Source organism: Actinomadura sp. 9N407, assembly GCF_044326315.1.
Classification (GTDB): Bacteria; Actinomycetota; Actinomycetes; order Streptosporangiales; family Streptosporangiaceae; genus Spirillospora.
This window is the reverse complement of the sequence record NZ_JBIRAW010000045.1, coordinates 1-57,369: the sequence shown is the minus strand read 5'-3', so window position 1 is coordinate 57,369 and position 57,369 is coordinate 1. Positions and strand designations below refer to the sequence as shown.

Here is a 57,369-nt window from a genome sequence, read left to right as displayed (position 1 = left end):
GCAGGAGTGGGGTCGGGAGCAGCGCGGACAGTCTGGTCAGGCGGGCCCGGTGCTGGGGGAGACGCGCGGTGTCGGCGAGTGCGGTGACGGTTTCGGTGCGCAGGGCTCGTACGGTCGGGCCGAGGGTGGTGAGGCCGGCCACGGCCAGGGCGACGATGGTCGTGATGGCGATGGTGGTGCCGGTCGGCCCGGTGGCGGTGGTGATCAGGCTGGCGCTGGGATTGACGATGGCGGGCTCGATCAGCCGTGCGACGAGCAGCCCCAGCGCGTCGGCGATCAGCGCCAGCGTGAGGTATTCGGCGAGCAGGACGGTGGCGATGAGGCCGGGTGCGGCGCCGATGGCCTTGAGCAGTCCGACCCGGTGGGTCTGCTTGGCGGCACGTCCGGCGGCCAGCGTGGCCACGCCGCCGACGGCCAGGAAGGCGAGCAGCCAGCTGCCGACGACCAGGATCGGCTGGCTGTCCTTGAGCATGACCGTGTCCTGGTCGGCTATGTGCCGCCAGGTTTTGAAGTTCACCCAGGTGTCCTCGAACGCCGGGGCCTTGGCGAGGTCTTGCGTCAGTGACCGGGCGGTGTCGGGATTCCGCAGTTTCAGGTAGATGAGGGAGGTCACCGGGATGTCGGCCGATGCCAGTGTCCGGGTATCCCGTTCGGTCAGCCAGACCAGGCCACCGCCGTCGCTCGGCCCCCCGCCCGGGCCGATCCCCGGCGCCCACGGGTAGACCGAGCCGGCCGCGGTGACGGCGATCCCGACGATCGGAAGCCGGCGGCCGCCGATGGTGACGTGGTCGCCGACTTCGGCGTCCAGAGCGGTGGCGAAGCCGCGTTCGACCACGATGCCTCCGGGACGCACCCAACTGCCCGAGGTCACCAGCGGACGGTCGATCGGGCCCGGCGCTGTGTCGGTGACCTGCGCCAGCGCGGCTCCCGTCGAGCCGTTCGCGGTGAGTTTCGTGTAGTACTGGCGGTGCGGTCCACTGTGCGCGATCACCCCGGGCGCATGCTCCAAGGACTTCAAGGCCGTGATCGTGGTCCGGCTGGTGCCGGGTGAGAACGCGACCACGTCCGGTCCGGCCGTGGCCGCCCGCGTCTGCCCGTACAGCGTTTCGGTCGCGCCGTGCAGTGATCCGGCCAGGCCCAGGATGGCGGTGGCGGCGGTGACCGAGACGAGGAGGATCACCGCCTCGGTGGGATGCCGGCGTACGTCGGCCAGGACGAGGCGGACGACGAGCAGGATGCGGCCCACGGCGTTCAGTCCTCCAGCTTGATCAGGCCGTCGAGCCGCCCGGTGCGGACTGCCAGCCGGGTGTCGTCGACGAACATCCCGTCGCGCATCGAGACCAGCCGGTCCGCGGTGGCCGCGACCCGCTCGTCATGCGTGACGACCACCAGGGTCTGCCCCGCGGAACGCAGGTCCTCGAAGAGTCGGAGCACATCGAGGGTCGCCGCGGTGTCCAGGTTCCCGGTCGGCTCATCGGCAAGGAGGACCAGTGGTTCGTTGGCCATGGCACGGGCGATGGCCACGCGCTGGCGCTGTCCCCCGGACAGCTTCCAGGGCAGATGCCGGGCGCGGTCGGCGAGGCCGAACTGCTCCAGGAGGTGGGCCGCGCGGCGTCTGGCCGCACGTGGCGAGCTTCCGGCCAGCAGCGCGGGCAATTCCACGTTCTCCGCCGCGGACAGTTCCTCCACCAGATGGAAGGCCTGGAAGACGAAGCCCACCGCCCGGCGCCGCATCCGGGCCAGGCCCCGCTCGCTCACGTTGTCGATGCGCCGCCCGGCCAGCCGGACTTCGCCGTAGGTGGGCCGCTCCAGGCCGCCCATCAGGTGCAGCAGTGTGGACTTCCCGCAGCCACTGGGCCCCATCACGGCCAGCATCTGTCCCGTCGGTACGTCCAGGTCGACTCCATCGACCGCGCGGACCAGGCTCTGCCCTTGGCCGTGCTCCTTGTGCAGATCGCGGACCTGCAGCACATCGTCGAACTCGTTCATGCACCCTCAGCTTCGGTTTTCGTCTCTCGACCAGATCCGCTCGCAGGCCGCCAGCCAGCGCAGGTCCGCCTGCAGCCGCAGCGCGACTCCTTCCAGCAGCAGGCCGACGGTCGAGTCCTCGGGCTCGGCCAGCGCCGCGCGCTGTGCGTCACGCAGGCGTCGCATCAGCTCGCGGCGGTGGAGGTCCACGAGCTCCACCGGATCGGCGAGCCGGGCCGCGGCCGCCGCAGCGAGTTTGAGGTGGAACTCCGCCAGGTTCGGTTTCGGCCAGCTCACGTCGGCCATCCAGGCGGTGACCCGCTGCTGTCCGGCGGGCGTCAGTACGTACATCTTGCGGTCCGGCCGTTCCGGCAGCCCGTCCGCACGTTCGCAGGCGACCAGTCCCGCCTTCTCCAGCCGGCCCAGGGTCACGTAGATCTGGCCCGCGTTCATCGCCTCGCCCAGCGGCCCGAGAGCCCGCCGCAACCGCACGTCCAGGTCATAGCCGTACGACGGTTCCTTCGCGAGCATCGCCAATACCGCGTCCTGCATGCCAGCACCTCCTAACCGTTAGGTATAGATAGCGGTTAGTGGATGCAGGTGTCAAAGCGGCGGCCTGCCGCCAGGGGAGTGGCCGCGGTCGGTGTACGGCAGGGCGCCGGCTTTCGTCGTAGCCTGAATTCCGACCGTGATGGACAGGAGGCCGAGGTGGCAGAGACGACGCTGACCGAGACGGCGGTGGCCGAGGTGATGGCCGAGCTGGCCGCGCTCGAGGACCCCAGGGCACGCGAGGTGAACGAGAGGCACGGTGACGATCACGGTGTGAACCTCGGCAAGCTGCGCGCGGTCGCGAAGCGGCTGAAGACGCAGCAGGAACTCGCGTGCCGGCTCTGGGAGACGGGTGACACTGCGGCGAGGCTGCTGGCCCTCCTGATCTGCCGCCCCAAGGCGTTCGAGCGTGCCGAGTTGGACGCCATGGTGCGCGATGCGCGCACGCCCAAGGTGCACGACTGGCTCGTGAACTACGTGGTGAAGAAGAACCCGCACTTCGAGGAGCTGCGGCTGGCCTGGTCCGCCGATCCGGATCCGGTGGTCGCGAGTGCCGGCTGGGCGCTGACCACCGAACGCGTGGCGAAGAAGCCCGAGGGGCTCGATTTCGCTGGACTGCTCGACGTCATCGAGGCGGAGATGAAGGACGCCCCGGAACGCCTGCAGTGGGCGATGAACCACTGCCTGGCCCAGATCGGGATCGAGTCCGCCGAGCACCGCGCCCGTGCGATCGGCATCGGTGAGCGCCTGGAAGTACTCAAGGACTACCCGACCTCCCCGGGCTGCACGTCCCCGTTCGCGCCCATCTGGATCACCGAGATGGTGCGCCGGCGGAACGACGAGTAGGACGGCTCGTACGGCTGGAGGTTCGGGCGGGCTCGATCACGGCGTGATGCCCCGGGTTCATGTTCTCGGACCGGAGTGAACGCCGTACATTGCGTTTGGTGGGCATTGAGACTGAGGCGGCCGGTCCGGTGTTCCTGCGCCGGATATCGGCCGGGGACAGGGATGAGTTCATCGCGCTGGCGAAGGCCAGTGAGGGGCTGCATCACCCTTGGGTGTACGTGCCGACGACGGTCGAGGGTTTCGCCGAGTATCTGGCTCGGTTCGACGGAATCACCGCGGTCGGTTTCCTGGTGTGCGTACGAAACGACGTCGCCGGGTTCGTGAGTATCAGCCGGATCGAACGGTCGTCGTACGAGCGGGGCGTGCTCGGGTACGGGGCGTTCGTTCCGCACGCGGGGTGCGGTTACATGACCGAGGGCGTCGGGCTCGCCGTACGGCACGGGTTCGAGCGGTTGGGGCTGCACAGGCTGGAGGCCGATATCCAGCCGGAGAACGCGGCGTCGCTGCAATTGGCGCGGCGGGTGGGGATGCGCCGGGAGGGGTTCTCGCCGGGGCTGATCAGGATCGCCGGGGTATGGCGAGATCACGAACGCTGGGCGATCGTGCGCGACCGGGTTTAGTGATCTTGACAATGCGTGTATAAGCGGACGGAGGATCCTTTTCCGCGCAGCGCCGCGCTGGATCTCATTCCGGGGAGGTCGTTCCAGCGTGGCCATCGATGCCGAGGACCGAGCGGAATGGCCGGACACGCTCGACGTCCGGGCCCTGCTGGAGCAGGGATGGCGGCCGACGCCGTTCCGGGAGTTCGTGGTCAAGGTGCACAGCCGGTGCAACCTGGCCTGCGACTACTGCTACATGTACGAGATGGCGGACCAGGGATGGCGCCGCCAGCCGCGGCGGATGAGCCGGCCGATCGTCGACCTGGTGGCGCGCCGGATCGCCGAGCACGCTCAGTCGAATCTGCTGAGCGGCGTGGACGTGGTGCTCCATGGCGGGGAGCCCCTGCTGGCAGGCGTGGAGCATCTGCGGTACGTCGTGACGACATTGCGCGCCGCCATGCCCGATGTCCAGGTGGATCTGAGCGTGCAGACGAACGGGGTCCTGCTCGATTCGTTCTTCCTCGACCTCTTCGATGAACTCGACATCGTGGTGGGGGTCAGCATGGACGGTGACGAGGAGGGACACGACCTGCATCGGCGGCGGGCCAATGGGGGCGGGAGCTACCAGGCCGTACGGGCGGGCGTCGAGGCGCTGACCCGGCCGCGGTACAAGCGGTTGTTCGGCGGGCTGCTGAGCACGGTGGAGCTGCGCAACGACCCTGTCAGGACGTACGAGGCCCTGCTGGAGTTCGATCCGCCCGCCGTGGACTTCCTGCTGCCGCACGGCAACTGGGACACCCCGCCTCCGGGGCGCCCGGCGGATGCCTCGACGCCGTACGGCGACTGGCTCATCGCCGTGTTCGACCGCTGGTACGGGGCGGAGGTACGGGAGACGCGCATCCGGATGTTCAACGAGATCATCCGGCTGCTTCTGGGCCGGCGCTCCTACGGCGAGGCGGTAGGGCTGTCCCCGATCTCACTGGTGGTGGTGGAGACCAACGGCCAGATGGAGCAGGTGGACTCGCTCAAATCCACCTTCGAGGGGGCGGCCGGTACGGCGCTGCACGTCTCGCGCGATGCGTTCGACACCGCGCTGATGCTCCCGCCGATCGTGGCCAGGCAGATCGGGCTCCGGGGCCTAGGGCCGCGCTGCCGTGCGTGCGAGATCCGGCGCGTGTGCGGTGGCGGCCACTACGCGCACCGGTACCGTCCAGGGCGCGGCTTCCTCAACGAGTCGGTCTACTGCCACGACCTCTACCGCCTCATCACCCATATCCATGGAGTCGTGTCCGCAGACGTAGAGGCCCTGCGGAACGGTTAGATGGGCGGCGGGTCGAAGTCGACGTCCAGGTGACGTCCCTCTAGGAAGACCACCGCGTCGGGGTGGTCGAGCCCAAGCGTGCGGGTGTACGCGGCCTTGGTCTCCTCGAAGAGGGTCCTGGCTTCCTCGTCCTCACCAAGGGCATACAGATCGACGGTGAGATTGGCGGCGCAGGAGAGCGCCATCGGGTGGTCCTTACCCAGGACGACGCGCAGGCGCCGCAACGTACCGCGCCCTAGCTTGCAGGCGTCGTCGTACTCGCCCAGCGCCGCCAGGTCGCTCGCCAGGTTCGTGGCCACGGTGAGCGTGTAGTGGTGGTCGCGGCCGAGCTTGAGCTCCAGACCGTTCAGGGCCTGCTCGTTCAGTTTCCTTGCGGTGTGGCAGTCGTCCCTTACACGGTGCATGATGGCGAGGTTGCCCATGCAGCCGAGGTTGTACGGATGGGTGGCCCCGTACACGCGCGGGTAGCGCCGCACGGTGTCGGCCGCCAGATCGATGGCGCCGTCACTGTCGCCACGGGTACGCAGGATGTTGGCCAGGCACATGGCGGCGGCGAGCGTGTCGGGGTGTTCGAGGTTGAACTGCCTGACACAGCGTTCGTGTACGTCCTCGGCCAGTTCGAGCGACCGGTCCAGGTCTCCGACGCGGCGCCAGGCGATGGACAGGTCCTTGGCCGTGCGCAGCGTCCAGTTGTGCTCGATGCCGAACTCGTCCTTGCTGTACGCGTAGGCGTCCTCGCCCAGGTCGCAGGCTTCCGAGTAGTCGCCGCACAGGCGGACAGCGCGCGCGAGCCCGCTCCAGGCGTTCAGCAGGGTGAGCTTGTCGGTGCTGCCCGTCTCAATGGTCAGGCAGGCTTGGTACGCCTCTTGCAGCAGTTTCTTTGAGCCGGTGTAGTCACTGCTCAGGCCGTAGTCCAGTGCGAGGCTGTTGGACGTACGGATGGTGCGCAGGTCGTCGGCACCGTACTTGCCCTCGAACCGCCGCAGCAGTTCCTCATCACGTTCCCTGGCGCGCTGGAACTCGCCGGTGGCGCGCAGGTCGGCGCCGTCGCCGCGCAGGAACCGCAGGGTCACGATGTCGTCGGCGCCCATCACCTTCTCGGCGATCGGCATCGAGGCGCTGGTCAGCTCGGCGGACTGCTCGTACTGGCCCAGCTCGCGCATGATGTTGGCCTGCTCGAGGCGCAGTTCGAGGACGTCCGGATGCTCCCCGCTCGAGGTGGCGATCCAGTCGGCCAGGAACTGCTCCACCAGTCCCTTGGCCGAGCCGTAGTCGCCGGACGCGGACAGGTAGCGCACGATGTTGAGGCACAGCCTGCGGGCCTCGGGGCTCCGGCTGGTACCGACGCCGGCGGGCGTGATGTGCCCGAGCAGGCTGGAGTAGCGCGGCCAGTTGATGGGCTCGTACGGGTCCGCGGGGGCGTACCCGGCCAGCAGCAGGTGCACCTCGTCGCGCATCCGCTCCTGCTCCTCCGGCGGGAGCTCCTCGCGCAGCAGGGCCTGGATCAGCCGGTGGACCTGGATCGTCCGGCCGGGGATGTCGAGCCGGGCCAGCGCGTACCGGCCGAGCTCCCCGATCACGCGGCTCAGCCGGATCGGGTCGGCGATCAGCGGCGCGAGGCTCGGGCCGAGTTTCACCCGCGGCTGGCTGAACGCGTCGCGCGGGATCGGCTCGGGGCCGAAGAACGCGCAGCAGCGGAGCAGGTCGACGGCGTCGGGGAGCTTCTCGTTCAGGCTGGTCACCGACAGGCCCCAGGCGGCGGTCATCGACACCGGGTACTCGGTGGGCTTGCCCTCGGCGAGCAGCTGGCTCGCGCGCTCGCGCAGCAGCCGCAGGTACTCCGCGACCCCCATGCCGGTCTCGGACTGCAGCGCCCCCGCCTGCTCCAGGGCCAGCGGGAGGTCGCCCAGCTCGTGCGCGAGCCGGCCGGCGTCCTTGGCGCCGATGCCCTTCGGGACCCGCCTGGTGAGGAACTCGACGCTCTCCTCGCGGGAGAACACGTCCACCGCGACCGTGTCGACGACCCCGTCCCAGCGGTGGTTGCGTGAGGTGATCAGCACATGGCCGGGGCCGTGCGGGATGATCTCGCTCAGGTCCTCGGGCTGGTCGGCGTTGTCGAAGATCAGCAGCCATCGGTCGTACGGGTCGCCGCGGCGCAGCGCGTCGAGCACGGCCTTGGCGGCGTCCTCGATGCCACTGGCGGTGGCGGGCGGCAGGCCGAGGTGCGGGGCCAGGCTCGCCAGCGAGGACCGGACGAGGACGGGCTGGTCGGCGGGGATCCACCAGACCACCTCGTACTCCGACCGGTAACGGTAGGCGTACTCCACGGCCATTTGCGTCTTACCCACACCGCCGAGTCCGTGCAGGGCATGGGGGACGACCGCCGTGACCTGCCCGGCGATCCGTGCCCGGAGTTGGCTCAGCAGTTCCGCCCGGCCGGTGAAGTTCTTGTTGCGCTGCGGGACCCTGCCCCACACCTCGGGAGCACGTCCGGCCGGTCGAGCCGCACCTGGGCGTGGATTGGTCATCCGGCACACACCTCCGCGTCAGTCCCGCATCCTCGACCTTTGCGATTTTCCGTTGTCCTTACCTTGGGGACAACCCCGTCATCCGCTGAAGCCCGGAAAACTTGCCGCGGATCTCCGAAATTGCGTCACGTGACACGATCTTCCTGCCCTTCCGTGATTCGGCTGGATGCGAAGTCGGAATGTGTGTGATCCCTAACCGGGATATGGACGAAAGTGGTCACCGGTGAAAGAATCACCTCGACGCGGTCCGCCGCGGCAGCCATCGCGAAGGCGCGAGGTGATCAGGTACGCGATGACCGCCGGCGTCCCCGGCGGCCCTGCAGAAGACCGGGAGAACGCATGGCACAGCAGGTCACCGACCCACGAGCCGACCTCGGCCCGATCGACATCACCAAGCTCACCGGCTCCCATCTGGCGGGGCGTCCCGACTCGGCCCTGAAGTGGGCGCTGGCCGAGGTGGTGGATCCGCTGCGGTCGCCGTCCGCTCCCCGCAGCGGCTTCGACAACAAGCTCAGCGGCTGACCTGGCGACCGGAGCGGCCGGCCGGCCCGCCGGCCATTCGTGATCATTATTCTTCGTTCGGCCGATGACGATGTGACCGAGCCAGGGCGTACTACTCTGGTCGGACCAGAGTCTTCCCGTATTTCGGTTCGCCGACCGGGAGGTCCCGCGCGGAGGTCGTCCGGTGATCAACAATTCCGTAGCCGAAGGTCCATCCCCCTTTGTCGGTACCCGGCCCTTCGATATCGGTGACGATCACCTCTTTCACGGGCGCCGGACCGAGTCGCAGGAGGTCGCCCGGCTGTGGCGGGACCACCGGCTCACGGTGCTGTACGGCGGCGCCGGGGCCGGCAAGACCTCGCTGATCCGCGCCGGTGCGATGCCGCTGCTGCGGTCCCGGGGCGAGCGCGTGCTGCCGCTCGGCCTCCTCTGGCGCCGCAACGACGTACCGACCGCCGCGTTCCCCGACCAGAACCTGTTCACGCTGGCGCTGCTCTCGTCCTGGTATCCCGGTGAGTCGCCGCCCCAGACCGCCGGCCGGTCGATCCTGGACTTCCTGCGCCGGCACAGCAGCAACGATCGGTTCGGGCTGCCGGTACGGACGTTCGCCGCGATCGACCAGGCCGAGCTGCTGATCCGCGACACGGTCGCGCACCGGCACCAGCGCCGCCGGTTCCTCGGCCAGCTGGCCGAGGCGATGGACGCCGAGCCCAACCTGCATCTCCTGCTCGCCGTGCGCGAGGAGCATCTGGAGGAGGTCCGCGACCTCGCGCACCGCCTGGCCGCCGGCGGCGGCGCCGCGTACCCGCTCGGCGCCTTACAGCGCGACGCAGCCGTGGCGGCGGTACGGAGCCCGTTCGACGGTACGGGCCGCCGCGTCGATCGCGACACCGCCGAATCGCTGGTCGATGAGCTCCGTACGATCAGGACCCCTTGGACGCCCCAGGCGCGCCGCATCCCGTCGGTCTCCCCGGCCCTGCTGCAACTGGTATGCGCCCGCCTGTGGGCCGATTTTTCAGCCGAATCAGTTGAATCAGTCGAAGCTCCCACCGACGCTGCGTCCACAGGCGAAACCTCGGTTGCCGGCGCGCGCGCGGAAGACGCGGCTGGGGAGGACGCCGACGGGCAAGGGTTCGCCGCTGAGGTGGGCCGGGTGCTGGCCGAGTACTGCGGGCAGGCGCTGGCGACGGTGGCGGCCGACCATCGGAGGACACCGGCCGCGATCGCCGCATGGTTCCGGACGACGTTCGCCGAGCCGGTGATCGCCGAGCCGACGACCGGCGGCGGGGGCGGGGGTGGGGGTGGGCGCTCCGAGAGCCAGGAGGCCGAGGACATGCCCGGCGCGGTGCTGCGGGCCCTGGAGGATCTGCATCTGCTCAGGGCCGACCGCAGCTCCGGGACCTGCCGGTACGAGCTGCACCATCCGCGAATGACCGAGGCGATCCGGGCGCTCGCCGACCGGCTCGGACCCGTCCGCAGGCCCGCGCCGGCCGAACGGCTGCGAGTGGCCGAGCGCGCGCTCTGCGACGGAGCCACGGAACTGGCCAGGCAGCATGCCGAAGGGGTCATCCGCGCCTGCGGGAAGGACGATCTGCGCCTGCTCGCGGAGTCCAAGCGCCTGCTCGGCAACATCGCGTACGAGCGCGACCAGGCAGAGACCGCCGCCGAGTGCTACAGCGAGGCGGCCAACCTCTTCGAGGTGCTCCAGGACACCCGGGCCGTCGGCCTTCTCCTGGCGGCCTCCGCCAGGATCCTGATGAACGACAGCGCGGCCGAGGCCGTCCGCGAGTTGCGCATCGCCGCCAACCGGTCGCCCAACGATCCGGTCGTGCAGACGGTGCTGAGCCAGGCGCTCTGGCAGGCCGGCCAGTCCCGGGCGGCGCTCGCGGTGCTCGACGCGGTGCTGATGCGCGACGGTGACACGCTGGAGGCGCTGCGCACCCGGGGCGAGATCCTGGCCGATCTCGGGCAGGCGGAGCCGGCGCTGCGCGACCTGCGCCGCATCGACCACATGGACCGTCCGTCCACACGTGCCGCGTGGATGCTCGCGGAGACCTCGTGCGGCCCGCCCGCGACCACCGGCTTCGGCGGACCCGAGAGTGCCGGGTCCGGTGGGCCCGAGAGCGCGGGATCCGGTGGGCCCGAGAGCGCGGGGTCCGGTGGAGCCGAGAGCGCGGGGCCCGCCGTGCCCAATGGCGCCCCGCCCGGAGTCGCCGGATGGCGCGATGCGGACAAAGGGTTGGTCTCGGGCGTCGAGAGCGGGCCGGTGCTGCTCCGCATCGCGCGCACCCGGCGGCTGTGCGGGCAGGCGGAGGAGGCGGCCGGGCTCGCCGCGCGGGCGGTCGCGGCCAGGCGCCCGCCGCTGCCTCCGCAGCTGCACCAGGAGGCGCACCGGCTGATGAGCCCCGAACGGTCCGAGGGGACCTGACTCGCCGCGGTGCGCGAGTGAACTGGATGACCAGCGAAGATGTGCAGAATGTCAGATTTCTGGACTGCCTCGGCGATCCGCCGGCGGTCGAATGCGATCTGCCGATACGGCCGCCGCGAAACCATGAATGACGACGATTGAAGAGCGGCGGCCGGGGGATGTGGGAAGTGTGAACCCGCCGGGCGACGGGCCCACCACAGGGGTCGAACGAGTGGCGCACGACAAGCGCGATGACCCGGAGTGCCGTTCGTCCGACGATAGGTGAGCGCGGTGCGGCGCGATCCGGCGTGCCGTTTTCTCAAGCGGCCATGGGCGGCCGGAGTCTTCGATAGCATGCGCCTCGTGTGCGTGCGGCACCCGACCCGTTGCCCGGCTGAGCGCCAAAAGCGAATCTCAGCCTGCCGCGGGTCTTTAATTTTGCGACCGGCCCGTTCGATCGGTCCGCGGATTGCCGCCGTTGGTGATGCGTTGATCGAATACTGAACGTACTTCTGGGTGACCGTCACCGGCCTGGCGGACCTTACTGGCAGGTGAACTTGTCCATCGTTCAAGCGATAGTGCAGTAGCCGATGTCACGCCTTCCCTGGGAACGTGACTTCAGGTTGCTGTGGACCGGCTCGGTGGTCTCCCAGTTCGGTGCCATCGGCGCGGGTACGGCCAGCCCCCTGCTGGCCCTGTCGCTGAACGGATCGCCCGTGTCGGCCGGCTGGGTGACGGCCGCCAGCGCGCTGCCCGGCCTGCTGTTCCACCTGCCGGCGGGCTGGCTGGCGGACCGCACCGACCGGCGGATGATCATGTGGGTCAGCCAGACCGTCCGGTTCCTGGCGGCGGGCGTGTTCGTGCTCGGGTTCTGGCTGCTGGACGGGCCGCCCTGGCTGCTGGTGCTGGGGGTCACCGTGGCCGGGACGTGCGCCGCCTTCTACGGCATCGCAGAAAGTGCGGCAATTCGCGACATTGTCTATGGAATCGGACAGAATCCCCAAGAACAGCACCGGGAACTCGATACCGGACAGCGAACGCGGAACGGCGGCCATCCGGGCACACAGGGCCTTACGGCCGGCGAATCCGCCCGCGCCACCGGCCCCGAGCATGCGGGCCGGCGCCGCTCGGCGATGGCGAAACACGAGGCGCGGCACCACATCGCGCAGTTCGTCGGCCGGCCGCTCGGTGGCCTGCTGTTCGGTGCCGGGCATCTGCTGCCTTATCTCGTCGACGCGCTGACGGCCTTCTTCTCGCTGCGCATGATGGCCAAGATGCGTACCGGCGAATTCGATCCGCTTTACAGGGCCGGCAGGCGCCATTCGCGAAGTAGCCGGAAAAGGTTGTGCATTCGCAACCGCCGGAACGGTGATCCCGGCCTCGGTCATTCTATGCTGACCGTCGAACCGGGTGCCAGGAAAGCACACGGAAAAGTCAAGGACGGGCTGGCGCTGCTGGTCCGCGATCGCTTTCTCGCCACGGTCATCGTCGTCTGCGCCATCGCGAACTTCTTCTTCCAGATGATCGTCCTGCTCCTGGTCGTCTCGGCGGAGGAGCGCGGCATCTCCAGTTCGCTGACCGGGCTCTTCCTGGCCGCCTCGGGGGTCGGCGGGCTGATCGGCGCGGCCATCGCGCCGCGGTCGTTGCGCAGGCGCCGCCCCCGGACGATCCTCATCTGGTGCGTGTGGACCTGGCTGGTCCTGGTCGGGGTGGTGACGGTCGCCGACCATCCGATGGTCGGGCTGATCGCCTGGGGCGGGTGCAGCGTCATGGGTGCCCATGTGAACGTCGCGCTGGAGGTCCACAAGGGCGCCGAAGTACCGCGTGACCTGCAAGGACAGATCACCGGCATCACCCGGTTCGTGACCGGCGGGGCCGTCCCGCTCGGTGCCCTGAGCGGCGGCTACATCATCGCCGAGCTGTCCCCGGGCGCCACCGCCCTGCTCGCCACCTGGGTCATGGGGCTGCTGGCGGTGGCGGTGTCGATTCCCGTGCTGCGAGGAGTCGCCAGACGCCTGCAGGCGGGCACCCGGGTCCCTTCCCTGACCTTTCCGTCCCTTTCCCTTACCTGCCGCGCGCGGTTCGCCGCGGCCGCCGTCTTCATCGTGGTCGCCTGGCAATTGCCGTCCTCCGAGTGGCCGGATTCGCGCGCCGGTTCCGCATGGCACGCATATCCGGCCCGGGCGAAGGACGTCCTCGGCATGCCCGCCGCCGAGCTTCCGCGGGCGGCACAAGCGCTGCCCGCGTTACCCGAGCGCCTTGCGCGGCACGTCCACTCAGCGTTACCCGGGCCTTTTGCGTTGCCCGCGCCGACCGGTTTATCCGTGCCGCCCGCGCTGCCCGTCCTGCCGGCCGCGACCGCCGCACGGGTTTCCGTTTTGTGTCTCGCGACACCACCCGGATGCGCGAGGTATGGCTTAATGCCGGTGGAACGCCGGAGTACGGGCGTTCCGGCCGAGGGCGGCGGCGGCCAGATCCGGTCACCACCCGGGAGGGTGCTCGCCGCTCCCGGATGATCGGTGGAGGCGGGGCAGCCGACCGTCCTGCCTGCTGACGGACGGAGACTTCGGAGCATGGGAGGATGACCAGGGCACTGGACGACGATGCTATGAGTCGGCTGGTCACCGCGCTGATGCGGATCGACGGGATGCGCGTGCGTACCACCCGTGACCTCTGCATCTCGGTGCTGGAACGGGGCCTCGGGCACCGGCTGCCGCTGGTCCGGCACGAGCAGGACCTGTACGACGTGTGGCAGCTGGTCGATGCCTGCCTGGCCTATCCCGGCGGCGTCCACATGCTCGTCGAGGCCGTCGAGAACTTCCACCAGGGCAGCCGCCCGATGCTCGCCGCCCGCGCCGTCGTCGAGGAGCTGCTGCCCGAGCCGCTGCTGCGCCCGCCCGAGCGGCGCGAGCTGTACCAGCTGGTGCTGTCCCTGGAGAACCAGGGCATGAACGCGGTCTACTTCGGTGCGCTTCCGGCGCTCTACCGGCACGCGGTCGGCCCGGTCGGCCCGCCGCTGGGCGGTACGGTGCGCGGCGTCCAGGATGTCATCGCATGCCTGGAGGAGGCACCGCTCGACATGGCGGGCGTGCCGCCGCTGCTGGTCTTCGTCAACGATCTCGCCGAGTACGCCAAGGGAGCCCCGGCGACGGCGACCGCGCTGGCCGAATGGACGAGCCGGGTCGCCGAACGCTTCGGGCTCGACCTGGAAGGACTGCGGCGGCTGCGGCGCGGCGAGCCGCTGCCCGCCGGGCTCGGCCCAGGGGCGGGTGCGGGCGGACGCGACACGTACCTGGTCATCGAGTGCCGGCCCGACGGGGCGGACTTCGACCGGTTCCTGGTCACCGCGTGGCTGCAGTTCGCCGGCGAGCCGGGGATCATGCTGCGCTGCGACGAGGAGCCGCAGCCGCTCGGCCGGCTGCCGGCCCTGGTGGAGGCGCTGCTGGTCGAGGACAGCCGGGTGGTGAGCCGGGACAACCCGGATCTGACCATCGAGTTCGTGCTGCCGCGCGGGCTGCTGAACCAGCCGTTCGACCAGTTCAGGATCTCGGTGGCCGGCCTGCCGCGCCGGCTGGGCATCGAGTATCCGGTGGTGATGCGCAGCCTGGACCGGCTGCGCCATCAAGCGCTGCGGCACAACTGGCGGCGCAAATGGGAGCGGCTGCGCGACGATCCCGCGAACGCGACGGTGCGCTGGGTCGGCGCGCCGGGCGAGTACGACGACGAGCGGCTGTTCACGCTGCTGTCGGACCACGCGTCGGTCGGGCTGGCCATGGCGTTCCCGCCGCGCGGCGGGGAACCCGAGACCGTCGACGAGCTGTGGGTCGGGCTCCAGGCCGGTGCCCCCATCGTCGCCTGGTGCCGGGACGGCCGCGACCCGGACCGCTTCACCCGGGACGCCCGCGCCCTGCTCGACTCCGACCTGCTGTCGCTCCCCCAGAAGGTCCGCGAGCTGCGCCGCAAGGCGGTGCTGTCGCAGCACCCCGACGAACCCGGCCCCGACGAACCCGGCCCGGACGAGCGGCACGAGCCCGAGGAGCAAGAGCATCTCGGGCTGCATCTCGCGCTGGTCTTCGACGACGCCGACCGCGTCCCCGAGCCGTACGTGCGGCTCAAACCACCCGCCTGATCGCGATCCCAGGAGGCCCCCATGGTGTCACCCGACCTCGTACCCGACCTTCAGGCCGGCGGCGACTGGCGCGTCTACCGGGGCAACAGCGGGCCGCACGACGGCATCGACCGGCTGCCCGCGCCCCCGCCCTGGCGGCGGTTCGGCGACCACGACGCGTGGACCGCCGGCCCCCCGGTCGATCTTGAACGGGCCGTGTCGTACCGGGTGGACGCGCAGGTCGCCGACAAGGTCAACGCCGCGCTGCTGCTGCGGCGCCCGCTGCTGGTGACCGGGAAGCCGGGCTCGGGCAAGTCCACGCTCGCGCACAACATCGCCTACGAGCTGGGGCTCGGGCCGGTCCTGTACTGGGCGATCTCCAGCCGGACCACGCTGGGGCAGGGACTGTACGACTATGACGCGATCGGCCGGGTGCAGGAGGCCAACGTGCGGCGCGAGAGCGTCCCGGCGGGCGAGGCCGTGCCCGACATCGGGCGGTACATCCGGCTCGGACCGCTGGGGACCGCGCTGCTGCCCCGGCCGCGCCCCCGCGTGCTGCTGATCGACGAGCTCGACAAGAGCGACATCGATCTGCCCAACGACCTGCTGAACGTGCTGGAGGAGGGCCGGTTCCGCGTACCGGAGCTGGAACGGCTGCCCGAGGAGGGCCCGGTCGAGGTGATGACCGCCGACGAGGAGGGCCGGGCGGCGATCCGGCGCGGCCAGGTGCGCTGCTCGGACTTCCCGGTCGTGATCATCACCAGCAACGGCGAGCGCGAGTTCCCGCCGGCCTTCCTGCGCCGCTGCGTGCGGGTGGCGATCGAGCCGCCGTCCGGCGACCGGCTGGCCGACATCGTCGCGGCGCATCTGGGCGCGGAGGCGGGCGAGACCGGGCGGGCGCTGATCGACGAGTTCCTCGACCGGCGCAGGCGCGGCGGCGATCTGGCCACCGACCAGCTGCTGAACGCGATCTTCCTGGCCACCTCGGGCGCCCGGCCGCCGGAGACCACGCTGGAGCAGCTGGTGGACGCGATCATGCGGCCGCTGGACAGCACGGGCCCGGGATGATCACCCGGCTGATCGAGGCGCTGCGGGGACTGGATCCGCCGCCCTCGGTGGAGGAACTGGCGGACGCGCTCTGGCTCGCCGGTCACCTGCCCCCGGCCGGTGCGGGGCATGGCGTGCCGGCGGAGCAGGAGGCCGGGACCGGATCCGCCGCCGTTGGCCAGGAGGCCCGCGAGACCGGGTCCGCGGGCACCACCGACGAACGACCCGCGCCCTCGACTCCCGCGCAGGAAGCCGACAGGGACGTTCCGTCCGGCGAACGGCCCCAGGGAGAGCCGGAGCCCGCGCCACAGGCGGGCCTCTACCTTGCGGACAGGAACGGCACCACGTCCTTCCCCGTCCGCAGTCCGACACTTCCGGCCGTCCCGCGCGCGCTTGGGCTCGCGCGAGTGCTGCGACCACTGCGCATGTCCGTACCGTCCCCAACGCCGGGGTACCTGGACGAGGACGAGACGGCCCGCCGGTTCGCTGATACCGGCTTCTGGGAGCCGGTGTTGCGTCCGGCCGTCGAACGGCGTTTCGAGCTCGTCCTCGTCGTGGACGACTCCGCCTCCATGGCACTGTGGCGCCGTACCGCCGACGAGTTGCGGCTCCTGCTGGAACGGCTCGGGGCGTTCCGCGACGTACGGGTCCGTTACCTCGACACCGACTCCGAGAACCTCGTCCTGCGTACCGGATCGGCTCCGGCCACCGGGACGGTACGCGGTACGCACGATCCGGGTGGCCCCGCGCATCGCCGGATCGTCCTCGTCGTGAGCGACTGCATCGGAGCCGCCTGGCAGGACGGCCGGGCCGCCGCGCTCCTGGAACGGTGGGGCCGTTCCGGATCCGTCGCGATCGTCCAGCCGCTTCCGCAGCGGCTGTGGTGGCGGTGCGGTGCGGCGGTGGAGTTGGTACGGGTGAGCGCGCCCGCTCCAGGAGCGGCCAATTCCGCCCTGACGGTACGGATGCGGGAGCGTGGCGCGCGGGTCCCGCCCGGTGTGGCCGTACCGGTCATGGAGCTGGAGGAGCGCTGGCTGCGTCCCTGGGCGAGCATGATCGCCGGCTCGGGCCATGAGATCGCCGGAGCGGCGCTGTTCACCGGCCGTCCCGTCGCGGAGGGCGTCGCGGCGGACGTGCTGCCGGAGGTGCCGGTGAGCGATCCGCCGGACGCGCCCGCCGGGGAGATCTCCCCGCTGGCCCAGGTGCTGCGGTTCCGTACCTCGGCCTCACCGACGGCGTTCGAGCTGGCCGGATACCTGGCCGCCGCGCCGCTGCGGCTGCCGGTCATGCGGCTGGTCCAGCGCTCGATGCTGCCCCGGTCGACGCCAGCGCACCTGGCCGAGGTCTTCCTCGGCGGGCTGCTGCGCGTCGCGGCCGAGGGCGGGACACCTGACGAGGTCGCGTACGAGTTCCACGACGGTGTACGGGACGTACTGCTCGGGGGCCTGCGCCGGGACGAGGCGCTGCAGGTGCTCCGCGCGGTCTGGGACACGATCCGCGACAGGATCGGCTCGTCGCTCGACTTCCCCGCGCTGCTGGCCGCGGTCCGGCAGGACACCGGCGTCCTGCCCGTCGACCGGCCGTTCGCGCAGGTGGCGGCGCAGGTCCTGACGCGGCTCGGTGGCCGGTACGGGGAGATCGCCGAACGCATCACGGTCGCCGCCACCCGGCCCGGCGAAGGACTGCCGGCGAGCGGGTTCCGCGGCACGGGCAACGGCCGCGTACCGGAGGCGCGCGGGGACGCGCCGTCCCTCGCGGGCGGCGGCGTACCACCGCGCAACCGGCATTTCACCGGACGCGGCGAGCTGATGGAGGCGGTCGAGGAGGAGCTGCGCGGCGCGGTCACCGTACTGCTGCCGCCCCACGCGAGCGGGCCGGGCCCGGGCTGTGAGGGCAAGACGGAGATCGCCGTCGAGTACGTCCACGCGCATGCGGACGAGTACGACCTCGTGTGGTGGATCCCGGCGTCCGACACCGCGTCGGTACGGGCGGCGCTGCGCGACCTGGCCCGCCGGCTGGGGACGCCGGTGGGCGACGACATGCGGGTGACGGCGGAACGGGTGCTGCGCGCGCTGCCCGGGCTGGGGCGCCGCATGGGCACGCCGGGAAGCGGCGACATGCGCCTGACCGCCGACAGCGTGCTGCGTACGCTGCGGGACGGGGTACCGCTCGGCCGCTGGCTGCTCGTGTACGACGCCGCGTGCGATCCCGCCGAGCTCGTACCGCTGATGCCCGCTCCGGCGGCGTCGGGCGATGTGCTGGTCACCTCGCACGATCCGCGGTGGGAAGGGACGGCGACGGCCATCGAGGTGGGCGCCTTCGAGCGTCCGGAGAGCGTGGCGCTGCTCAGGCGCCGCGTACCGCGACTCCTGGACGCGGAGGCGGACCGGCTCGCCGCGCTTCTCGGCGATCTGCCGCCCGCGCTCGACCAGGCGGCCAGGTGGCTCGCGGCCTCCGGGGGCGACCTCGGCGAATACGTGCGTGCCTTCGAGGAACGGGCCGAGGACGGCGGCGCCCCGCACGCCACGGCGGCGAGCCTCAACCTCGATCGGCTCCGCGAGGAGCAGCCGGTCGCCGCCGGAATGCTGGACCTGTGGTCGTTCCTCGGCTCCGCGCCGGTGCCCGCGTGGCTGCTCGGAACGGACGACGCCGCCATCGTGGCCGGTATGCGGTGCGTCAGCCGGTACGGTGCGGGCCGTTTCGACGAGGACACCGACACGCTCCGGGTGCCGGCCGAGATCCGTGCACTGGTACGGGCCCGCCTGCCGGCCGATGCGCTCGGACGGCTGCGCGACGACGTGCACGCGCTCCTGGCCGCCGCGACGCCGGACGGAGGCCCGGACGACCCGGCGACGTGGGAGGCACGCGGGCTGATCCGCCCGCACATCGTCCCCTCAGAGATCATCGACGCGGGAAACGCGGAGGGCTCGGGCGGTGCGGACTCGGGCGGCGCGGAATCGCGCGGGATCGTCCTGGACCAGGCGCGTTTCCTGTGTGCCTCCGGCGAGTTCGACGGCGGCCGCCTTCTCTCGCAGGCCGCCATCGCGCGCTGGCAGGAGCGGTACGGCCCGGACGACCCGCTGGTCGCCGAGGCGCAGCGCGTACTGGCAACGGCACTGAGCGCACTCGGCCCGGACCAGCCGAGCCCCCTGCCCGCGGCCGACGGCGGTGGTGATGAGTTGAGGCTGCGGGGAGAGTTCGAGGCGGCGTACCGTTTCGACAGCGAAATCTGGCGGCGGATGCGGCAGCGCTACGGCGACGACGACCCGAACACCCTGCTGGCCGCCGCCGACGTCGGGACGGATCTGTGCCTGCTCGGCAAGTTCCATGAGGCGTACGCCGTGGACCTGGACGCGTTCCAACGGGCCCAGCGCCGGACTCCCCGCAGCGATGCCGAAGTGTTCCGTACGCGTCACCACCTCGCGCGCGACCTGCACGGGCTCGGCCGGTACGACGAGGCCCTGCGATGCCAGAACGCCGCGTTCGACGAACTGCGCGCATCGCTCCCGCCCGACGACGCCCTCGTCCTTCAGGCGAGAACGCAGCACGCCGCGACGCTACGCAAGACCGGTGATGTCGCGGAGGCCGTCCAACTGGCGGACGAATCGCTGCACGCTCATATCGCCGCGTTCGGACCGGAGCACCCCGCGACGCTTGCAGCCAGGATGACCGCGGCCATGGCGTGCACGGCCGCCGGTGACCCAGGCCCGGGACGGGTCCTCGCCGAAGAGGCCTGGGACGGGCTTCGCCACACGCTGGGAATCGACCACCCGCTCACGCACGCTTGCGCCGCCGGTCTCGGCATCATCCTGCGCGCGCTGGGCGACGTACAGACGGCACTGGAGACCGACCAGGTGGCCTGGACCGCGCTGTGCGAGCATCCCGGACCGGAGCATTACTACACGCTGTGCTGCACGAACGGCCTGGCGAACGACCTCTACCTGCTCGGCGAACTCGACGCGGCCTACGAACTCTCCGCCCATACGGCCGACGACTTCCGCGCCCGGCACGGGCCGGACCACCCGTACACGCTCGCCTGCGACCACAACCGCGACGTGATCGACCGCGTCGCGAACGGTTCCGCCGGTTCCGGTGGTGGCGGGGATCTACTCGAATGCGACATCGAACTGCTGCCACTATGAGCGAAGAGGTCGGCGCCCGCCCCGGTGTGGGAGGTGACATGTCAGGTTCCGCTCGCGAGGGATGGCACCCGTCGGGCCTGTGCTCGCAGTTCGTGTGCGACATCGCCGCGTTCGGCGACGGGAAACGTACCGACGACGTCCGCGCCCACGTCAGGAAGGCGTTGTACGGCGGGCTGGCCGAGAGCTTCGCCGCCGAAGGGATCCCCCTGGACGACTGCCATCACGAGGACCGCGGCGACGGCGTGATGGTCATCGTCCCGCCGCACTTCGACACCGCGCTGCTCATCACCACCGTCGTCACCCGGCTGCGCGCCGCCGTACGGAGGCACAACGCGTTCTCCAGCGAAGCGGCGCAGATGCGGCTGCGGGTCGCCGTCCACACCGGCGAGGCGCACTGGGACGGTACGGGCCTGGTCGGGGAGGCCGTGAACCACACGTTCCGGATCCTGGACGCCGGCGCGTTCAAGGACCTGCTGCGGGACTCGGGTGCCGACCTGGCGCTGATCGTGTCCCAGCGCGTGTACGACGACGTGGTCAGGCACGGGCGGGAACTGGTCGATCCGGGCGATTACCGGCAGATCGACGTCGAGGTGAAGGAGACGCAGACGACCGCCTGGGTATCCGTACCCGGCACGGGCTTGCCGAACACGGGCCTGCCTGCCGTCCCGAATTCCGGTGCGGTCGTGCCGTCGCCGCACCGGGTCCCGGACCGGGACGACGTCCCCTGGCTGCCGGGCGGCGAGGCGACGTCCAACGACATTCTGTTCGAGCTGGTCGACCACGCCCTGGAGATCCCGCAGATGGCGGCCGAGCGGAGCAGGGAGCGCGTGGTGAGCGCGCTGCCGCTGCAGATCAGGACCGTGATCCCGCGCTCGATGGACGCGCGCTCCGACACGTACGAGATCATCCGGACCTGCCTGGACTACCCGGGCGGCCTGCAGGAACTGCTGAGCGCGCTGCGCGGATTCGCCGGCGACTCGCTGGCGCTGGGCCGGCTGGAACGGGCGATCGCGCGGCTGCTGCTCGGCCCCTGACCGGCGACCGGCCGGCGACCGAGCGTGAACCGGGTGTTGCCCGACGCTCGAACGGGCCCCTAGGTTTACCTGATCGCGACAAATTCATTCCAGTCTGGTGACGTGGTGTCCGGTGGCGTACGCCGCCCGTCCGGGCACCACCGTGCAATGCGCCGGGGAGGAAACGAGTACCGGTTCGGAACGTTCCGGCCGGGACGTGCGATGGGCCGCCGATTGGGGATAAGGATCACATCCGCTGGACACGTGCGGTCGCGTACGGTCACGTGCCCTCCCGCGCCAGGAGCCGGAGAAGGACGAGGAGTATGCCGGAGGAACACGTGAAACCCGACCGACGGAACACCGACGAGGAGGTGCTGGGCACCTCCGGCGGTTCGCGGAGCAGGCCGCGGCCGCGGACCGACTGGGTCGTCTTCGGGGTGACGGCCGCGCTGACCCTCGCCTTCGTCGTCTGGGGCGGCCTCGCCACCGACTCGCTGGAGAGCGTGTCCACCTCGCTCCTGACCGGCACGATGCACAACTTCGGCTGGGCGTTCGTGCTCGCGGCCTCGGGGTTCGTGGTGTTCGCGCTGTGGCTGGCGTTCAGCCGGTACGGCAAGATCACGCTCGGCAAGGAGGGCGAGGAGGCCGAGTTCAGGACCGTGTCCTGGGTCGCGATGATGTTCAGCGCGGGGATGGGCATCGGGCTGATGTTCTACGGGGTGAACGAGCCGCTCACCCACTACGCCGAGCCGCCGCCCGGCACGTACGACACCGCCACCGCGGACAAGATCGAGACCTCGATGGCGACCACGCTGTTCCACTGGACGCTGCATCCGTGGTCGATCTACGCGGTGGTCGGGCTGGCGATCGCCTACAGCTGCTTCCGCCGCGGCCGGCGGCAGACGATCAGCGCGGTGTTCACCCCGCTGATCGGCGAGCGGCGCGCCAACGGCGGCGCCGGCAAGGTGATCGACATCCTGGCGATCTTCGCCACGCTGTTCGGCTCGGCCGCGTCGCTCGGCCTGGGCGCGCTGCAGATCGGCAGCGGTACCGAGGTGGTCGGCTGGTCGGACGGGGTGAGCAACGGCGTCCTGGTCCTCATCATCGCCGTGCTGACGCTGGCGTTCGTCGCCTCCGCCGTCTCCGGCATCGACAAGGGCATCCAGTGGCTGTCCAACACCAACATGGTGCTGGCGCTGATCCTGCTGCTGTTCATCTTCGCGTTCGGCCCGACCGTACAGATCCTGGACCTGCTGCCCACCTCGCTCGGCGCGTTCGTCGAGGACCTGCCGCAGATGGCGGGCCGTACCGAGGCCACGGCCGGCGAGAACATCGTCACCTGGCTGGCGGACTGGTCGGTCTTCTACTGGGCGTGGTGGATCTCCTGGACGCCGTTCGTCGGCATGTTCATCGCCCGGATCAGCCGGGGCCGTACCATCCGGCAGTTCGTCGGCGGCGTGATCCTGGTCCCGAGCGTCGTCAGCCTGGTCTGGTTCGCGGTGTTCGGCGGTACGGCGACGCGGCTGCAGTCCGAGGGCGCCAACCTGGTGACGCCCGAATCGACGCCGGAGGGACAGCTGTTCGCGGTGCTGCGCGAGTACCCGATCGCGGGCGTCACCACGCTGCTGGTCATGATCCTCGTCGGCATCTTCTTCGTCTCCGGAGCGGACGCGGCCTCGATCGTCATGGGCACGCTGTCGCAGCGCGGCACGCTGGAGCCGACCCGCGTCGTGGTGGTCGTCTGGGGTGTGCTGACCGGTGCGGTCGCCGCCATCATGCTGCTGCTGGGCGGCGGTGGCGACGCGGCGCTCACCGGGTTGAAGAATCTCACCATCCTGGCGGCCGTGCCGTTCATGATCGTGATGGCGTTCATGTGCGTGGCGCTGATGCGCGACCTGCGCACCGACCCGCTGATCCTGCGCGGTGAACGGGGCGAGGAGGCCGTCGAGTCGGCGGTCATCGCCGGCCACCACCTCTACGACGGCGACTTCGAGCTGGGCGTCGTCCCGAGCACCGCCAACGGAGCCACGGCGGCCCGGGACGACAGGGACGAGGGCGGCAGGGTGCCGATCTCCAAGGAGGACTGAACCCGCACGGCCCGTACGGAACGAGGAAGGGCGGCGGCTCAGCGGCGCCAGCAGGTGAACGAGACCGAGGCGCTGCCGCCCGGCGCGAACGAGACGCTGCCCGAGCCGCCGCCGCGGGCGTAGCAGCCGATGGACGGCCGTACGGTCACGGTCACCGTCGTCGACTTCCCGGCGGCCAGCGAGCCGCCGCCCGAGGCCGACACGCCGCGCCCGTCGACGGAGCTGACCGACCAGCGCACCGGGCCGCCGCGCGCGGTGAGCCGGACCGAGCAGCTGCCGCCGAGGCCCGCGACGCCGAGCCCCCGGCAGCCGGAGTCGCCGATCGCCAGGCGGCCGCGTTTCGCCACGGCGGGGCGGGCCTTCTTCCGCGGCTTCTTCTTCTCGGGCTTCTTCGTCTTCTCGGCCTCGGGGGACTTGGACGGGCTGGGGGCCGGCGGCGGGGCACTGGTCCTGGGCGCCGCGGCGATCCCCGCCGGGGGAGGCCCGTCGTCAGGCGACTGGGCGATGACGAGGAGCCCGGTGAGGACGACGGCCGCGGCCGTACCGGCGGCGAGGACGGTCAGCCTGGCGCGGTGCAGGCGGCCGAGGGCCACGGCTCCGGCCCGCTGGACGGCTCCGGACGCCCTGCTCGCGTTCGTCCCCGCACTGCGGCTCGCAAGCGTGGGAGCCGAGCCGACCGCGCTGACGACCGGCGCGCCGAGATGCCCGTCCGCGTCCGGCTCCGACCGTGCCGCATCGGGTCGTGCCGCATCGGGTCGTTCCGGCTCGGGCGCGGGAGGGACCGGCGTCGGCACGACCCGTTCCAGGGAACCTTCCAGGGCCGCCGCCGTCATGAACTCCACCGAGGCGTCGGGACGGCCCGGCCCGCTCACCATGAGAGCGAACTCCCGGATGGGGACGTTGTGGCGGAGCGCCCGCGTCACGGCCTCCTGCTCCAGGCCGGTGGCGGCTCCCACGGTGGCCAGGTGCTTCACCGGTTCCTCGGGGCGGACGCCGAGACGGCCCAGGCACTCGTCCCTTACGAGGGCGTACAGCCAGCCCCGGAAGCGGTCTGGGCCAGGAACGGCGCCCGGATCGTCGCTGCCGGTGGTGAGCGCGGCGCGGACGCATTCGACGGCCAGTTCACGGTCGCCGAGCAGGACGTCGGCGTATTCGAACAGGTGCGGGCCGTACACGTTGTAGACGTGCCCGACCGCGCCGGGGCGCCGGGCCCGCAGGTCGTCGGCCAAGCGGCGATCGTCACCATGGGCGGGGTCTGGGTGTTGCGTCACCGATCCTCCAGCGAACCGTGCGGCCCGGGCGGGCGCATTCGAACCCGCGCGAACGGGTCCATGCGAACGAGCGAAAGGATGGCCGGGAGAAGGCCGATTATCGCGGAGCCGCCCACGGAGTACTGTGCCGCGAACACAGGGATTGACGAGGATCTTTATCAGCGGGCTGATAGAACTCACCCGCCCCCGCGTGCCTCACCGGCGGACCGTCCGGGAGGCGTGCCGGCACGCGCACAACGGCGCATCCGTGCCCGGTACGGCCCCGTCCCAGCAGCGGCCGCGCTGCGGTCCTTTCAGGAGATGAAAGACGGGCCCGTGGCCTGAGCCATTATTTTGCGAGCCCGGGCGGTCGGCGCCGAGGGCATTTCCGCGACCCCTGGGTACGGGAGTGGTGGGTCACACCAGAGCGGCACAGGGTTTCTTCCGGACACCATCGGGAAACCTTGATCGTAGACGGGGAATGGAGGGTGCCATGGAGGTCGTGATCGAGATGACCTTGCCCCGGGACGCGGAGAGCGCGCCACTGGTGCGACATACGCTCGACGCATCGCTGCGGGGTTTGGGAGTGGCCTCCGATATACGTGCCGACATCGCACTGGCATTGGGCGAGGCCTGCGCGAACGTCATCCAGCACGCGGAATCCAGCAAGGAGTACGAGGTCCGCGCGCAGTTCGACGGGATGAAGTGCGTCATCGACGTCATCGACGGCGGCGGGTCCGGTGACGCGGCGGTTTGGAAACGGGGACACCGGCCCCTTCCGGTCGCGGAGAGCGGACGGGGGATCCAGCTCATGAGAGCGTTCACCGAGGACCTGGACATTTCAGATCGCGCTGACCGGAACGGCGCGATCGTTCATTTTGAGAAGTCTTTGGCGGACTAACGGGATTAAGACCAGTATCGATGCCGGCCGCCTACGCCGGCATCGGGAAGGTGCGGCCGTTGCCTTCGGGGGCTGCCGATGCTGCTTCGTGGAATTGGGTGAGACCCCACAGCAGCGCGGCCCGCGCGGGGGACGACATCGTGGCGAGCACGCGCGCCAGTTCTTCGCGGCGCCGCAGCCGGAGCCGGTCCAGGAGTGCCTGGCCCTCGGCGGTCAGCCGTACCGTGACCTCACGTCGGTCGCGGCCGGGATCGCGCAGCAGCAGCCCGCCGGCCTCCAGCCGGTCGCAGAGCCGGCTGGCCGAGGACACCAGCGCGCCCAGCTCGGTCGCCAGGCTGCTGACGTTGACCGCCCCCTGCTCCAGGACGAAGAGCGCCCGCAGCTGGGTCGCCGGGATCGGCACGTCGGAGGCGTGGTGAGCGCGCGCCCACACGTTCATCAAGCTGATCGCCGCCTCGTCCAGCGTGGCGGCCGACTCAGCGGCGGCTCCCTGCCCCGGCGTGGCGACCATGTTCTCCACTGTTACACACCGCGTCGGCCGCGGCACCTCCCCCTCCGCATCGCTCTCGCCCGGCCCCTTTCGATTCCACGAGAGTGACCATGAGCCCGGGATCGGTACCGGCGGGGCCCTCCCGGCCGCTCCGGCCCTGCCTGATCCAGGCCGTTGTTGCTTACCTGGCGGTGAGGTAATGCCGCCGACCGGTGATACGGGCGGGACCGAAGTTATTGAGTGGAAGGGGGTTACGAGGGGTGCCTTCGGGAATGCACGGGGGCGACGCGGAGGGAGTGGTTCTGGATGCCGCAGGGGGCGGTGCCGGCGCCGATGCGATCGAGAGGGGAATCCGTCCCCGCGGGCGGGATCGTTCTGGCGCCCTGGCAGGTACTGCGTTTCGGCGGAGAACTCGACTGCGTACGGGCGGCGAGCCTGCGCGGGGCCATCGATGAGGCGCTGGGGGCACGAGATCGGCCCCGGCTCGCGATCGATCTCGGGGACGTCTCTTTCTGCGATTCCGCCGGACTGTCGGTGCTGGTCCATGCGGCCAAGAAAGTGCGGGAACGCGGCGGCACATTGCTGCTGCCCCGCGCGTCCAGGCAGGTCAGGATGCTGATCGAGCGTTGCGGGCTGCAACGCCTGTTCACTCTTCCGTGATGCGTCCTTCCCTGAACCGTCCGCTGCCACCCGGCGGTGCGGGCCCGGTCGTCAACGGCCTCGGAGTGATCAAGCGCTGCGGGCCGATCGCTGCGCGGCCCGCTGTTCCACCTTCTTTTTCGCGGCGGCCTGGCGGGCCCGGTTGAAGCTGTCGCGGACGCGGGCGGCGCCGCGCGACGCGGTGGCGGTATCGAGGGATCTTCCCGCGTATTCCGCCAGTACCTCGGCGACCGGTGGCGGGGTCCAATCCTCGCGCACGAGTATTGGTTCGCGAACGGGGACCGGTGGATCACCCGCCGCCGGTTCGGGCCCGCCCGCCGCGGCCACGAGCGCGAGATGCGTGCGGCAGTGCGGGCACTGCAACCCCGAATGGGAGTCTCTGCTCATACCACGAATGATTCCCCAAGGGTCTGACAATTCATCCGTGTCACCCGTGGCTATCGAAGAACGGGAGCGTTCACTCGTCCGTTCGGCCGGTACGGCGCTCCCGTTTTCCGCGGGCGATCTCCGTGTCGAGCGCGTCCAGCCGCTGGCTCCAGAAGCCGCGGTAGCGCTCCAGCCACTGGTCGATCTCGCGCAGCGGGGCGGGGTCCACCGAGTACAGGCGGCGGGTGCCCACCGGCCGGACCGCGGTGAAGCCGTTCTCGCGCAGGACCCGCAGGTGCTGCGACACGCCCGGCTGGGAGATGCCGAACTCCTCCTGGACCACGGCGCTGATCTCCCCGGCGGCACGCTCGCCGCCGGCGAGCAGCTCCAGGATCCGGCGCCGGACCGGGTCCCCGAGAACGTCGAAGGCGTGCATGACCCCATTTTTCCAGTGTTGGCTTATATAAGCAAAGGCTAAAATTTGGACGAGAGAGGCGCCGGGCACGGCGGTCCGCGAGGCCGCCGGGGGCGGTGGCCGGGCCGGCCGGCCACGCGGCGGGCACCGGCCCGCCCGGATCCGGAGTGATCATTGGGAACCGCGGGCATGATCCGCGTGTCTGACCGAAGGTGGAAACACCGCTGTCATGGTCGTTCGACCGCTGTTCATCTGGACCAGGGATTATTACCTCTATGAGCGTCACTCCCGGACATATCCCTCACGGTGCGGAAGCACTGCCCGACGGCCGGTTCCTGGATCGCGAGGAGAGCTGGCTCCGCTTCAACCAGCGTGTCCTGGAGCTGGCCGAGGATCCACGGCTGCCGCTGCTGGAACGCGTGCGGTTCCTGTCGATCTTCGCCACCAACCTGGACGAGTTCTTCATGGTGCGGGTGGCGGGCCTGGCCCGCCGGATGGCCACCGGCCTCGCGGTCCAGTCGGCCAGCGGCCGGCAGCCCCGCGAGGTGCTGGAACGCACCGCCGCCGTGGCCCGCGAGCTGTCCCTGCGGCATGCCGCGTGCTTCCGCGACGACCTGCGCCCGGCCCTCGTCAAGGAGGGCGTCGAGCTGCTGCGCTGGGCCGATCTGGCCGAGACCGAGCGGGAACGGATGCGCCGGCTCTTCCGCGACCGGATCTACCCGGTGCTGACCCCGCTGGTGGTCGACTCCGCGCACCCGTTCCCCTACATCTCCGGGCTCTCGCTCAACCTCGCGGTGATCGTCCGCGACCCTGAGACCGACGCCACGATGTTCGCGCGGGTCAAGGTGCCCCCGGTGCTGCCCCGCTTCCTGGAGGCCTCTCCGCACCGGTTCACGCCCCTGGAGGACGTGATCGCGGCGCATCTGGACCAGCTGTTCGTGGGCATGGAGGTCCTCGAGCACCACGCGTTCCGGGTCACCCGCAACCAGGACCTGGAGATCGACGACGACATCAGCGAGGGGCTGCTGCAGGCGCTGGAGCGCGAGCTGCTGCGCCGCCGGTTCGGCCCGGTGGTCCGGCTGGAGGTCGAGGACTCGATCTCCCCCGGGGTACTGGAGCTGCTGACCACCGAGCTGGCCATGCAGGAGCGGCAGATCTACCGGGTGGACGGCCCGCTCGACCTGGCCGGACTGTCGGCCATCGCCGATCTCGACCGGCCGGAGCTGAAGTACCCGCCGTTCGTCCCGTCCAAGGAGGCGCTCCCGGACGACGCCGACCTGTTCGCCGCGATCCGCGAGCGCGACGTGCTGGTGCACCACCCGTACGACTCGTTCACCACCACCGTGCAGCGGCTGATCGAGGAGGCGGCGACCGATCCGCGCGTCCTGGCGATCAAGCAGACGCTCTACCGGACCAGCGGCGACTCGCCGGTCGTCGACGCGCTGATCGACGCGGCCGAGGCGGGCAAGCAGGTCGTCGTGGTGGTGGAGTTGAAGGCCAGGTTCGACGAGCGGGCCAACATCGCCTGGGCGCGCAAGCTGGAGCAGGCCGGCTGCCACGTGGTGTACGGGTTCGTCGGGCTCAAGACGCACTGCAAGCTCGCCCTGGTCGTCCGGGAGGAGGCCGACGGGTCGCTGCGCCGCTACTGCCACATCGGCACCGGCAACTACCACCCCAAGACCGCCCGGCTCTACGAGGACTTCGGGCTGCTGACCGCCGACCGCACCGTGGGTGAAGACGTCAGCGCCCTGTTCAACCATCTGACCGGCTACTCCCGGCAGAGCACGTTCACCCGCCTGCTGGTGGCACCGCAGAGCCTGCGGCCCGGCCTGGTGGAACGGATCGAGCAGGAGGTCGAGCACTGCCGCGCCGGGCGTGCGGCCCGGATCCGGATCAAGTGCAACTCGCTGGTCGACGAGGTCATCATCGACGCGCTCTACCGGGCCGCGCAGGAGGGCGTGCCGGTGGACATCTGGGTACGCGGCATATGCGCGCTGCGGCCCGGCATCCCCGGCCTGTCGGAGACCATCCGGGTCCGCAGCGTCCTCGGCCGCTTCCTGGAGCACTCCCGGGTGTTCGCGTTCGAGAACGGCGGCGAGCCGGAGGTCTGGCTCGGCAGCGCCGACCTCATGCACCGCAACCTCGACCGGCGGGTGGAGGCCCTGGTCAGGGTGGCCGACAAGGGGCATCTCGCCCAGCTGCTGGAGCTGCTCGACCTGGCGATGGACGACGGCACCGAGACCTGGTGGCTGGAGGGCGACGGCACCTGGACGCGCCGTTCGGCGATGACCGACGAGCCGCTGCTCGACATCCAGAGCCATCTGGTCAAGAGCAGGCGCTGGAGGACCGTTGAGAGCTGATCCGGGCCCGGCGGGAGATCCCGGGCCGATCCGCGCGGCCGGCGCGGTGCTGTGGCGGGACGGGGCGGGGCCCGGCGAGCCCGAGGTGGCGCTGGTCCACCGGCCCAAGTACGACGACTGGTCGTTCCCCAAGGGCAAGGTCGACAGCGGCGAGCATGTGCTGCGCGCGGTCATCCGGGAGGTCGAGGAGGAGGCCGGGATCGTCGCCCGGCTGGGGCGCCGCCTGCCGTCGGTCACCTATCCCATGGCCGACCGGACCAAGCGCATCGACTACTGGGCCGCCCACTGCGTCGCCCCCTCCACCGAGCACTCCGTACCGAACGGCGAGGTCGACCGGCTCGACTGGCTCACGGTCGCCGAGGCCGAGGAGCGGCTCTCCTACCCGCACGACGTCGACCTGCTGCGCGAGTTCGCCGCCGGGCCGTCGCACACCTGGCCGCTGGTGATCCTGCGGCACGGCTCGGCCGGCGAGAAGGGGCAGTGGACCGAGCCCGACGAACTGCGCCCGCTGGACGGGCAGGGCCGTGCGGAGGCGGTCACGCTGTCCGCGCTGCTGCGCGCGTACGGGCCGTCCCGCCCCATCAGCTCGGCGACCGCGCGCTGCCTCGACACCGTGCTGCCGTTCGCGCGCGCGATGGACGCCACCGTCACGACCGACGCCGCGTTCACCGTCGGCGAGACCGACGCCGAGCGGGCCTGCGACCGGCTCCTGGAGCTGGCCGACGGCGGCGTCCCCGCGATCATCTGCACGCACGGCGAGGTCGTGGCCGAGCTCATCACCGGGCTGTGCCGCCGGCTGGGCGAGAAGGTGCCCGACGAGCCGTCGCTGCGCAAGGGATCGTTCTGGGTCGCACACCTCTCCGCCGCCGAGAGCGGCGCACTGACCATCGCCGCCCTCGAACGCCACTGTCCCTAGCCGCTACTCGAACGCTGCGTTAGTCGAACACGGGTGCCTGGAGTGACGCCCAGGTGCCTTCCAGGCGGGCCAGGGCCGCTTCGGCTTCGCACAGCTCGATGCCGTACAGGACGCCCAGGCTGAACGCGTCGGCGGTGTCGCGGGCGCGGGCGGAGGCGCCCTTGAGGTGCACGCTGGCGATCACGCCGTCCTGGTAGCCGCCGAGGACCTCCTGCAGCCGCTTGGCGCTCCTGACGACCCGGGTGGCGGGCTCACCGAGCACCGCGACCGCGACCTCCGCCGCGTACCGGGCCCGCTTGGCGTCCTTGCGGGTGTCGTGCCGCGCGATCTCGGGGTCGTCGGAGGTCCCGATCGCGTCGTACGAGGCCGCGAGCCGTTCCCACGCCCGGACGACCATCCGGGGCAGCTCACCGGACGCGGCGCGCCCGGCCCGCCTGGTCAGCGGCGGGTCCGCGACCAGCGCTTCGAGAGCGTCCAGCAGCGCGTAGTAGCGCGGCTCCTTCAGCGTCGCGTTGAGCCGCCGGTACGCGGCGCTCTCCTGGCGGGCCAGCTCCGCGAGCCACGCGGGCTGCCCGATGCCGGTCAGGCCCTCGACCCGTTCGGTGAAGCGCATCCGCAGCACCTCAAGGTCGCGGACCTCGCCGAGCGCGTCCGCCAGCCACTTCAGCTCCGGCCGCAGCGGATCGGTCTTCTCCCGGTCCAGGAGGGGCCGGTAGCTCTGCAGGACGCTGCGGATCCGGCGGGTGGCCACGCGCATCCGGTGCACGGCGTCGAACTCCGCCAGCCGCGCCTTCGGGTCGTACGCGAGCAGCGCCTGCACCTGCGCGGCGAGGTAGGCGACGACGGCGTCACCGGCGGTCGGCACGATCTCCTCGGCGGCCACCTTCACCCGGGCCCGCTCCACGATCTCCTTGGACGTGGGGCGCGCGATCTCGCCGTTCAGCAGCCGGCCCAGCTTGGACGACGACGCGGCCCGGCGCGCGCCGGCCTTGCGCAGCCGCTTGCCCGCCGCCTTCAGCAGGTCGCGGTCGCCCTCGGCCAGCTCGACCTCGATCTCGCGCCAGGCGTCGCCGCCCGCCCCGGCACCGGTGCCGGCCTCATCGGCCTCGGCGGCGGTTTCGGCCTCGGCGGCCAGGACCCGTCCGAGCACCGCGTCGTCGGCCACCTCGGCGAGCACCCCGCCCGCCGCGTCCAGCAGCGTGAACACCGTGCGGTCGGTCTCCAGGGTGGCGACCGGCCGCAGCGGCTCGCCGCGCGTGTACGCGGCGACGAGCGCGGCCAGCCGGCCCGGCACGACCTGGGCCCGGCCGAGCGGCGCGTGCAGCTCGTTCTTGCTGTCGGGTCCGGCCGGGATCTTCAGATGCCAGCCCGCGTCGCTCCCGCCGCGGCGCCGCCGCAGCGTGATCCCGTGCGCGGCCAGCCGCAGATCGGCGGTGTCGAAGTACGTGGCGTGCAGCCGGTGGATCTCCGGAACGCCGACGCCCGCCACCCCCGGCAAGGCGGACAGCTCGGGGACGGTGAAATCGGCGGCGGCGTCGTACTTGCGCTCGATCTCGACATGCTTCACGGCCACGGTACGGCTCCTCCTACACGCAACGGCGCTGGTTATCACACCCGTATGACCAGCATTCCACGGCACGGTGAACAGAAATAGAGAAGATGCCGACGACCTGGCGAAGGGCGGCCCTGGAGGGGCCGCCGGGACGCTAGCGAGCGCCCGTTTGCTCCCCGGCCTGCAGGGGATACTTCATCCCCATATGGGACGGACGGAAGCCGATCTTCTGGTAGAAGCGGACCGCCTCGGGGCGCTGCCGGTCGGTGGTGAGCTGCACCACCCGGCAGCCGCGCTCGCGGGCCCGCTCGATGGCCCAGCCGACCAGGACCTGGCCGATGCCCCCGCCCCGGTGCTCGGCGGCGATCCGCACGCCCTCGATCTGGGCGCGCTCGCCGCCGGTGTAGGTCAGCCCGGGAATGTAGGTGAGCTGCAGCGTGCCGGCGATGGCCCCGTCGACCTCCGCCACGATGATGGCGTTGTTGGGGTCCTTGTCGATGGCGTCGAACGCGTCGAAGTAGGCGCCCGGGATCACCTCGCCCGGGGACTCGCGGGTGGCGCCCAGGGGATCGTCGGCCAGCAGCCGGACGATCACGGGGACGTCCGCCCGGGTCGCCTCGCGAAAGGTCACTTCTTGATCACGCCGCACGTCACCCAGGTTATCCGGCCGTATCGTCCCGGTGGACACAACGAGTTGTAGTACTACAGCTTGTAGTACTACGCTGGCTTGTACGAGCCCACCCCAGCATCACCCGGCGTCCTAGCAGCGCCGCAGGGAGCCAGCCATGCAGCACGAAGAGAACGAGGAACACTGGAGCGACCAGGCCATTTGCCGTGGCGCCGACCCTGATCTGTTCTTCCCGATCGGCTATTCCGCCGAGATCCTGCGCGAGCAGGAACGGGCCGCCAAGGAGATCTGCGCGAACTGCCCCGTGACGGCCGATTGCCTGTCCTGGGCCCTGCGTGTCGGCGAGCCCGACGGCGTCTGGGGCGGGACGACTCCGGAGGAGCGCCGCCACCTGCGCCGTTCCGCCGACGCTCCGAGGCGCCACCGGCTGCCGGTCATCGAGGTGCGCGGCGACGTCATCGAGCCGGCCGCCTGAGACGTTCGCCACGTTCCGCGCGTCCCGCCCCCGGTCGCCAGGGGCGGACGGTCAGGGAACGAGCGCGACCTTTCCGGTGACGCGCCGGTCGAGCAGGTCGTCGAGGACCTTCCCGGCCGACTCCAGCGGCTCGGTACGCGGCGCGACCGGATCGAGCCGGCCGTCCGCGACCATCGCCAGCAGCTCGTCCAGCAACCCGCGCTGATCGAGCGGGTGCGCCATCGACCAGGCGCCCCAGTCGACGCCGGCGACCGTCCTGTTGCGCAGCAGGACCTGGTTGAGCGGCAGCGACGGGATGGCGCCCGAGGCGAACCCGATCACCAGGTAGCGGCCGCGCTCGCGCAGCGCCCGCAGCGCCGGGTCCGCGAGCGGGCCGCCGACCGGGTCGTACACCAGGTCCACGCCGCCGTCCGAGAAGGCGCGGGCGGCGGCCTTCACGTCCCCGGCCAGGGTGTCCACGGCGGCCTCGGCCCCGGCGGCCAGCGCGGCCTCCCGCTTCTCCTCCGACGACGCGGCGGCCAGCACCCGGGCACCCAGCGCCTTCGCGACCTGGACCGCCGCGAGCCCGGCCCCGCCGCCCGCCCCGAGGACGAGCACCGTCTCGTCCGGCCGCAGCGCGCCGCGCTCCCGCAGCGCGAACAGGCCGGTGCAGTAGCTCTGCGTGAACGTGGCGGCCCGTACGGCGTCGAGCCGGTCCGGGATCGGTACGGCCGACGCCGCCGGCACCGCGACCCGCGACGCGAACCCGCCGAGCCCGCACATGGCCAGGACGCGCGTCCCGATCGCGGGCGCGGATACATCGGACGCGACCGCGACGACCGTACCGGCGACCTCGCTGCCCGGGACGAACGGCGTCCGCGGCTTGATCTGGTAGCGGCCCTGCACGAAGAGCCCGTCCACGTAGTTGACCCCCGCCGCCTCGACCTCGACGACGACCTGACCTGGCCCCGGCTCCACCGGCTCGCCCTCCACGACGACGACGGACCCGAGCTCTTCACACACCACGGAACGCATGGCCCCCAATATGGCGGAGACCGAATAGCGTTCGCCACAGTGGGGATCCTCCAGGGCACGATGCGCGCGAGGCGAACGTTGCGGATAATGACGGCACGGTATTCACACACCAACGGCGGGCGAACATGGGCTATCCCTCAGTACCCGAGAAGAACCGCTCCGAAGGTCTCGCGACGCACGGTGCTCGCGCGCTGTCGGCGGCCATCATCATCGGCGTCGTCACCGCCGGCATGTGGGTGCTGGAGATCGCCGACTACGTCATGGGCGGCGCGCTGGACGACTACGGCATCCAGCCCCATGACGTGGGCGACCTGACCGACATCTTCACCGCCCCGTTCATGCACGGCGGCTTCGGGCATCTGATCGGCAACACCGTGCCGTTCGTGATCCTGGGCTTCCTCGCGGCCGTGCGGGGCACCGTCAAGTTCCTGCTCGCCAGCCTGATCATCATCGTGGTCGGCGGGCTGGGCGTCTGGTTCGCCAGCTCCGCCAACACGCTCGGCTCCAGCATCCTGATCTTCGGCTTCTTCGGCTACCTGCTCGGCCGCGGGCTGTTCGAGCGGCGGCTGCTCGACCTGGCGATCGCGGTCGGGGTGGTGCTGCTGTACGGCACGATGATCTTCGGGGTGCTGCCCAGCGACCCGTCCGTCTCCTGGCAGGGCCACCTGTTCGGGCTGATCGGCGGCGTGCTCGGCTCCTGGGTCCTGCGCCGCGGCCCCGACCGCGAGGTCAGCGCGGGCGGACGGTGACGTCCGAGACGACCGCGTCCTTCGGCGTCTCCAGCGCGTTGACCAGGACGCGCGCGACCGTGGCCGGGTCGGTGAACTTCGCGGCCTCGTACGGGCGGCCTTCCTGGGCGTGCACCTTGCGCTGCATCTCGGTGGCGGTACGGCCCGGGTAGACCGTCGTCACCCTCAGCGCGGGCTCCTCGGCGCGCAGCGAGTCGGCGAGAGCGCGCAGGCCGAACTTGCTCGCCGCGTACGCCGACCACTTCGCCTTGGCGGTCAGGCCCGAGGTCGAGTTGACGAAGACCACATGGCCCTCGGCGGCCCGCAGCGCCGGGAGCAGGATGCGGGTCAGTTCGGCGGCCGACACCAGATTGACCATCAGCTGGTCGATCCAGTGGTCGGCGTCCTGCTCGGCCACCGCGCCCAGATCGACCATGCCCGCGCTGTGCACCACGCCGTCCAGCCGTTGCGGCAGCCCGGCCTCGGCGAGCGCCGCCTCCAGCCGCCGCGGCTCGGTCAGATCGAGGGCGACGGCCCGCGCCGTACCGCGCGGCGAGGTGGTGCGGACCGCGCCCGGCTCGCCGTTGCGCTCCCGGACGATCAGCTGGGTGGCACCGTGCACACCCGTGCTGATCTGCCGGCTCACCGCCGCCAGCCGGTCCGGTGACCGGCCGGCCAGGATCAGGTCGTGCCCGCGCTCGGCCAGCAGCCCGGCGACCGCCGCGCCGATTCCGCCGGTGGCCCCGGTGATCAGATACATGCCCATGACGCCCCATTCTCGTCGCTCATCGTGGTCGACGCGACGCGCGACCCGTCGGTTCGGGCCCTGCCGGCTCGGACGCCGTCGGTTCGGCGCCGTCAGTTCGGACGCAGGACCCGGGCGACGCCGGTGATCAGCGCGGTGGCCAGGATCCAGCCGGTGGCGACCAGCGCGTACGCCATCCAGCGCGACCAGCCCTGCGGATCGTAGGCCTGCTGCTGCCCGAACGTGTCGATCGGGATCAGCAGATCGAGCGTGTAGACGAACGCGTGGAAGTCCGGCCGCTCGCCAGGCTTGATCACCCTGGGCCGGTTGGCGGAGAACACGATGGTCCCGATCCCGACCAGGACCCCGAACCAGGCGAACGCCAGCCACGGCCGGTAGCCGTACCCGACCGTCCAGTCCAGCAGCGTGTTCCATACCCGGCCGACGGGATGCGCCTTGCGGCGGCGCCCCCGCAGCTTGGCCAGCTGCACCTTGCGCGCCAGCTCGTCGTCGCCGATGCCGTGGTACCAGGTGCTGAGCTGCTCGTACGGCTGCAGATGGAACTCCCTGTCGCGGGAGATCCAGCTCAGCCGGTCCTTGAACGTGCCGCCGCGCAGCGTCTCGTACGTCAGCCCGTTCAGCCACATCTCGTCCGGCCAGAACTCGGGATGATCCATGATCAGGTTGATCCGGGAGTACGACAGCGCCACCGTGCCCTGGATCTTCTCCGCGGGCCACAGCAGCAGCTCTTCGCACTGCATGTGGCTGGCGTGCAGCGCCATCCGGCCCGGCGCGCCCGCGTCCAGCCGGGACCGGGAGAACGACAGGAGCCCGTTGATCCGGGCGCTGCGCAGCCGGATGGTGCCGATCGTGGTGGCCCGGCTGAACTCGGCGGTGTCCTCGACGACCATGTTCTGCCCGTCCAGGGCCAGCCGGCCCGGATTGCTCAGGACGGCCTCCTCCAGCCAGAGCCCGCCGTTCAGCCGCGCCCCGACCAGCCGGACCCCGCCGGTGATCTCGCACCCCCGGGCGAAGAAGCCCACCTCGACCAGCATCCCGCCGGCGAACAGTCCCCAGTCGACCGGCTCGGACACGGTGATCTTGGTGCCGTTCATCCGCAGCCCGCCCGTCAGTTGGGCGCGGGGCAGCCGGACCGATCCCTCGATCACCGAGCCGGAGAGGCTGAGGTAGCCGTCGGCGCGCAGCCCGCCGCCGTCGAAGCCCGGCATCCGGCAGTCCGACAGCCGCAGCTGGCGGGCCTGGGCGTTGGAGAAGTCGACGGCCTCGGCCAGCCGGCAGTGGGTCAGCCGCAGCTCGTACTCGACCGTGCCGCCCGACACGTCCAGCTCACCGATGATGTACGCGCCGGTCAGCCGTACCGCCGGGACGAACCCGCTGCGCGTCTCGCAGGCACCCAGCAGCAGCTGGGCGATCACCTCCGCACGGACGATCCGGTCGGGATCGGGCCCGGCGGGCGGCTCGTCGCCGAGCACCACCACCGTTCCGGTGGGAAAGGCCGCCCACAGCCGTCGTTCCGCATTGCTCAGTCCGGGAGGTTCAGCCACAGACGCTCTTTCTACGGGTCCGCCACCGAATGATCAAGGCCCGGGGGAGTCCCCCGGGCCTTGATCAGTCTTGCATCGCGTCCAGGACCGTGCGGTGTCCAGAGAGCACCGCGCCTGGAAACGTCCTGTTAGAAGAAGCCCTTGCGCTTTCCGGCCTTCTGCAGGAAGCCGTCGAGCTGCTGCTCCCAGTTGGTCTGGGCGGCGGAGGCGTAGTCGACGGTGAAGCGGCTGAACGAGTCGTGGCCCTCGGTGAACGCGCCGCCGCGCTTGTCCAGCTCCAGCACGACGTCCATCGAGGTCGGGTACGACACGAACGTGAGCTCGAGCTGCTTGATGCCCGACGCGTACTGCGGCGGCGGGAAGAACTCGATCTCCTGGTAGAAGGGCAGCTGCTGCTTCACCCCGTAGATGCGGCCCTTCTCGCAGTCGGCGTTCTTGAACCGGAAGCCGAGGCTCGAGAAGGCCGACAGGATGAGCTCCTGGGCGGGCAGCGGATGCACCGCGATCGGGTCGAGGTCGGTGGCGTCGACCGCCCGCGCGACCTCCAGCTCGGTGGCGACGCCGACGGTGGTGCCGCGCAGCGGCTGCCCGTAGAAGTGGGTCAGCGGCGCTTCCCAGGGGATCTGCATCTCGAACGGGATGCTGTAGCGCGCGTCGTCGTCCAGCTCGAACCGGCCGGCGATCGGCAGCTTGGCGTACTCGAGGTTGGAGGCGTACTCGTTGTCGCCGGACTCGATCTCCACCCGGGTCCGCAGAGCCAGGTTCACGCCGAGGATGTCGGAGTCGTGCTTGCCCCCGATGATCGTCACCTCGCCGGTGAGCTTCTCGCCGGGCCTGGTGTTGGGGTTGTGCAGGATCGTCTCGACCTGGGGACCACCGACACCGGCCGCCTGCATGAGCTTCTTGAAGACCAAGATTCCTCCCCTGTTGGTACGGGCGCCGATCTGTGCACCCACGTCCCATAGACGCCCTTTGGTGAGGCTACGTTCCAGCGAAGATCCAAACAGCCGAACGGCTCGCTGGCCGGGACCGGCCACCGGCGGGCACCGCCGGTGGCCGCCGGGCGTCAGTGCGCGCCGCCTCCGGCGAGGTTGAGGCCGATCACGCCGATGATGATGAGCGCCAGTGCCCCGAGCTTGAGCGGGGTCACCTGATCGCCCAGCCAGAGCATGCCGAGCGCGGCCGTACCGACCGCGCCGATGCCGACCCAGACGGCGTACGCGGTGCCGACCTCCAGGTCCTTCAGCGCGATGGTGAGCAGACCGAAGCTGATGACGGCGAAGACGAGGAAGCCGGCTGCGGGCAGCGCCTCGGTGAAGCCCTTGCTCTGCTTCAGGCAGAGCGCCATCGCGACCTCGAAGAGGCCGGCGGCGACGACAAGGAACCAGGCCATGGTGTTTCCTCCCGGACGGGACGTGTGCGGTGCGCCGCGGCGGACACGGGACGTGCCGTGCCGGGCGCTGGTCCGCGCACCGTCTTCGCCTGCCGGGTACGGCGCGCACCTCGTCCGGGAGGACCGCGTCAGGCCCTCATGACCAGGCTAACAAGGGCCTCACAGCGGGGATTCCCCGACGTGAGCCCCGTGCTCTCCCTTGGCGCGGATATGGACCTTCCCGTACCCGTCGGCCTTTGGCCGGATGTGGTGTGCCGGAATGACGGCGGGGTGTTACAGATCTCCCGTACGGTGGTGGGTTGCGACTGGTTACCAGCGGGTAGCATGATGTCGAGTTACTGACCAGTACGTTGCGGGGCCCACGAGCGCCGCGGAACCAGACGGAGTGTTCATGGGGCACTACAAGAGCAACCTCCGCGACCTGGAGTTCAACCTCTTCGAGGTCTTCGGGCGCCAGGACCTGCTGGGCACCGGTCCGTACGCCGAGCTGGACGAGGAGACCGCGCGCGACATGCTCGCCGAGGTCAACCGTCTCGCCGAGGGCCCGCTCGCCGAGTCGTTCGAGGACGCGGACCGCAACCCGCCGGTCTTCGACCCCGCGACCGGCACCGTGACGATGCCGGAGAGCTTCAAGAAGTCGTTCAAGGCGTGGATGGACGCGGAGTGGTTCCGCGTCGACCTGTCGCCCGCGTTCGGCGGTACGGGCGCACCCCGCAGCCTGACCTGGGCGCTGGCCGAGCAGGTGCTGGGCTCCAACCCGGCCGTCTACATGTTCTCCTCGGGCCCGGGCTTCGCCCAGATCCTGTGGCACATCGGGACGCCCGAGCAGAAGAGGTTCGCCGAGCTGGCGCTGGAGCGGCAGTGGGGCGCCACGATGGTGCTGACCGAGCCGGACGCCGGCTCCGACGTCGGCGCCGGCCGGGCCAAGGCCGTCCAGCAGCCCGACGGCACCTGGCACATCGAGGGCGTCAAGCGCTTCATCACCTCGGCCGAGCACGACATGTCCGAGAACATCTTCCACCTGGTGCTGGCCCGCCCCGAGGGCGCCGGCCCCGGCACCAAGGGCCTGTCGATGTTCCTCGTACCGAAGTACATGGTCGACCTGGAGACCGGTGAGCTGGGCGCCCGCAACGGTGCCTACGTCACCAACCTCGAGAAGAAGATGGGCCTGAAGGTCTCCACGACCTGCGAGCTCACGTTCGGCGAGAAGGAGCCGGCGGTCGGCTACCTGGTCGGCGACGTGCACGAGGGCATCAAGCAGATGTTCCTGGTCATCGAGTACGCCCGGATGATGGTCGGCACCAAGGCCATCGCCACCCTCTCCACCGGCTACCTGAACGCGCTCGAGTACGCCAAGGAGCGCGTGCAGGGTGCCGACATGACGCAGATGACCGACAAGACCGCCCCCCGGGTCACCATCACCCACCACCCGGACGTGCGGCGCAGCCTGATGACCCAGAAGGCCTACGCCGAGGGCATGCGGGCGCTGGTCCTGCTCACCGCCACGTACCAGGACGCGGTCCAGCTCGCCGAGCACGAGGGCCGCAAGGACGAGCTGGCCGAGAAGCTCAACGACCTGCTGCTGCCGGTCGTCAAGGGCTTCGGCTCCGAGCGCGCCTACGCGCTGCTGGGCGCCGAGTCGCTGCAGACGCTGGGCGGGTCCGGGTTCCTGCAGGAGTACCCGATCGAGCAGTACATCCGGGACTCCAAGATCGACACCCTGTACGAGGGCACCACCGCGATCCAGGGCATGGACCTGTTCTTCCGCAAGATCCTGCGCGACAACGGCGGGGCGCTGCAGCACCTGGCCGGCGAGATCCGGGCGTTCGCCGGGAGCGAGGCCGGCAACGGGCGGCTCAAGAACGAGCGCGCGATGCTCGGCCGGGCCCTGGACGACGTGCAGGGCATCATCGACCCGATGGTCGGCTGGGCGCTCGGCTCGCTGGAGAGCCCGAAGGAGGTCTACAAGGTCGGGCTCAACGGCTCGCGCCTGCTGCTGGCCCTCGGCGACCTGATCGTGGCCTGGCTGCTGTGCCGCCAGGCCGAGGTGGCCCTGGCCAAGCTGGACGGCGACGTGTCCGCGTCCGACCGCGACTTCTACACCGGCAAGGTGGCCGCGGCACAGTTCTTCTGCTCCACCGTCCTGCCGCGCCTGGCCGCCGACCGCGCCATCGCCGAGGGCACCACCCTCGACGTGATGGACCTGCCCGAGTCGGCCTTCTGATTCCCCTCGCCTGATCCCCTTTCCGCGAGTCACTGTGGGGGCGACCCCACACCCCCGAGTTAGGGGTGGCGGATCGGTAGGAACGCCCCAGCACCCGCGCGGTGCTGGGGCCGTTTCTTTTTCGCGCCGCATCTATACGCTTGCCCCCATGCCCGCTCGCAGACTGCTTCCGGCCGCTGTGGCCGTCGTGATGGCGGCCACGGGCTGCTCGGACACCGCGTCCCCGCAGAAGGTGGATCCGCCCAAGGCCGGCGCTGCCGGCGCGAGCGCGTCCGGCGCGTTCACCAGGGAGGGTTGGTTCGGCGGGGCGGACGGCCTGCACGCCCGCGTCGAGGTCAAGGGGATCGAGCGGCGCGGCGGCCAGACCCTGGTCCGGTACGCGGTCACGTCGATGGAGACCGTCGCCAAGTCCGTCCCGTTCGCCGTCAGCCTGCTCGATCCGGTCGGGCGCAAGCTGTACCGGCCGATCGCGGCGGGCCCTTCCCCCTCGCCCTCGGGGAGCGGGTCGCCTTCGACCGTCGCGTCCCCGACGACCGCGAACGCCGCGTACGCACCGACGCCCACCAGCACGCCCACCAGCACGCCCACCGCCACGCCCACGCAGACCACCACGCCCACGCAGTCGAGCACGCCCACGCAGGCTCCGCAGGTTCCGGTGCCATCGCCTGTGGTGGAGCAGTTCCTGCCGGGCGCTACGCGGGAGCTCGCCGCCGGGTTCCCCTCGGTGCCGTCGTCCGTACAGAAGCTCACCGTCCTCACTCCGGGCACCGCCGGGGAGTTCACCGGAGTGCCGGTGACCGGCACCGCGAGCGCGCCGGGCACCGTGGCCTCGCCCGGCAACCCGGTGGACCTGTACGACGTCACCGAAGGGGCGGTCAAGGACGTCACCGCCAGCGGCTCGGACGTAAAGATGAACCTGCGCGCCGACGTGCTGTTCGCGACCGGCTCGGCCGAGCTGTCGGGCCGCGCCAAGGCGGTCCTCGACCAGGCCGGCCAGGAGGTACGGCAGAAGGCCGACGCCGGCAAGGGACCGATCACGATCTACGGCCACACCGACAGCAAGGGCTCCGACGCCGACAACCTGAAGCTCTCCCAGGAGCGGGCCAAGGCCGTGGAGAAGGAGCTGAAGACCAGGCTCGGCGGTACGTACACGTACACCACGCAGGGCAAGGGCGAGGCCGAGCTGATCGCCAAGGAGGGCGGGACCGACGACGCCAACGCCCGTTCCCGGAACCGGCGCGTGGAGATCTCCTACCTCGTCCGGCAGCAGGCGCCGTCCACGACGACCTCCGCCACAGCTCCCGCCGACTCGCGCGGCGGTACGGTGCCCCCGGCCGCCTTCCGGGCCCAGGATGGTAAGACGGTGGCCAGCCGGTACGGGCGGTTCGGCTCGGCCAAGCGGCGGATCGACGTCAAGCCGTTCTACCGCGACGGCGCGTACCTGGTCGCGGTCTTCGACATCGTGAACGAAGGCCCGGGCACCACCCCGCCGGACGCCTTGTACCCGCACAAGGACTACCTCGGGGGCGCCTTCACCGCGTTCTCCGTGCTCGTCCCGGGTGGCACGGACGTCTACCGTGCGGTACGGATCGGCCCGCCCGCCGCGAACAGCGCCAAGTACGTCGACCCGGGGCGCGCCACGTTCCGTACGGCGATGGACGCGCCCGCCCGCGGGTTCGTCTACATCCCGGCGCCGCCCGGGAACGTCAAGAGCGTGACCTTCGACGCCGGCCCGTTCGGGAAGGTCGGCAACGTCCCGGTCGCATGACGATCGACAACGTCCCGGTCTCGTGACGATCGATCAACTTCACGTGTGGCGACCGAGCCTGGCGGATACGTTAAAGGCACGACCATGGATCGTCTGGCGGAGGTCATCGCATGGGTGTCGGCGTCAGCATTTTCACGATCACGCTCGGGCTGATCCTTAAATTCGCGATCGCCAAGGACGCGATGACCGATCCCGTGGACATCCACGTGATCGGCGTCATCCTCATCATCGTCGGCGGGGCCTCGTTCGCGCTGCAACTGCTGATGATGAGCAGGATGCAGAGCCGGGGCGCGGGCGACCGCGACAACGGCCGCCTCTACAACGGCGACAACCAGCCTCCGGTCTGACCGCCCGTTCCTCCCGTTGACTCGTGGCGTGTTGGCCCTGCCCGCCTGCCCACGCCCCGAGAAGGGCGACAACGCCACGAGTCAACCTGGGGTGCTACTGCCAGGCGAGGATGCGCAGCGGGTCCGCCAGCATGTCGCCCACGTCGCGCAGCACGCGCGAGCCCAGCTCACCGTCGATCACCCGGTGGTCGAACGACAGCGCCAGCGTGGTGACCTTGCGGATCGCCAGCTCGCCTTCATGTACCCACGGCATGTCGCGGATCTGGCCGAACGCCAGGATCGCCGACTCGCCGGGCGTGATGATCGGGGTCCCGGTGTCCACCCCGAACACGCCCACATTGGTGATCGTGATCGTCCCGCCGGACAGGTCGGCCGGGCTGGCCTTCCCCGCCCGCGCGGTCGCGGTCAGATCGGCCAGCGCCGCGGCCAGTTCGGGCAGCGGCATCTCCTGGGCGTCCTTGACGTTCGGGACGATCAGGCCCCGCTCGGTGGCCGCCGCGACGCCGAGGTTGATCCGCCGGCCGACCACGATCTCGGCGCCGGACGGGCCCTCCTCCCAGCGCGCGTTCACCATCGGGTTCCGGCCCGCCGCCGTGATCAGCGCCTTCGCGACCAGCAGCAGCGGCGACACCTTGACCTCGGCGAACTCGGGCAGCTCGCGGAGCCGCCGGACCGCCTCCATCGTCCCGGTCACGTCCACCTGGAGGAACTCGGTGACGTGCGGTGCGGTGAAGGCCGAGTTCACCATGGCCGCCGCCATGGCCTTGCGGACGCCCTTGACCGGGATCCGCTCCTCGTCCGGCCGAGGTGCCCGGGCGGGTGCGGCGGTCTGGGGCGGGGCCCCTTGCGCGGCGTGTACGTCGTCCCGCGTGATCGAGCCGCGCGGGCCGCTCCCCGTGACCGTGCCGAGGTCCACGCCGAGGTCCCTGGCCAGCTTCCGAACGGGCGGCTTGGCCAGCGGCAGCGCCTTGTCCACAGGCTGTGGACGAGGAGACGGCACGTCGGCCGCGCGCGGTGGCGGAGCGGGTGCCGCGGGCGGGCGCGGGGGCGCGGCGTGCGCGCTGCCGTTGGACGGCTTGCGCGGACGGCGCTTGGTCGCCCCCTCCTTCACCCCGTACCCGACGAGCACCGGCTGCCGCTTCGGCTTGTCCGGGCCCACGGTCCCCGGCTCGGCCGCCGCCGGAACGAGGTTCTCCTTGAGCGCCTCGGCCCGTTCGGTCGCCTCCGTGCCGCCGCCGTCCCCGGTGCCGTCGTCCACCGTGATGATTGGGACGCCCACGTCGACCGTCTGGCCCTCCTCGGCCATCAGCTCGGCCACCACGCCCTCGTACGGGCAGGGCAGCTCCACGATGGCCTTGGCGGTCTCGATCTCGACGATGATCTGGTTGACCTCCACCGGGTCGCCCGGCTGGACGTGCCAGCGGACGATCTCGGCCTCGGTCAGGCCCTCGCCCACATCGGGCAGCTTGAAGCTCTTCATGGTCACCAGCCGAAGGTCCGGTCGACCGCGTCCAGGATGCGGTCGAGATCGGGCAGGTAGTGGTCCTCGAGCCGGGAGGGCGGATAGGGGGTGGAGAAGCCGCCGACGCGCAGCACCGGCGACTCCAGGCGGTAGAAGCACTTCTCGGTCACCCGCGCCGCCAGCTCGGCGCCGTACCCGCTGAACACCGGGGCCTCGTGGACGACCACGCAGCGGCCCGTCCGGTTCACCGACTCGACGACCGTGCCGATGTCGAGGGGGTTGAGCGAGCGCAGGTCGATGACCTCCAGCGAACGGCTCTCCTCGGCCGCGGCGGCCTCCAGGCACGTCTTGACCGCCGGCCCGTACGCCAGCAGGGTCGCGTCGTCGCCCGGACGTACGACCCGCGCCTCGTGCAGCGGGGCCCCGGGCGCGTCCATCTCCACCGGGGCCTTGTCCCAGTAGCGGCGCTTGGGCTCGAAGAAGATCACCGGGTCCGGCGAGGCGATCGACTGCTGGATCATCGTGTACGCGTCGGCCGGGTTGGAGCAGGCGACCACCCGCAGCCCGGCGGTGTGCGTGAAGTAGTTCTCCGGCGACTCGCTGTGGTGCTCGACGGCACCGATGCCGCCGCCGCACGGGATCCGGATGACGACCGGCAGCGACAGCTTGCCGAGCGAGCGCAGATGCATCTTGGCCAGCTGGGTGATGATCTGGTCGGCCGCCGGGAACACGAACCCGTCGAACTGGATCTCGCAGACCGGCCGGTAGCCGCGCAGCGCCAGCCCGATCGCGGTGCCCACGATGCCCGACTCGGCCAGCGGGGTGTCGATCACCCGTTCCTCGCCGAAGTCCTTGTGCAGCCCGTCGGTCACCCGGAAGACGCCGCCGAGCTTGCCGACGTCCTCACCCATGATCAGGACCTTGGGGTCGTTCTCCATCGCCTTGCGCATGCCCTCGTTCATCGCCTTGGCGAGCGTGAGGGTCTCGGTGGCCCGTCCCGTACCGGGCTCCATCGTCCGGGTCATGACTGCCTCCTTGTGGGGGGACGACCCCCCACGCCCCCCGGCAACGCCTGCATTCATTCCCTCGCTTCGCTCGGTCATGACTGCACCTTTTCGTCCTCAAAAGACGCCAGGTAGGCGGCGAACTGCTCCTGCTCCTCGGACATCAGCGGATGCGGCTCCGCGTACACGTTGTTGAAGATCTCCAGCGGGCCCGGATCGGGCAGCGCCAGGCACTGCTTGCGCAGATCCGTCGCGACCGCCTTGGCCTCCGCCTCCACCTCCTCGAAGAAGGCGGCGTCGGCCATGTCGCTGCGGACGAGGTACGCCTTCACCCGCTCGATGGGGTCCTTGAGCTTCCACGCCTCCTCCTCCGCCTTGAGGCGGTAGCGCGTGGGGTCGTCCGTGGTGGTGTGGGCGCCCATCCGGTACGTGTAGGCCTCGACGAGCGTGGGCCCCTGTCCCGTACGGGCGTTCTCCAGGGCCTTCCGCGTGACGGCAAGGCAGGCGAACACGTCGTTGCCGTCCACCCTCAGCCCGGGGAACCCGTACCCCTGGGCCCGCTTGTACAGCGGGATGCGCGACTGCTTCTCCAGCGGCTCGGAGATGGCCCACTGGTTGTTCTGGCAGAAGAACACGACCGGCGCGTTGAACACCGACGCGAACACGAAGGACTCGTTGACGTCGCCCTGCGATGTGGCGCCGTCACCGAAGTACGCGATGGTCGCACCTGCCGACGGCGTGCCCAGCACTCCGTCGCGCTGGATGCCCATCGCGTAGCCCGTCGCGTGCAGCGTCTGGCTGCCGATCACGATCGTGTAGAGGTGGAACCCGTGCTCGGCCGGGTCCCAGCCGCCGTGGTTCACCCCACGGAACAGGCCCAGCAGCCGCAGCGGCTCGACCTGGCGGCAGTAGGCGACGCCGTGCTCGCGGTAGGTGGGAAAGACCATGTCGTGCTCGGTCAGCGCCCGTCCCGAGCCGATCTGGGCGGCCTCCTGGCCCAGCAGCGAGGCCCAGATGCCGAGCTCGCCCTGCCGGGTGAGGGCCACCGCCTCCAGATCGATCCGGCGGACGGTGACCAGGTCCCGGTACAGCCCGCGGATCTCCTCGGGGGAGAGGTCCAGCGGGTAGTCGGGATGCTCGACGCGCTCCCCCTCGGGGGTGAGCAGCTGCACGAGATCGGGATCGGCGTGCGGGGGGATGGCGGGCGCGCCGCGTACGGAGTCGATCGTCATCGATGACACTCCTCGTTCGGGGCCGGATCGCGGGATCGCCGCTGGCCGGCCGGCTTCAGTGGCCCCCGTTCTCCCCGGTAAGGGACGAAGGCCGCTGATGCCATCGTGGCAGACATCACACCCAGGAGCGCAAGCCCCCGAGTACCCGATCCGTACCCACCCCAGCCGATGCCGCACCCCGCGAACGGCCCTGCGCGGAGGCCGGAGCGGAGTTACACGGGTGCTACTCCCGGGACAGGGAGCGGGAGGCGCCGGCGGCCACGGTCAGGCCGAGGATGAAGCCCGAGATGACCAGCAGGTTGGCGATCCATTGATAGACGCCCTGCGGGGCGAAGACGCGCTCCTGGCCGAGGTCGCCGATCGGCAGCAGCAGGTCGAGGGTGTAGAAGAACGCGTTGAAGTGCGGGTGGTCGTCCTCGTTCAGGATGCCCGGCGGGCGCAGCGAGAACACGATCGTGCCCAGCGCCAGCAGGCCCATCAGCCAGCTCGCGGCACGGAACGGGCGGTAGCCGTAACCGACCAGGACGTCCTGCGCCCAGCCGATGATCTTGCGCGGCACGCTCTGGATCTTGCGCCGGTCGCGGGCCTTGGCCAGCAGCACGAACCGGCCGTCGGCGTCGAGGCCGAGCGAGCGGTAGGTCTGCGCGAGCCGCTCGTACGGCTGGGGCTGGTAGCCGTCGGTGTCGCGGCGCAGCCAGTCGAGCCGTTCGCGGGCCACCAGCGGCGGCTCCAGCGTCTCGTACTGGAGGCCGTCCAGTTGGAGCCGCTCGGGCCACGTCGCGCGGTCGTCGCGGAGCAGGGTGACCCTGGCGTACGAGAGATCCGCGACGCCCGACATCTGCTCGGCCGGGCGCAGCAGCACCTCCTCGGCCTGGAGCCGCTGCAGGCTCAGCGCCGTACCGGTCGGGTAGTGCAGATGGGCACCGCGGAAGCTGAGCTGCCCCGTGACGCGCGCGCCCGCGAAGCTGACCCCGCCGGTCGCGCGGAAGCCGTCCGAGCAGTAGACGTCGGTCTCGACCGCGAGATCGTCGGCGTTCAGCGCGATGCCGTCGGGATGGGACAGCTCGGCACCGACGAACGACAGGTACCCGCCCACCCGCGCGCCGCGCAGCCGGATCGCGCCCTGAGCGGAGAACCCGCCGTCGCAGAAGACGTTGGCCGCCACGTCGAGCCGGCTGGCGTACAGCGCGGACCCGTTCGGATTGTGCAGCCGCGCCTTGCGGAAGATCAGCTGGCCGCCCACCCGCGCGCCCGGCAGCCGGACCTCGCCGTTGGCGGTGAAACCCTGGTCGCAGTAGACGTTGGCGTCCACGGTGAGCCGGTCGGCGAGCAGCGCGTCACCGCCCGGGTTGATCAGGTGGACGCCCGACATGTTGAGGATGCCGGCGATGTGCGCGCCGTCCAGCAGCAGGCCCCCGGTGACCCGGCTGCCCTCCAGCCAGAGGTGGCCGTCCACCCGCGTACCGGAGGCGATCAGGCCGGGCAGCCGGCAGCGCATCAGATGGACGCTGTTCATGCTGGCCCAGTAGAAGTGCGGCGCGGTGTCGAAGCTGCAGCCGGTCAGCGCCAGCGGCACGCTCACCTTGGCGTGCCCGAGGTTGAGCGACCCGAGGATCCGCGCCCCCGACAGCCGTACGGCGGCGATGTGCCCGGACTCCGGATCCAGCGCCCCGGCCAGCAGCGCCACCAGCACCTCGGCCCGGACCATGCGTTCGGGGCCCCAGCGGTCGGACGAGGCCGGATCGTTCAGTGCCTGATCGCCGCTGGACAGGTCGACGGACTCACCGCGCGGGAACGCCTCCCACAGGCGGCGTTCCGGTGGTGACAGCTCATCGATGTTCATCGCACGACTCCGGGGGACGGGTGGTCTCGCTCAGGCCATGGTGCCGTACGCTTCTGACGGTAATGAAACCGCAGATCAGTAAGGGGGCGGTCGTGGCGCGCGTCGTCGTCGACGTCATGCTGAAGCCGGAGATCCTCGACCCGCAGGGGCAGGCGATCGCCCGCAAGCTGCCGCAGATGGGGTTCGAGGGCGTCTCCGCGGTCCGCCAGGGCAAGCGGTTCGAGGTCGAGCTGGACGGCCCGGCCGACGAGGAGGCCCTGGAGCGGGTTCGCAAGATCGCCGAAACCCTGCTGGCCAATACGGTGATCGAGAGTTTCGAGGTCCGCGCCCTCTAGCGCCGGGGCCGCCGGCGGGCCGCACCGCGAAAAGGCGGGGAATGGCCGTACGGGCACAATGATCTTGGCTCGGTCCAACGGATACGGGTCCTTTTCTGGAACGTGTCATTCGTTCCCGCGGAGGCGGCCGATCGTGGCCATCCCGGCAACGCAGGGTAAAGCGACCACGTCGCCACCGTGATTTCACCGAAAGACCCGGCGGTCCAACGATTACGCAAGATACCGCCGGGGAAACCTTAGCTGCGTCGAGACGCGCAGCCCGCTCGGGGGACCGGGCCCGGCCAGGGGGTCCGGGGCATGACACGAGGTGACCGGTGGACATGAAGTTCTCGCTCGCGCTACCACGCGAGGCGCTGAGCATCCCGGTGATCCGCCGCGTCGTGGGGGACGCGCTGCGTGCGCTGGGCGTTTCCGACGACTGCGTCGCCGACATTCTCGTGGCCGCGTCCGAGGCCTGCACGAATGTCATCCAGCATGCCCGTGCCAGTGGTGATTTCGAGGTGACCGGACGGGTCGACGACCATGTCTGCCGGCTGCGGATCGTCGACGGCGGCCGCGGTCCACGGAAAGCGCCGCCCCTCCCCGAACCGGACGATTTGGCCGAATCAGGCCGTGGTATTAGGATCATGCGGGCGCTGGTGGACGAGCTGAGCATCGACTCGGCGCCGGAGCACGGCACCGTCGTCCACCTCCACAAGCGCCTGACCTGGCGCGACGAGGCCCTGATCAGGCGCCTCGACGGTCGGCTCATGCACAGTGCCGGGTAGATTGGGACGCGCGCGGGGGGTTCGCGCCGCGCATCGGTGATCGTTATTCGCCGTTCGGCGACAGAGAGCCGCCCAGCCCCGGCCGCCCTCATTTCGGAGGAACACAAGAGATGGACGCTGCCCGGGTCGGGATCATCACCTTCCCAGGTTCCCTTGACGATCGTGACGCCGCCCGAGCCGTACGGCTCGCCGGGGCCGAACCCATCGCCCTGTGGCACGCCGACCACGACCTTCAGGGCGTGGACGCGGTCGTGCTGCCCGGCGGGTTCTCGTACGGGGACTACCTGCGGGCAGGGGCGATCGCACGCTTCGCGCCCCTGATGAAGGAACTGGTGGCCGCCGCCGAGGCGGGCCTGCCGGTGCTCGGTATCTGCAACGGGTTCCAGGTCCTGTGCGAGTCGCACCTGCTGCCCGGCGCCCTGCTGCCCAACGCGGGCCTGCACTTCGTCTGCCGCGACCAGCGGCTCCGGATCGACAACGCCGCCACGGCGTGGACCTCCGAGTACAGCGAGGGCCAGGAACTGGTCGTCCCGGTCAAGAACCGCGACGGGCGCTTCACCGCCGACCAGGACACCCTCGCCGAGCTCGAGGACAGCGGCCGCATCGTGGCCCGCTACCTCGACCTCAACCCCAACGGCTCCCTCGACGACATCGCGGGCATCTGCAACGAGGCCGGGAACGTGGTCGGCCTCATGCCCCACCCCGAGCACGCCGTGGAGTCCCTCACCGGCCCGTCCACGGACGGGCTGGGCTTCTTCACCTCGATCGTCAAGAGACTGGTCAACGCATGAGCGAGCAGCCGCCCACCCCTCCCGGCTCCCCGGACGCTCCCGGCGAGTCCGACGAGACGAGCCTGGAGTGGCTCGTCGAGCTCAAGTCCGACGCCGACGACCCGGAGCTCCAGCCCGTCGACCCCTCGGTGACCCGGGCCTACAAGGCCGTCCGGGAAGAGGGCGAACGCGAAGCCGCAGGCAACACCGGCCCCCAGCCCGCCGTGACCAACACGGGCCCCCAGTCGGCGGTGCCGGGCAACACGGGCCCGCAGCCGGCCGTGCCGAACCACACCGGCCCGCAGCCTGCGGTGCAGGGCCATACGGGTCCCCAGCCTGCGGTGCCGAACCACACGGGCTCGCATCCGCCGTTCTCCAACACCGGCCCGCAACCGGCCGTACCGGGCAACACGGGCCCGCAGCTTGCCGTGCCCAGCAACACCGGCCCGCAGCCCACGTTCTCCAATACGGGCCCGCAGCCTGCCGTACCGGGTAACACCGGACCTCAGCCCGCCGTGCCTGGCAACACCGGCCCCCAGCCCGCCGTACCGGGCAACACCGGCCCGCAACCGGCCGTCTCCAACACCGGGCCTCAGCCCGCCGTTCCGGGTAACACAGGGCCTCAGCCGGCCGTTCCGAGCGGCACCGGCCCCCAGCCTGCCGTGTCCGGTAACACCGTGTCCGGTAACACCGTGTCCGGTAACACCGGGCCGCAGGCCGCCGTGCCCGGGGAGGGTGGCGAGATCGTCCCGGCCGGGCCGACCCAGGAGACGGCGAACGAGCCGTTCATCGCCGTACCCGAGGGTGAGCCGGCGCCGGTGACGGCGGCCGAGATCCTGCAGCGGCTCGGCGAGCCGGGGAACGTCCACCTGGACGTGGGCGAGGAGCCCGCCGGATGGCGCCCGGAAGCGGCGCCGCCCGAGCCCGTACGGTACGAGCGGCCCGTGCCCGAGCCCGGCACCGACACCGTGGCGATCGCGGCCTCCACGCCGGAGCGGCCGCTGCCGTACGCCGAGCTGGGCATGAAGGACGAGGAGTACCAGCGGGTCCGGGACATCCTGGGCCGCCGCCCCACGGGGGCCGAGCTGGCGATCTACTCGGTGATGTGGAGCGAGCACTGCTCGTACAAGAGCTCCAAGGTGCATCTGCGCCAGTTCGGCGACAAGGCGCCGCAGACCGACGTGCTGCTGGTCGGGATGGGCGAGAACGCCGGTGTCGTGGACGTGGGGCAGGGCTGGGCGGTCACCTTCAAGGTGGAGTCGCACAACCACCCGTCCTACGTGGAGCCGTACCAGGGTGCGGCGACCGGGGTCGGCGGGATCGTGCGCGACATCATGTCGATGGGCGCGCGGCCGGTCGCGGTGATGGACTCGCTGCGGTTCGGCCCGGCGGACGCTCCCGACACCCAGCGGGTGCTGCCCGGCGTGGTGGCGGGGGTGGGCGGCTACGGCAACTCGCTCGGCCTGCCCAACATCGGCGGCGAGACCGTCTTCGACGCCTGCTACGCGCAGAACCCCCTCGTCAACGCGCTGTGCGTGGGCGTGCTGAAGCATGAGGACATCAAGCGGGCGATCGCCCCGGGCCCGGGCAACCGGGTCATCCTGTTCGGGGCCACCACCGGCCCGGACGGGATCGGCGGCGCGTCCGTGCTGGCGTCGGCGACGTTCGACGAGGAGTCGCAGGCCAAGCGGCCCGCCGTGCAGGTCGGCGACCCGTTCATGGAGAAGCTGCTGATCGAGTGCTGCCTGGAGCTGTTCGCCGAGGACCTCGTGGTCGGCATCCAGGACCTCGGCGCGGCCGGGGTGTCGTGCGCGACGACCGAGCTGGCCGCGGCCGGTACGGGCGGCATGCACGTCGACCTGGACGCCGTACCGCTGCGCGACGCGACCCTGCGCCCTGAGGAGATCCTCATGAGCGAATCGCAGGAGCGCATGATGGCGGTGGTCGAGCCGGCCAAGGTCGAGCGGTTCCTGCAGATCTGCGCCAAGTGGGAGATCCCGGCGACGACGATCGGGACGGTCACCGACACCGGTCGCCTGGTCATGACCTGGCGCGGCGAGACGATCGTCGACATCCCGCCGACCACGGCGGTCGACGAGGGCCCGGTGTACGAGCGGCCGATCGCGCCGCCCGCCGACCTGGGCTCCATGCAGGCCGACACGCCGGGCCGGCTGACCCGTCCGTCCAGTGCCGACGAGATCCGCCGTACGGTCCTGTGGCTGGCCGGTTCACCGAACCTGGCGAGCAAGACCTGGGTGACCTCGCAGTACGACCGGTACGTGATGGGCAACACCGTGATGGCGATGCCCGAGGACGCGGGCGTGATCCGGATCGACGACGAGTCGGGTCTCGGCCTGGCGCTGTCCCTGGACGGCAACGGCCGCTTCGCGCGGCTCGACCCGTACGCCGGGGCCCAGCTGTCGCTGTCGGAGGCGTACCGCAACGTGGCCGCCACCGGTGCCCGCCCGCTCGCGGTCACCAACTGCCTCAACTTCGGCTCACCCGAGGACCCGGGCGTCATGTGGCAGTTCGCCCGTGCGGTCGAGGGCCTGGCCGACGGCTGCCAGTACCTGGGCATCCCGGTCACCGGCGGCAACGTCAGCTTCTACAACCAGACCGGCACCACGCCGATCAACCCGACGCCGGTCATCGGTGTGCTGGGCGTCCAGGACGACGTGCGCCGGCACGTGAACATGTCGTTCACCTCCGACGGCGCCACCCTCGCCCTCCTGGGCGAGACGCGCGAGGAGTTCGGCGGGTCCGAATGGGCGCACGTGGTCTACGGGCACCTGGGCGGCCTGCCGCCGCTGGTCGACCTGGCCGCCGAGCGCGCGCTGGGCTCGGTCCTGGTGACCGCGGCGCGCGAGGGCCTGCTGACGGCGGCGCACGACCTGTCCGACGGCGGGCTGTCGCAGGCGCTGGTGGAGTCCTGCCTGCGCGGCGGGCTCGGCGCCAAGATCACCCTGCGCGGGGACGCGTTCGTCTCGCTGTTCAGCGAGTCGGTCGCCCGCGCCGTCGTGGCCATCCGCCCCGGCGGCGAGAACCGGATGGCGCAGCTGTGCCAGGAGGCCGGCGTCCCGGTCTCCCAGCTCGGCGTCATCGGCGGCGACTCCCTCGACGTCACGGCGCCCGGCCCCGACGGCGAGACGCAGGAGCTGTTCTCGATCCCGCTGGTCGAGCTGCGCGACGCGCACGAGCGCACCCTCCCCAGCTACGCCGGCTGAATCGCCAGAACGCGAAAGCGCCCGGCCCCAAAAGGGCCGGGCGCTCTGTTTTCGTTGCCGACCAGTCGGCCCTCCGCTTGGGGAACACGCACGGACGCGCCTAGCCGCCTGGGTCTCTTCTCAAGTGCCTCAGCCACCGCGCGAGCGCGTTAACTGGCCGGGCGGGGCGATGCCGAAGGCGAGCCTCACCCGGCCAGATCGCGAAGCGATGCAGCGCTCGCACAAGGAACGGTCAGGGGTGCGAGCCGCCAGGCGAGCGGCCCCTGGGCCGGGCCTTTGATTAAAAGACGCTGATGTGGACGTGGTCGTAGTGGTTGGCGGTGGTGCCGCCGCGGTTCTCCATGGCGCGCCAGCCCGGGCTGCGCATGTCGTAGATGCGCTGGCGCCAGATGACGTACTTGACGCCGAGCCTGCTGGCGTTGGCGATCGCGTACTGGGCGGCGCGGTCACCCTGGGCACGGCCGTTGGCGCCGGGCATCGAGCCGCCGGTGCTGACCATGAAGTCGCAGGCCTGGCCGGTGGCGTGGTCCTGGGCGTCGCCGCCGCCGCGCACGCAGCCGATGGTCGGGAACGGCCCGAACTCCACGTCGAGGGTGTCCTTGACCTTGCGCATCCGGGGCGTGACGCCGCCCATGCCGACGCTCGGGGACTCCGGCTTGTACCGCTTCACCAGAGCCTGGATCTTGGTCTTCTGGGCCAGCAGGTCCTTGAGGTCCTTCTCGAGGTCCTTGACCTTCTTCTCGTACTCCTGGCGCGCCTTCTCCTGCTCGTTCACCAGGGCCTGGATCTGCTGGACCTTGTTGGACTGGTTCTGGGCCACATGGCTGACCAGGCTCAGGTTGCTGAGCGCGCTGGACGGGTCGGAGGCGGACAGCACGCCGACGCTGGGGTCGGTGCCCCCGGTCATGTACTGGCTGGCCGCCAGCTGCGCGACCAGGCCGCGGGCGACGTTGAGGTCGACCTGGAGGTCCTTGGCCTTCTGCTGGGCCTTCTTGATGCCGTACTGGGCGTTCTTCTGCTTGGCCAGGTCGCCGCCGTAGGCCTTCTCCAGCTTCGCGATCTGCTGGTTGAGCTTCCTGAAGCGCGCCGAGTCGCCGGGATCGGCGTAGGCCGTGGGCGCAGCGGGCGCGACGGGCGCGGCCCCCGCGGAGCCGGCGGTCAGCGACAGGCCGCCGGCGAGTACCGCGAGTGCCAAGGCGGGGCGCCGTAGCCGGGTACGCCATCGGCGGGTGGAGCTGGGGGTCTCCACGTCCTCTCCTCTCCTCGATCGCCTACCGGGTTAGCTGACGGGTTCGGGCCGGAGTCAGCCCTATCGCCGCCCACTGGAGGCGGGCGGCGGATTCACCCCTGCCGGTCGGACCGGGCGAGGCCCGAATCTACCGGCGGGTGGTTCCCCGGTTCCCGGGCGGGGGGACGCCGCGGGATTAGGCGGGTCCGGCCGGCCGTGCCCCGGAGACCAGGGCCGGTCACCGGCCGAACAATAGCGAACTGTAAGGAACCGTCCGGATCCTCGCCAAGATTAAACCCCGGGGCCGGGTGGAATGGCCGCCTTCCCGGAAGCCCGGCTCCCGTCAGGGAGCCGGGCCATCTTACGTGACCGGACTCACAGACCGCCCTTGTAGAGCAGCCGGTTGGCCGTCCCACTGGGAAGGCGCCCGATTTGTCCCTTTGTTGAGTAGTCGTTCAGCCATTTCTGCACCTGCGGGAAAGTGGAGGTCTTGTGACCCTGCAGGTACAGGGCCGCTGCCCCACTGACGTGCGGAGCCGCCATCGAGGTGCCACTGATCTTCGCCCGGCCGCCGCCCGGCCAGGTCGAGTAGACCCCGTAGCCGGGGGCGAAGATGTCGACGCACTTGCCGTAATTGGAGAACGCGGCCCGGTTGTCGTAGACCGTGGTCGCGCCGACCGCCATCACCCAGCCGGCGCTGGCCGGTGAGGTGTTGCAGGCGTTCTGGTTCTCGTTGCCGGCAGCGACCGAGGTGAAGACCCCGGTCCTGGACAGCTGCTCGACCGCCGCGTTGAGCGCCGTGGACTTGCCGCCGCCCAGCGACAGGTTGGCCACGGCCGGCTTCTTGGCGTTCGTGCGCAGCCAGTCGACGGCGGCGATGATGGTCGACATGTAGCCGTAGCCGTCGGCGTCCAGGACGCGCATGCCGCGCACATTGACGTTCTTGGCCACGCCGTACAGCTTGGAGCCGATGGTGCCGGCCACGTGCGTACCGTGGCCGTTGTGGTCCCAGCCGTCACCGTTGAACTCGGGGCCGACCCAGGCGATCGAGGCCCGGCCGCCGAACTCGGGATGGGTGTGCGCGAGACCGCTGTCGATGACGTAGGCGTTGACGCCCGTGCCGGTCATCTTGTACGTGTACGTCTTCGACAGCTTCTTGCCGCGCTGGTCGATCCGGTCCAGTCCCCATGGCAGCGGCGACCGCTGCGTGGTGCTGGCCTTGACGATCTGGTCCTGCTCGATCGCGGCGACCGACGGGTCACGGCGGAGCGTGTCGAGTTGGGACGTGCTCAGCTTGGCCGCGAAGCCGTTGAGCGCGTTGCCGAAGCGCTGGACCGAGGTGGCCCTGGCCCGCTTGGCCGTGGTGGCCGGCGAGACTCCCGTCTTCAGCGTGACGATGTACCGGCCCGGAGCCGGCGTGCCCTGGGCCTTGGCCACCGGGACCGGTGCGGTCTGTGGTGTGGCGGCGAAGGCGGGCAGGGTGGCGGCGGCGCCCATGGAGGCGACCGCGCCGATGATGAGCACCCTTCGGGGGAAAGGCCGCAAGAGCTCTCCTTCTCTCACGCGGGCCCGCATGCGGCACCCGCAGCCGGGGTCGGAGCGACCCGGCCGGGGGTACTTTATTGGATCTCTGACCGAAATAGACGCTAAATCCGGCATTTCGTCAATGCAGGTCAGGCCAAGATCGGCCAGCGCGTCGCCGAACGGTCGATCCGGTCGCGACTCAGTCGCGGGTCAGCTTGCCCTGGTAACCGAGCTGGGAGCTGCCGGGAGCGGACCAGGCGTACTGCAGCGAGCCGTCCGGCTGCCTGCTGACCTGCACGTCCCCGCTCGTGCACGGCTTGCCGATGGTCAGCGACATGTGCAGCTGCCGGTTGGTCCCCCGGGCGAAGGCGAGCGTGCCGGTGCAGTTGTGCTGCGTGTACAGCGCCCGTGCCGTTTTCTCGCCCTTCTTGAACGTCACCTCGACGGGGAACGAGGCGCCCCGTCCCGTGTTGACCACGGTGCCCTTCCACGTACCGGCGAAGGCCTCGGGTACGGACGAGACCGGGCGGTCGTCGATCGTGTCGGTGCCGCCGGCCGGCGGCGCGTCGTCCCCGCGCATCTGCGGCAGCAGCACCAGGCCGATGATCGCCACTCCGACCAGGACCCCGATCGTGAGCGAGAGCGCCACGCCGAGCAGGTGGTTGCCGGGACGCGGCAGCCGCGCCAGCAGGCCGGGCAGCCCGCCGCTCGGGGGCTCCGGCGGCAGCGAGAGGATCGCCGTCGAGTCGCGCTCGTCGTCGCCGTCCAGCCCCGTTCCCATGCCCGGGATGAGGTGCGGTGTCGGCTCGGTCCGGTCGGCGGGAGGCGGCGCCGCGCCGACCGGGGCCATGGACGTGGTGCGATCGAACGCGGCGGGGTCGAGGGCGTGCTGATCGAGCGCCGTGTCATCGACGCGCGGCGTGTCGACCCGGGTCAGGTCCGCCGGCTCCAGTGGAGGCCACGGGCCGGACGCGGGCACCGACGATCCGAAGGCGGCGGGCGGCGACGCGGCCGGGCTCGGCATCGGCGGAGCCGGGGCAGGGGCGGGGGCGGGGGCGGGTCAGAGG

The 57,369-nt window shown here is 70.9% G+C and carries 46 protein-coding genes and 2 riboswitches (1 of these 48 only partly in view); of the genes, 24 read left to right on the top strand and 22 right to left on the bottom strand.

Translation table 11 applies throughout. The features are described 5' to 3' along the window. The 3 genes in view from ACH34Q_RS42595 to ACH34Q_RS42585 are tightly spaced (at most 6 nt apart) and all read right to left on the bottom strand, a layout consistent with a single transcriptional unit that may run on beyond the window. Nucleotides 1-1,246, bottom strand: partial view of an FtsX-like permease family protein gene (locus ACH34Q_RS42595; protein ID WP_395988915.1) — the 5' portion only. It extends 545 nt beyond the left edge of the window; the window shows 1,246 of its 1,791 coding nt (coding positions 1-1,246); it begins with the start codon at nt 1,244-1,246; its stop codon lies beyond the left edge, outside the window. Between the two features lie 5 nt (nt 1,247-1,251). Beyond that, nucleotides 1,252-1,989: an ABC transporter ATP-binding protein gene (locus ACH34Q_RS42590; RefSeq protein WP_395988914.1), complete on the bottom strand. Its 738-nt coding sequence runs from the start codon at nt 1,987-1,989 to the stop codon at nt 1,252-1,254. A gap of 6 nt (nt 1,990-1,995) precedes the next feature. Then, nucleotides 1,996-2,520 (bottom strand): PadR family transcriptional regulator, encoded by a 525-nt coding sequence (locus ACH34Q_RS42585; protein WP_395988913.1) that lies wholly within the window; start codon nt 2,518-2,520, stop codon nt 1,996-1,998. A gap of 198 nt (nt 2,521-2,718) precedes the next feature. Here ACH34Q_RS42585 and ACH34Q_RS42580 point away from each other — a divergent pair, with 198 nt between their 5' ends. From ACH34Q_RS42580 to ACH34Q_RS42570, 3 genes are all read left to right on the top strand, one after another. Continuing rightward, nucleotides 2,719-3,363: a DNA alkylation repair protein gene (locus ACH34Q_RS42580; RefSeq protein WP_395988935.1), complete on the top strand. Its 645-nt coding sequence runs from the start codon at nt 2,719-2,721 to the stop codon at nt 3,361-3,363. A gap of 98 nt (nt 3,364-3,461) precedes the next feature. Then, the gene (locus tag ACH34Q_RS42575; protein WP_395988912.1) at nt 3,462-3,983 is read left to right on the top strand and encodes a GNAT family N-acetyltransferase; all 522 of its coding nucleotides are present in this window, start codon (nt 3,462-3,464) and stop codon (nt 3,981-3,983) included. Between the two features lie 88 nt (nt 3,984-4,071). Next, complete coding sequence (locus ACH34Q_RS42570) at nt 4,072-5,283, top strand: FxsB family cyclophane-forming radical SAM/SPASM peptide maturase (RefSeq protein WP_395988911.1); 1,212 nt, start codon at nt 4,072-4,074, stop codon at nt 5,281-5,283. Here ACH34Q_RS42570 and fxsT read toward each other — a convergent pair. After that, nucleotides 5,280-7,811 (bottom strand): FxSxx-COOH system tetratricopeptide repeat protein, encoded by a 2,532-nt coding sequence (gene fxsT, locus ACH34Q_RS42565; RefSeq protein WP_395988910.1) that lies wholly within the window; start codon nt 7,809-7,811, stop codon nt 5,280-5,282. The genes ACH34Q_RS42570 and fxsT overlap by 4 nt on opposite strands. A 339-nt stretch (nt 7,812-8,150) precedes the next feature. Between fxsT and ACH34Q_RS42560 the strand changes: the two genes are divergently transcribed. The 8 genes from ACH34Q_RS42560 (at nt 8,151) to ACH34Q_RS42525 (ending at nt 23,116) form a co-directional block, all read left to right on the top strand. Continuing rightward, a complete protein-coding gene (locus tag ACH34Q_RS42560) occupies nt 8,151-8,333 on the top strand; it encodes a hypothetical protein (RefSeq protein WP_395988909.1) in 183 nt (60 codons plus the stop codon). Between the two features lie 163 nt (nt 8,334-8,496). After that, entirely contained in the window at nt 8,497-10,740 is a 2,244-nt protein-coding gene (locus ACH34Q_RS42555; RefSeq protein WP_395988908.1) for a tetratricopeptide repeat protein, read from the top strand. Nucleotides 10,741-11,309: 569 nt separating this feature from the next. Then, the gene (locus ACH34Q_RS42550) at nt 11,310-13,235 is read left to right on the top strand and encodes an MFS transporter (protein WP_395988907.1); all 1,926 of its coding nucleotides are present in this window, start codon (nt 11,310-11,312) and stop codon (nt 13,233-13,235) included. Nucleotides 13,236-13,327: 92 nt separating this feature from the next. After that, complete coding sequence (locus ACH34Q_RS42545) at nt 13,328-14,848, top strand: hypothetical protein (RefSeq protein ID WP_395988906.1); 1,521 nt, start codon at nt 13,328-13,330, stop codon at nt 14,846-14,848. A 21-nt stretch (nt 14,849-14,869) separates the two neighbouring features. Next, a complete protein-coding gene (locus ACH34Q_RS42540) occupies nt 14,870-15,895 on the top strand; it encodes an AAA family ATPase (RefSeq protein ID WP_395988905.1) in 1,026 nt (341 codons plus the stop codon). Next, the gene (locus tag ACH34Q_RS42535) at nt 15,892-20,016 is read left to right on the top strand and encodes an SAV_2336 N-terminal domain-related protein (RefSeq protein WP_395988904.1); all 4,125 of its coding nucleotides are present in this window, start codon (nt 15,892-15,894) and stop codon (nt 20,014-20,016) included. Before ACH34Q_RS42540 ends, ACH34Q_RS42535 begins: the two co-directional genes overlap by 4 nt. Nucleotides 20,017-20,054: 38 nt before the next feature. Further along, nucleotides 20,055-21,050 (top strand): hypothetical protein, encoded by a 996-nt coding sequence (locus ACH34Q_RS42530; RefSeq protein WP_395988903.1) that lies wholly within the window; start codon nt 20,055-20,057, stop codon nt 21,048-21,050. 317 nt (nt 21,051-21,367) lie between these two features. Then, nucleotides 21,368-23,116, top strand: a complete 1,749-nt coding sequence (locus ACH34Q_RS42525) for a BCCT family transporter (RefSeq protein ID WP_395988902.1) — start codon at nt 21,368-21,370, stop codon at nt 23,114-23,116. A gap of 38 nt (nt 23,117-23,154) precedes the next feature. Here the strand turns inward: ACH34Q_RS42525 and ACH34Q_RS42520 are convergent, their stop codons facing one another. Next, nucleotides 23,155-24,345 carry a hypothetical protein gene (locus tag ACH34Q_RS42520; protein WP_395988901.1) on the bottom strand — a complete coding sequence of 397 codons (1,191 nt, stop codon included), beginning with the start codon at nt 24,343-24,345 and terminating at the stop codon, nt 23,155-23,157. Nucleotides 24,346-24,859: 514 nt separating this feature from the next. Here ACH34Q_RS42520 and ACH34Q_RS42515 point away from each other — a divergent pair. Beyond that, nucleotides 24,860-25,267 carry an ATP-binding protein gene (locus tag ACH34Q_RS42515; protein ID WP_395988900.1) on the top strand — a complete coding sequence of 136 codons (408 nt, stop codon included), beginning with the start codon at nt 24,860-24,862 and terminating at the stop codon, nt 25,265-25,267. 31 nt (nt 25,268-25,298) lie between these two features. Here the strand turns inward: ACH34Q_RS42515 and ACH34Q_RS42510 are convergent, their stop codons facing one another. Then, on the bottom strand, nt 25,299-25,778 hold the full coding sequence (locus ACH34Q_RS42510) for a MarR family winged helix-turn-helix transcriptional regulator (RefSeq protein ID WP_395988899.1): 480 nt from the start codon (nt 25,776-25,778) through the stop codon (nt 25,299-25,301). 285 nt (nt 25,779-26,063) lie between these two features. Between ACH34Q_RS42510 and ACH34Q_RS42505 the strand changes: the two genes are divergently transcribed. Next, nucleotides 26,064-26,417 (top strand): STAS domain-containing protein, encoded by a 354-nt coding sequence (locus ACH34Q_RS42505; protein WP_395988898.1) that lies wholly within the window; start codon nt 26,064-26,066, stop codon nt 26,415-26,417. 69 nt (nt 26,418-26,486) lie between these two features. Here the strand turns inward: ACH34Q_RS42505 and ACH34Q_RS42500 are convergent, their stop codons facing one another. After that, nucleotides 26,487-26,804 (bottom strand): hypothetical protein, encoded by a 318-nt coding sequence (locus ACH34Q_RS42500; protein ID WP_395988897.1) that lies wholly within the window; start codon nt 26,802-26,804, stop codon nt 26,487-26,489. A gap of 70 nt (nt 26,805-26,874) precedes the next feature. Then, the gene (locus ACH34Q_RS42495; RefSeq protein WP_395988896.1) at nt 26,875-27,219 is read right to left on the bottom strand and encodes an ArsR/SmtB family transcription factor; all 345 of its coding nucleotides are present in this window, start codon (nt 27,217-27,219) and stop codon (nt 26,875-26,877) included. Between the two features lie 254 nt (nt 27,220-27,473). Here ACH34Q_RS42495 and ACH34Q_RS42490 point away from each other — a divergent pair, with 254 nt between their 5' ends. Both ACH34Q_RS42490 and ACH34Q_RS42485 read left to right on the top strand, forming a co-directional pair. Continuing rightward, complete coding sequence (locus ACH34Q_RS42490; RefSeq protein WP_395988895.1) at nt 27,474-29,558, top strand: RNA degradosome polyphosphate kinase; 2,085 nt, start codon at nt 27,474-27,476, stop codon at nt 29,556-29,558. After that, nucleotides 29,548-30,474 (top strand): NUDIX domain-containing protein, encoded by a 927-nt coding sequence (locus ACH34Q_RS42485; protein WP_395988894.1) that lies wholly within the window; start codon nt 29,548-29,550, stop codon nt 30,472-30,474. Before ACH34Q_RS42490 ends, ACH34Q_RS42485 begins: the two co-directional genes overlap by 11 nt. A 19-nt stretch (nt 30,475-30,493) precedes the next feature. On the opposite strand, the gene ACH34Q_RS42480 is transcribed toward ACH34Q_RS42485, so the two are convergent. Together ACH34Q_RS42480 and ACH34Q_RS42475 are read right to left on the bottom strand one after the other, a co-directional pair. Continuing rightward, complete coding sequence (locus tag ACH34Q_RS42480; protein ID WP_395988893.1) at nt 30,494-32,047, bottom strand: CHAD domain-containing protein; 1,554 nt, start codon at nt 32,045-32,047, stop codon at nt 30,494-30,496. Nucleotides 32,048-32,180: 133 nt separating this feature from the next. Continuing rightward, nucleotides 32,181-32,657: a GNAT family N-acetyltransferase gene (locus ACH34Q_RS42475; RefSeq protein ID WP_395988934.1), complete on the bottom strand. Its 477-nt coding sequence runs from the start codon at nt 32,655-32,657 to the stop codon at nt 32,181-32,183. 154 nt (nt 32,658-32,811) lie between these two features. Here ACH34Q_RS42475 and ACH34Q_RS42470 point away from each other — a divergent pair, with 154 nt between their 5' ends. After that, nucleotides 32,812-33,129, top strand: coding sequence for a WhiB family transcriptional regulator (locus ACH34Q_RS42470; RefSeq protein WP_395988892.1), 318 nt, complete (start codon nt 32,812-32,814; stop codon nt 33,127-33,129). A gap of 51 nt (nt 33,130-33,180) precedes the next feature. Here the strand turns inward: ACH34Q_RS42470 and ACH34Q_RS42465 are convergent, their stop codons facing one another. After that, nucleotides 33,181-34,143 (bottom strand): NADPH:quinone oxidoreductase family protein, encoded by a 963-nt coding sequence (locus ACH34Q_RS42465; RefSeq protein ID WP_395988891.1) that lies wholly within the window; start codon nt 34,141-34,143, stop codon nt 33,181-33,183. Nucleotides 34,144-34,268: 125 nt separating this feature from the next. On the opposite strand from ACH34Q_RS42465, the gene ACH34Q_RS42460 reads away from it, so the two are divergent. Beyond that, a complete protein-coding gene (locus ACH34Q_RS42460) occupies nt 34,269-34,892 on the top strand; it encodes a rhomboid family intramembrane serine protease (RefSeq protein WP_395988890.1) in 624 nt (207 codons plus the stop codon). On the opposite strand, the gene ACH34Q_RS42455 is transcribed toward ACH34Q_RS42460, so the two are convergent. The 4 genes from ACH34Q_RS42455 to ACH34Q_RS42440 all read right to left on the bottom strand — a co-directional run bounded on the left by ACH34Q_RS42455 (nt 34,873) and on the right by ACH34Q_RS42440 (nt 38,574). Next, nucleotides 34,873-35,637 (bottom strand): SDR family oxidoreductase, encoded by a 765-nt coding sequence (locus ACH34Q_RS42455; RefSeq protein WP_395988889.1) that lies wholly within the window; start codon nt 35,635-35,637, stop codon nt 34,873-34,875. The two genes, ACH34Q_RS42460 and ACH34Q_RS42455, sit on opposite strands and share 20 nt — an antisense overlap. Before the next feature lie 92 nt (nt 35,638-35,729). After that, a complete protein-coding gene (locus ACH34Q_RS42450) occupies nt 35,730-37,181 on the bottom strand; it encodes a hypothetical protein (RefSeq protein ID WP_395988888.1) in 1,452 nt (483 codons plus the stop codon). 128 nt (nt 37,182-37,309) lie between these two features. Beyond that, nucleotides 37,310-38,095 carry a sporulation protein gene (locus ACH34Q_RS42445; RefSeq protein WP_395988887.1) on the bottom strand — a complete coding sequence of 262 codons (786 nt, stop codon included), beginning with the start codon at nt 38,093-38,095 and terminating at the stop codon, nt 37,310-37,312. A gap of 152 nt (nt 38,096-38,247) precedes the next feature. Further along, nucleotides 38,248-38,574 (bottom strand): DMT family transporter, encoded by a 327-nt coding sequence (locus ACH34Q_RS42440; protein WP_395988886.1) that lies wholly within the window; start codon nt 38,572-38,574, stop codon nt 38,248-38,250. Between the two features lie 73 nt (nt 38,575-38,647). Next, nucleotides 38,648-38,715: riboswitch (guanidine-III (ykkC-III) riboswitch) on the bottom strand. Nucleotides 38,716-38,965: 250 nt separating this feature from the next. On the opposite strand from ACH34Q_RS42440, the gene ACH34Q_RS42435 reads away from it, so the two are divergent. From ACH34Q_RS42435 to ACH34Q_RS42425, 3 genes are all read left to right on the top strand, one after another. After that, nucleotides 38,966-40,798, top strand: coding sequence for an acyl-CoA dehydrogenase (locus ACH34Q_RS42435; protein ID WP_395988885.1), 1,833 nt, complete (start codon nt 38,966-38,968; stop codon nt 40,796-40,798). 148 nt (nt 40,799-40,946) lie between these two features. After that, nucleotides 40,947-42,566 (top strand): OmpA family protein, encoded by a 1,620-nt coding sequence (locus ACH34Q_RS42430; RefSeq protein WP_395988884.1) that lies wholly within the window; start codon nt 40,947-40,949, stop codon nt 42,564-42,566. A gap of 110 nt (nt 42,567-42,676) precedes the next feature. Beyond that, a complete protein-coding gene (locus ACH34Q_RS42425) occupies nt 42,677-42,913 on the top strand; it encodes a DUF6458 family protein (RefSeq protein WP_395988883.1) in 237 nt (78 codons plus the stop codon). A gap of 94 nt (nt 42,914-43,007) precedes the next feature. Here ACH34Q_RS42425 and ACH34Q_RS42420 read toward each other — a convergent pair whose 3' ends face one another. The 4 genes from ACH34Q_RS42420 to ACH34Q_RS42405 all read right to left on the bottom strand — a co-directional run bounded on the left by ACH34Q_RS42420 (nt 43,008) and on the right by ACH34Q_RS42405 (nt 48,454). Then, nucleotides 43,008-44,393 carry a dihydrolipoamide acetyltransferase family protein gene (locus ACH34Q_RS42420; RefSeq protein ID WP_395988882.1) on the bottom strand — a complete coding sequence of 462 codons (1,386 nt, stop codon included), beginning with the start codon at nt 44,391-44,393 and terminating at the stop codon, nt 43,008-43,010. Between the two features lie 2 nt (nt 44,394-44,395). Beyond that, complete coding sequence (locus ACH34Q_RS42415) at nt 44,396-45,400, bottom strand: alpha-ketoacid dehydrogenase subunit beta (protein ID WP_395988881.1); 1,005 nt, start codon at nt 45,398-45,400, stop codon at nt 44,396-44,398. A gap of 74 nt (nt 45,401-45,474) precedes the next feature. Continuing rightward, a complete protein-coding gene (gene pdhA / locus ACH34Q_RS42410) occupies nt 45,475-46,611 on the bottom strand; it encodes a pyruvate dehydrogenase (acetyl-transferring) E1 component subunit alpha (RefSeq protein ID WP_395988880.1) in 1,137 nt (378 codons plus the stop codon). Nucleotides 46,612-46,834: 223 nt separating this feature from the next. Continuing rightward, nucleotides 46,835-48,454 (bottom strand): hypothetical protein, encoded by a 1,620-nt coding sequence (locus ACH34Q_RS42405; RefSeq protein WP_395988879.1) that lies wholly within the window; start codon nt 48,452-48,454, stop codon nt 46,835-46,837. 92 nt (nt 48,455-48,546) lie between these two features. Here ACH34Q_RS42405 and purS point away from each other — a divergent pair, with 92 nt between their 5' ends. The 4 genes from purS (at nt 48,547) to purL (ending at nt 53,550) form a co-directional block, all read left to right on the top strand. Then, nucleotides 48,547-48,789, top strand: a complete 243-nt coding sequence (gene purS / locus ACH34Q_RS42400; protein ID WP_395988878.1) for a phosphoribosylformylglycinamidine synthase subunit PurS — start codon at nt 48,547-48,549, stop codon at nt 48,787-48,789. Between the two features lie 320 nt (nt 48,790-49,109). After that, complete coding sequence (locus ACH34Q_RS42395) at nt 49,110-49,556, top strand: ATP-binding protein (protein WP_395988933.1); 447 nt, start codon at nt 49,110-49,112, stop codon at nt 49,554-49,556. A gap of 110 nt (nt 49,557-49,666) precedes the next feature. Further along, nucleotides 49,667-50,347 (top strand): phosphoribosylformylglycinamidine synthase subunit PurQ, encoded by a 681-nt coding sequence (gene purQ, locus ACH34Q_RS42390; protein ID WP_395988877.1) that lies wholly within the window; start codon nt 49,667-49,669, stop codon nt 50,345-50,347. Between the two features lie 923 nt (nt 50,348-51,270). Further along, nucleotides 51,271-53,550: a phosphoribosylformylglycinamidine synthase subunit PurL gene (gene purL / locus ACH34Q_RS42385; protein WP_395988932.1), complete on the top strand. Its 2,280-nt coding sequence runs from the start codon at nt 51,271-51,273 to the stop codon at nt 53,548-53,550. Nucleotides 53,551-53,830: 280 nt separating this feature from the next. On the opposite strand, the gene ACH34Q_RS42380 is transcribed toward purL, so the two are convergent. From ACH34Q_RS42380 to ACH34Q_RS42370, 3 genes are all read right to left on the bottom strand, one after another. Then, the gene (locus tag ACH34Q_RS42380; RefSeq protein ID WP_395988876.1) at nt 53,831-54,799 is read right to left on the bottom strand and encodes a coiled-coil domain-containing protein; all 969 of its coding nucleotides are present in this window, start codon (nt 54,797-54,799) and stop codon (nt 53,831-53,833) included. 3 nt (nt 54,800-54,802) lie between these two features. Then, nucleotides 54,803-54,991, bottom strand: a riboswitch (cyclic di-AMP (ydaO/yuaA leader). 162 nt (nt 54,992-55,153) lie between these two features. Beyond that, the gene (locus ACH34Q_RS42375; protein WP_395988875.1) at nt 55,154-56,323 is read right to left on the bottom strand and encodes a S8 family peptidase; all 1,170 of its coding nucleotides are present in this window, start codon (nt 56,321-56,323) and stop codon (nt 55,154-55,156) included. A 178-nt stretch (nt 56,324-56,501) separates the two neighbouring features. Then, the gene (locus ACH34Q_RS42370) at nt 56,502-57,326 is read right to left on the bottom strand and encodes a hypothetical protein (protein WP_395988874.1); all 825 of its coding nucleotides are present in this window, start codon (nt 57,324-57,326) and stop codon (nt 56,502-56,504) included. Nucleotides 57,327-57,369 lie beyond the last annotated feature (43 nt).

Bases quoted from the DNA above. Each gene is read 5' to 3' on its own strand.
- ACH34Q_RS42590 (WP_395988914.1), bottom strand. From the start codon at position 1,989: ATGAACGAGTTCGACGATGTGCTGCAGGTCCGCGATCTGCACAAGGAG.
- ACH34Q_RS42585 (WP_395988913.1), bottom strand. From the start codon at position 2,520: ATGCAGGACGCGGTATTGGCGATGCTCGCGAAGGAACCGTCGTACGGC.
- ACH34Q_RS42580 (WP_395988935.1), top strand. From the start codon at position 2,719: ATGGCCGAGCTGGCCGCGCTCGAGGACCCCAGGGCACGCGAGGTGAAC.
- fxsT (WP_395988910.1), bottom strand. From the start codon at position 7,811: ATGACCAATCCACGCCCAGGTGCGGCTCGACCGGCCGGACGTGCTCCC.
- ACH34Q_RS42560 (WP_395988909.1), top strand. From the start codon at position 8,151: ATGGCACAGCAGGTCACCGACCCACGAGCCGACCTCGGCCCGATCGAC.
- ACH34Q_RS42550 (WP_395988907.1), top strand. From the start codon at position 11,310: ATGTCACGCCTTCCCTGGGAACGTGACTTCAGGTTGCTGTGGACCGGC.
- ACH34Q_RS42545 (WP_395988906.1), top strand. From the start codon at position 13,328: ATGAGTCGGCTGGTCACCGCGCTGATGCGGATCGACGGGATGCGCGTG.
- ACH34Q_RS42540 (WP_395988905.1), top strand. From the start codon at position 14,870: ATGGTGTCACCCGACCTCGTACCCGACCTTCAGGCCGGCGGCGACTGG.
- ACH34Q_RS42535 (WP_395988904.1), top strand. From the start codon at position 15,892: ATGATCACCCGGCTGATCGAGGCGCTGCGGGGACTGGATCCGCCGCCC.
- ACH34Q_RS42530 (WP_395988903.1), top strand. From the start codon at position 20,055: ATGTCAGGTTCCGCTCGCGAGGGATGGCACCCGTCGGGCCTGTGCTCG.
- ACH34Q_RS42515 (WP_395988900.1), top strand. From the start codon at position 24,860: ATGGAGGTCGTGATCGAGATGACCTTGCCCCGGGACGCGGAGAGCGCG.
- ACH34Q_RS42510 (WP_395988899.1), bottom strand. From the start codon at position 25,778: ATGGTCGCCACGCCGGGGCAGGGAGCCGCCGCTGAGTCGGCCGCCACG.
- ACH34Q_RS42505 (WP_395988898.1), top strand. From the start codon at position 26,064: ATGCCGCAGGGGGCGGTGCCGGCGCCGATGCGATCGAGAGGGGAATCC.
- ACH34Q_RS42500 (WP_395988897.1), bottom strand. From the start codon at position 26,804: ATGAGCAGAGACTCCCATTCGGGGTTGCAGTGCCCGCACTGCCGCACG.
- ACH34Q_RS42495 (WP_395988896.1), bottom strand. From the start codon at position 27,219: ATGCACGCCTTCGACGTTCTCGGGGACCCGGTCCGGCGCCGGATCCTG.
- ACH34Q_RS42490 (WP_395988895.1), top strand. From the start codon at position 27,474: ATGAGCGTCACTCCCGGACATATCCCTCACGGTGCGGAAGCACTGCCC.
- ACH34Q_RS42470 (WP_395988892.1), top strand. From the start codon at position 32,812: ATGCAGCACGAAGAGAACGAGGAACACTGGAGCGACCAGGCCATTTGC.
- ACH34Q_RS42465 (WP_395988891.1), bottom strand. From the start codon at position 34,143: ATGCGTTCCGTGGTGTGTGAAGAGCTCGGGTCCGTCGTCGTCGTGGAG.
- ACH34Q_RS42460 (WP_395988890.1), top strand. From the start codon at position 34,269: ATGGGCTATCCCTCAGTACCCGAGAAGAACCGCTCCGAAGGTCTCGCG.
- ACH34Q_RS42455 (WP_395988889.1), bottom strand. From the start codon at position 35,637: ATGGGCATGTATCTGATCACCGGGGCCACCGGCGGAATCGGCGCGGCG.
- ACH34Q_RS42440 (WP_395988886.1), bottom strand. From the start codon at position 38,574: ATGGCCTGGTTCCTTGTCGTCGCCGCCGGCCTCTTCGAGGTCGCGATG.
- ACH34Q_RS42435 (WP_395988885.1), top strand. From the start codon at position 38,966: ATGGGGCACTACAAGAGCAACCTCCGCGACCTGGAGTTCAACCTCTTC.
- ACH34Q_RS42430 (WP_395988884.1), top strand. From the start codon at position 40,947: ATGCCCGCTCGCAGACTGCTTCCGGCCGCTGTGGCCGTCGTGATGGCG.
- ACH34Q_RS42425 (WP_395988883.1), top strand. From the start codon at position 42,677: ATGGGTGTCGGCGTCAGCATTTTCACGATCACGCTCGGGCTGATCCTT.
- ACH34Q_RS42420 (WP_395988882.1), bottom strand. From the start codon at position 44,393: ATGAAGAGCTTCAAGCTGCCCGATGTGGGCGAGGGCCTGACCGAGGCC.
- ACH34Q_RS42415 (WP_395988881.1), bottom strand. From the start codon at position 45,400: ATGACCCGGACGATGGAGCCCGGTACGGGACGGGCCACCGAGACCCTC.
- pdhA (WP_395988880.1), bottom strand. From the start codon at position 46,611: ATGACGATCGACTCCGTACGCGGCGCGCCCGCCATCCCCCCGCACGCC.
- ACH34Q_RS42405 (WP_395988879.1), bottom strand. From the start codon at position 48,454: ATGAACATCGATGAGCTGTCACCACCGGAACGCCGCCTGTGGGAGGCG.
- ACH34Q_RS42395 (WP_395988933.1), top strand. From the start codon at position 49,110: ATGAAGTTCTCGCTCGCGCTACCACGCGAGGCGCTGAGCATCCCGGTG.
- purQ (WP_395988877.1), top strand. From the start codon at position 49,667: ATGGACGCTGCCCGGGTCGGGATCATCACCTTCCCAGGTTCCCTTGAC.
- ACH34Q_RS42370 (WP_395988874.1), bottom strand. From the start codon at position 57,326: ATGCCGAGCCCGGCCGCGTCGCCGCCCGCCGCCTTCGGATCGTCGGTG.